The sequence below is a fragment of the Vibrio sp. THAF64 genome (assembly GCF_009363455.1).
Taxonomy (GTDB): Bacteria; Pseudomonadota; Gammaproteobacteria; order Enterobacterales; family Vibrionaceae; genus Vibrio; species Vibrio coralliilyticus.
The window spans coordinates 2,756,587-2,814,257 of record NZ_CP045355.1 but is presented as its reverse complement, the minus strand read 5'-3'; the positions used below and the strand labels follow the sequence as shown (position 1 = coordinate 2,814,257).

At 45.9% G+C, this 57,671-nt stretch carries 57 protein-coding genes (2 of these 57 only partly in view); 39 read left to right on the top strand and 18 right to left on the bottom strand.

Annotated elements, in window-relative coordinates; translation table 11 throughout:
- Positions 1-562 carry the final stretch of a DNA repair protein RadA gene (gene radA / locus FIU99_RS13135; protein ID WP_038163566.1) on the top strand. Its footprint begins 818 nt before the window's first position, so only the last 562 of its 1,380 coding nucleotides appear in the window; the start codon falls outside the window, past its left edge; it ends in the stop codon at positions 560-562.
- A gap of 65 nt (positions 563-627) precedes the next feature.
- On the opposite strand, the gene csdA is transcribed toward radA, so the two are convergent.
- The 4 genes from csdA to FIU99_RS13115 all read right to left on the bottom strand — a co-directional run bounded on the left by csdA (position 628) and on the right by FIU99_RS13115 (position 4,225).
- Positions 628-1,839: a cysteine desulfurase CsdA gene (gene csdA / locus FIU99_RS13130; protein ID WP_006957963.1), complete on the bottom strand. Its 1,212-nt coding sequence runs from the start codon at positions 1,837-1,839 to the stop codon at positions 628-630.
- Positions 1,833-2,441, bottom strand: a complete 609-nt coding sequence (locus FIU99_RS13125) for a DJ-1 family glyoxalase III (RefSeq protein ID WP_006957962.1) — start codon at positions 2,439-2,441, stop codon at positions 1,833-1,835. The genes csdA and FIU99_RS13125 overlap by 7 nt, the downstream gene beginning before the upstream one ends.
- Entirely contained in the window at positions 2,438-3,328 is an 891-nt protein-coding gene (gene panE / locus FIU99_RS13120) for a 2-dehydropantoate 2-reductase (RefSeq protein ID WP_039951299.1), read from the bottom strand. Before panE ends, FIU99_RS13125 begins: the two co-directional genes overlap by 4 nt.
- Positions 3,329-3,442: 114 nt before the next feature.
- Positions 3,443-4,225 (bottom strand): outer membrane protein OmpK, encoded by a 783-nt coding sequence (locus FIU99_RS13115; RefSeq protein WP_006957960.1) that lies wholly within the window; start codon positions 4,223-4,225, stop codon positions 3,443-3,445.
- A 344-nt stretch (positions 4,226-4,569) separates the two neighbouring features.
- Here FIU99_RS13115 and FIU99_RS13110 point away from each other — a divergent pair, with 344 nt between their 5' ends.
- The 3 genes from FIU99_RS13110 (at position 4,570) to FIU99_RS13100 (ending at position 6,450) form a co-directional block, all read left to right on the top strand.
- Positions 4,570-5,139, top strand: a complete 570-nt coding sequence (locus FIU99_RS13110; RefSeq protein WP_039951259.1) for an LON peptidase substrate-binding domain-containing protein — start codon at positions 4,570-4,572, stop codon at positions 5,137-5,139.
- 67 nt (positions 5,140-5,206) lie between these two features.
- Positions 5,207-5,791 carry an RNA polymerase sigma factor gene (locus tag FIU99_RS13105; RefSeq protein WP_006957958.1) on the top strand — a complete coding sequence of 195 codons (585 nt, stop codon included), beginning with the start codon at positions 5,207-5,209 and terminating at the stop codon, positions 5,789-5,791.
- Positions 5,788-6,450 (top strand): ChrR family anti-sigma-E factor, encoded by a 663-nt coding sequence (locus FIU99_RS13100; RefSeq protein WP_006957957.1) that lies wholly within the window; start codon positions 5,788-5,790, stop codon positions 6,448-6,450. The genes FIU99_RS13105 and FIU99_RS13100 overlap by 4 nt, the downstream gene beginning before the upstream one ends.
- A gap of 47 nt (positions 6,451-6,497) precedes the next feature.
- Here the strand turns inward: FIU99_RS13100 and FIU99_RS13095 are convergent, their stop codons facing one another.
- The 4 genes from FIU99_RS13095 to FIU99_RS13080 form a co-directional block, all read right to left on the bottom strand.
- Positions 6,498-7,883: an MFS transporter gene (locus tag FIU99_RS13095; protein WP_006957956.1), complete on the bottom strand. Its 1,386-nt coding sequence runs from the start codon at positions 7,881-7,883 to the stop codon at positions 6,498-6,500.
- 95 nt (positions 7,884-7,978) lie between these two features.
- Positions 7,979-8,524: a peptidylprolyl isomerase gene (locus tag FIU99_RS13090; protein WP_006957955.1), complete on the bottom strand. Its 546-nt coding sequence runs from the start codon at positions 8,522-8,524 to the stop codon at positions 7,979-7,981.
- Positions 8,524-9,093, bottom strand: a complete 570-nt coding sequence (locus FIU99_RS13085; RefSeq protein WP_006957954.1) for a YajG family lipoprotein — start codon at positions 9,091-9,093, stop codon at positions 8,524-8,526. The genes FIU99_RS13090 and FIU99_RS13085 overlap by 1 nt, the downstream gene beginning before the upstream one ends.
- Before the next feature lie 51 nt (positions 9,094-9,144).
- Positions 9,145-10,272, bottom strand: a complete 1,128-nt coding sequence (locus FIU99_RS13080; protein ID WP_006957953.1) for a methyltransferase — start codon at positions 10,270-10,272, stop codon at positions 9,145-9,147.
- Positions 10,273-10,410: 138 nt separating this feature from the next.
- Here FIU99_RS13080 and bolA point away from each other — a divergent pair, with 138 nt between their 5' ends.
- The 9 genes from bolA (at position 10,411) to nqrM (ending at position 18,438) form a co-directional block, all read left to right on the top strand.
- Entirely contained in the window at positions 10,411-10,719 is a 309-nt protein-coding gene (gene bolA, locus FIU99_RS13075; protein ID WP_006957951.1) for a transcriptional regulator BolA, read from the top strand.
- Positions 10,720-11,153: 434 nt separating this feature from the next.
- Entirely contained in the window at positions 11,154-12,494 is a 1,341-nt protein-coding gene (locus tag FIU99_RS13070; RefSeq protein WP_039951256.1) for a Na(+)-translocating NADH-quinone reductase subunit A, read from the top strand.
- 5 nt (positions 12,495-12,499) lie between these two features.
- Positions 12,500-13,744 carry an NADH:ubiquinone reductase (Na(+)-transporting) subunit B gene (locus FIU99_RS13065; protein WP_006957947.1) on the top strand — a complete coding sequence of 415 codons (1,245 nt, stop codon included), beginning with the start codon at positions 12,500-12,502 and terminating at the stop codon, positions 13,742-13,744.
- On the top strand, positions 13,734-14,519 hold the full coding sequence (locus FIU99_RS13060) for a Na(+)-translocating NADH-quinone reductase subunit C (RefSeq protein ID WP_006957946.1): 786 nt from the start codon (positions 13,734-13,736) through the stop codon (positions 14,517-14,519). The genes FIU99_RS13065 and FIU99_RS13060 overlap by 11 nt, the downstream gene beginning before the upstream one ends.
- Positions 14,519-15,151: an NADH:ubiquinone reductase (Na(+)-transporting) subunit D gene (locus FIU99_RS13055; protein WP_006957945.1), complete on the top strand. Its 633-nt coding sequence runs from the start codon at positions 14,519-14,521 to the stop codon at positions 15,149-15,151. The genes FIU99_RS13060 and FIU99_RS13055 overlap by 1 nt, the downstream gene beginning before the upstream one ends.
- A gap of 7 nt (positions 15,152-15,158) precedes the next feature.
- On the top strand, positions 15,159-15,755 hold the full coding sequence (gene nqrE, locus FIU99_RS13050; protein WP_006957944.1) for an NADH:ubiquinone reductase (Na(+)-transporting) subunit E: 597 nt from the start codon (positions 15,159-15,161) through the stop codon (positions 15,753-15,755).
- A 33-nt stretch (positions 15,756-15,788) separates the two neighbouring features.
- Entirely contained in the window at positions 15,789-17,012 is a 1,224-nt protein-coding gene (gene nqrF / locus FIU99_RS13045) for an NADH:ubiquinone reductase (Na(+)-transporting) subunit F (protein ID WP_006957943.1), read from the top strand.
- 146 nt (positions 17,013-17,158) lie between these two features.
- The gene (locus FIU99_RS13040; RefSeq protein ID WP_006957942.1) at positions 17,159-18,163 is read left to right on the top strand and encodes an FAD:protein FMN transferase; all 1,005 of its coding nucleotides are present in this window, start codon (positions 17,159-17,161) and stop codon (positions 18,161-18,163) included.
- Between the two features lie 20 nt (positions 18,164-18,183).
- Entirely contained in the window at positions 18,184-18,438 is a 255-nt protein-coding gene (nqrM, locus tag FIU99_RS13035) for a (Na+)-NQR maturation NqrM (RefSeq protein WP_006957941.1), read from the top strand.
- 36 nt (positions 18,439-18,474) lie between these two features.
- On the opposite strand, the gene FIU99_RS13030 is transcribed toward nqrM, so the two are convergent.
- On the bottom strand, positions 18,475-19,692 hold the full coding sequence (locus FIU99_RS13030) for a diguanylate cyclase (protein ID WP_006957940.1): 1,218 nt from the start codon (positions 19,690-19,692) through the stop codon (positions 18,475-18,477).
- 156 nt (positions 19,693-19,848) lie between these two features.
- On the opposite strand from FIU99_RS13030, the gene dinB reads away from it, so the two are divergent.
- On the top strand, positions 19,849-20,916 hold the full coding sequence (gene dinB / locus FIU99_RS13025) for a DNA polymerase IV (RefSeq protein WP_019277465.1): 1,068 nt from the start codon (positions 19,849-19,851) through the stop codon (positions 20,914-20,916).
- Positions 20,917-20,922: 6 nt separating this feature from the next.
- Here dinB and FIU99_RS13020 read toward each other — a convergent pair whose 3' ends face one another.
- Positions 20,923-22,854, bottom strand: coding sequence for an ATP-dependent DNA helicase RecQ (locus FIU99_RS13020; RefSeq protein WP_152472302.1), 1,932 nt, complete (start codon positions 22,852-22,854; stop codon positions 20,923-20,925).
- Between the two features lie 77 nt (positions 22,855-22,931).
- Here FIU99_RS13020 and FIU99_RS13015 point away from each other — a divergent pair, with 77 nt between their 5' ends.
- Positions 22,932-23,408, top strand: a complete 477-nt coding sequence (locus tag FIU99_RS13015) for a GreA/GreB family elongation factor (RefSeq protein ID WP_006957937.1) — start codon at positions 22,932-22,934, stop codon at positions 23,406-23,408.
- 56 nt (positions 23,409-23,464) lie between these two features.
- Positions 23,465-24,208, top strand: a complete 744-nt coding sequence (locus tag FIU99_RS13010) for a YggN family protein (RefSeq protein ID WP_039951251.1) — start codon at positions 23,465-23,467, stop codon at positions 24,206-24,208.
- A gap of 40 nt (positions 24,209-24,248) precedes the next feature.
- Here FIU99_RS13010 and FIU99_RS13005 read toward each other — a convergent pair whose 3' ends face one another.
- Positions 24,249-26,792 (bottom strand): Ig-like domain-containing protein, encoded by a 2,544-nt coding sequence (locus tag FIU99_RS13005; protein ID WP_152472301.1) that lies wholly within the window; start codon positions 26,790-26,792, stop codon positions 24,249-24,251.
- 332 nt (positions 26,793-27,124) lie between these two features.
- Between FIU99_RS13005 and FIU99_RS13000 the strand changes: the two genes are divergently transcribed.
- Positions 27,125-28,489, top strand: coding sequence for a sodium-dependent transporter (locus FIU99_RS13000; protein WP_006957934.1), 1,365 nt, complete (start codon positions 27,125-27,127; stop codon positions 28,487-28,489).
- A 68-nt stretch (positions 28,490-28,557) separates the two neighbouring features.
- Here FIU99_RS13000 and FIU99_RS12995 read toward each other — a convergent pair whose 3' ends face one another.
- The 4 genes from FIU99_RS12995 to FIU99_RS12980 form a co-directional block, all read right to left on the bottom strand.
- Positions 28,558-29,649 (bottom strand): succinylglutamate desuccinylase/aspartoacylase family protein, encoded by a 1,092-nt coding sequence (locus FIU99_RS12995; protein WP_006957933.1) that lies wholly within the window; start codon positions 29,647-29,649, stop codon positions 28,558-28,560.
- A complete protein-coding gene (gene rimK, locus FIU99_RS12990) occupies positions 29,609-30,514 on the bottom strand; it encodes a 30S ribosomal protein S6--L-glutamate ligase (RefSeq protein WP_006957932.1) in 906 nt (301 codons plus the stop codon). Before rimK ends, FIU99_RS12995 begins: the two co-directional genes overlap by 41 nt.
- Positions 30,511-30,954 carry an ATP-dependent zinc protease gene (locus FIU99_RS12985; protein ID WP_006957931.1) on the bottom strand — a complete coding sequence of 148 codons (444 nt, stop codon included), beginning with the start codon at positions 30,952-30,954 and terminating at the stop codon, positions 30,511-30,513. The genes rimK and FIU99_RS12985 overlap by 4 nt, the downstream gene beginning before the upstream one ends.
- 271 nt (positions 30,955-31,225) lie before the next feature.
- A complete protein-coding gene (locus tag FIU99_RS12980) occupies positions 31,226-32,698 on the bottom strand; it encodes an aminoacyl-histidine dipeptidase (RefSeq protein WP_006957930.1) in 1,473 nt (490 codons plus the stop codon).
- A gap of 1,016 nt (positions 32,699-33,714) precedes the next feature.
- Between FIU99_RS12980 and FIU99_RS12975 the strand changes: the two genes are divergently transcribed.
- From FIU99_RS12975 to pgpA, 14 genes are all read left to right on the top strand, one after another.
- Positions 33,715-35,004: an NCS2 family permease gene (locus FIU99_RS12975; protein ID WP_006957929.1), complete on the top strand. Its 1,290-nt coding sequence runs from the start codon at positions 33,715-33,717 to the stop codon at positions 35,002-35,004.
- A gap of 80 nt (positions 35,005-35,084) precedes the next feature.
- Complete coding sequence (gene tet(34), locus FIU99_RS12970; RefSeq protein WP_006957928.1) at positions 35,085-35,549, top strand: oxytetracycline resistance phosphoribosyltransferase domain-containing protein Tet(34); 465 nt, start codon at positions 35,085-35,087, stop codon at positions 35,547-35,549.
- Between the two features lie 209 nt (positions 35,550-35,758).
- Positions 35,759-37,006, top strand: a complete 1,248-nt coding sequence (frsA, locus tag FIU99_RS12965; RefSeq protein WP_006957927.1) for an esterase FrsA — start codon at positions 35,759-35,761, stop codon at positions 37,004-37,006.
- Between the two features lie 121 nt (positions 37,007-37,127).
- A complete protein-coding gene (gene crl, locus FIU99_RS12960; RefSeq protein ID WP_006957926.1) occupies positions 37,128-37,517 on the top strand; it encodes a sigma factor-binding protein Crl in 390 nt (129 codons plus the stop codon).
- A 177-nt stretch (positions 37,518-37,694) separates the two neighbouring features.
- Positions 37,695-38,828 carry a glutamate 5-kinase gene (gene proB, locus FIU99_RS12955; RefSeq protein WP_006957925.1) on the top strand — a complete coding sequence of 378 codons (1,134 nt, stop codon included), beginning with the start codon at positions 37,695-37,697 and terminating at the stop codon, positions 38,826-38,828.
- 14 nt (positions 38,829-38,842) lie between these two features.
- Positions 38,843-40,093: a glutamate-5-semialdehyde dehydrogenase gene (locus FIU99_RS12950; RefSeq protein WP_006957924.1), complete on the top strand. Its 1,251-nt coding sequence runs from the start codon at positions 38,843-38,845 to the stop codon at positions 40,091-40,093.
- 231 nt (positions 40,094-40,324) lie between these two features.
- The gene (nrdR, locus tag FIU99_RS12945) at positions 40,325-40,774 is read left to right on the top strand and encodes a transcriptional regulator NrdR (RefSeq protein ID WP_006957923.1); all 450 of its coding nucleotides are present in this window, start codon (positions 40,325-40,327) and stop codon (positions 40,772-40,774) included.
- Between the two features lie 7 nt (positions 40,775-40,781).
- The gene (gene ribD, locus FIU99_RS12940; RefSeq protein WP_006957922.1) at positions 40,782-41,888 is read left to right on the top strand and encodes a bifunctional diaminohydroxyphosphoribosylaminopyrimidine deaminase/5-amino-6-(5-phosphoribosylamino)uracil reductase RibD; all 1,107 of its coding nucleotides are present in this window, start codon (positions 40,782-40,784) and stop codon (positions 41,886-41,888) included.
- 2 nt (positions 41,889-41,890) lie between these two features.
- Entirely contained in the window at positions 41,891-42,541 is a 651-nt protein-coding gene (locus tag FIU99_RS12935) for a riboflavin synthase (protein WP_006957921.1), read from the top strand.
- A gap of 80 nt (positions 42,542-42,621) precedes the next feature.
- Positions 42,622-43,731, top strand: coding sequence for a bifunctional 3,4-dihydroxy-2-butanone-4-phosphate synthase/GTP cyclohydrolase II (ribBA, locus tag FIU99_RS12930; protein ID WP_006957920.1), 1,110 nt, complete (start codon positions 42,622-42,624; stop codon positions 43,729-43,731).
- A gap of 177 nt (positions 43,732-43,908) precedes the next feature.
- Positions 43,909-44,379 (top strand): 6,7-dimethyl-8-ribityllumazine synthase, encoded by a 471-nt coding sequence (ribE, locus tag FIU99_RS12925; RefSeq protein WP_006957919.1) that lies wholly within the window; start codon positions 43,909-43,911, stop codon positions 44,377-44,379.
- Entirely contained in the window at positions 44,379-44,846 is a 468-nt protein-coding gene (gene nusB / locus FIU99_RS12920) for a transcription antitermination factor NusB (RefSeq protein ID WP_006957918.1), read from the top strand. Before ribE ends, nusB begins: the two co-directional genes overlap by 1 nt.
- A 66-nt stretch (positions 44,847-44,912) precedes the next feature.
- Positions 44,913-45,878 (top strand): thiamine-phosphate kinase, encoded by a 966-nt coding sequence (gene thiL / locus FIU99_RS12915; protein WP_039951250.1) that lies wholly within the window; start codon positions 44,913-44,915, stop codon positions 45,876-45,878.
- A 14-nt stretch (positions 45,879-45,892) separates the two neighbouring features.
- Positions 45,893-46,399 (top strand): phosphatidylglycerophosphatase A, encoded by a 507-nt coding sequence (gene pgpA / locus FIU99_RS12910; RefSeq protein WP_006957916.1) that lies wholly within the window; start codon positions 45,893-45,895, stop codon positions 46,397-46,399.
- A gap of 103 nt (positions 46,400-46,502) precedes the next feature.
- Here pgpA and FIU99_RS12905 read toward each other — a convergent pair whose 3' ends face one another.
- The 3 genes from FIU99_RS12905 to map all read right to left on the bottom strand — a co-directional run bounded on the left by FIU99_RS12905 (position 46,503) and on the right by map (position 50,636).
- Complete coding sequence (locus tag FIU99_RS12905) at positions 46,503-46,886, bottom strand: DUF3461 family protein (RefSeq protein ID WP_006957915.1); 384 nt, start codon at positions 46,884-46,886, stop codon at positions 46,503-46,505.
- 147 nt (positions 46,887-47,033) lie between these two features.
- Entirely contained in the window at positions 47,034-49,655 is a 2,622-nt protein-coding gene (gene glnD / locus FIU99_RS12900; protein WP_006957914.1) for a bifunctional uridylyltransferase/uridylyl-removing protein GlnD, read from the bottom strand.
- Between the two features lie 102 nt (positions 49,656-49,757).
- Positions 49,758-50,636 carry a type I methionyl aminopeptidase gene (map, locus tag FIU99_RS12895; RefSeq protein WP_006957913.1) on the bottom strand — a complete coding sequence of 293 codons (879 nt, stop codon included), beginning with the start codon at positions 50,634-50,636 and terminating at the stop codon, positions 49,758-49,760.
- A gap of 361 nt (positions 50,637-50,997) precedes the next feature.
- Between map and rpsB the strand changes: the two genes are divergently transcribed.
- The 8 genes from rpsB to rseP form a co-directional block, all read left to right on the top strand.
- The gene (gene rpsB / locus FIU99_RS12890; protein ID WP_006957912.1) at positions 50,998-51,726 is read left to right on the top strand and encodes a 30S ribosomal protein S2; all 729 of its coding nucleotides are present in this window, start codon (positions 50,998-51,000) and stop codon (positions 51,724-51,726) included.
- A 132-nt stretch (positions 51,727-51,858) separates the two neighbouring features.
- On the top strand, positions 51,859-52,701 hold the full coding sequence (tsf, locus tag FIU99_RS12885; protein ID WP_006957911.1) for a translation elongation factor Ts: 843 nt from the start codon (positions 51,859-51,861) through the stop codon (positions 52,699-52,701).
- Positions 52,702-52,882: 181 nt separating this feature from the next.
- Complete coding sequence (gene pyrH, locus FIU99_RS12880) at positions 52,883-53,614, top strand: UMP kinase (protein WP_006957910.1); 732 nt, start codon at positions 52,883-52,885, stop codon at positions 53,612-53,614.
- 101 nt (positions 53,615-53,715) lie between these two features.
- Positions 53,716-54,273 carry a ribosome recycling factor gene (frr, locus tag FIU99_RS12875; RefSeq protein ID WP_006957909.1) on the top strand — a complete coding sequence of 186 codons (558 nt, stop codon included), beginning with the start codon at positions 53,716-53,718 and terminating at the stop codon, positions 54,271-54,273.
- Between the two features lie 96 nt (positions 54,274-54,369).
- Positions 54,370-55,125: an isoprenyl transferase gene (locus tag FIU99_RS12870; protein ID WP_006957908.1), complete on the top strand. Its 756-nt coding sequence runs from the start codon at positions 54,370-54,372 to the stop codon at positions 55,123-55,125.
- An 11-nt stretch (positions 55,126-55,136) separates the two neighbouring features.
- Positions 55,137-55,979, top strand: coding sequence for a phosphatidate cytidylyltransferase (locus tag FIU99_RS12865; RefSeq protein WP_006957907.1), 843 nt, complete (start codon positions 55,137-55,139; stop codon positions 55,977-55,979).
- A gap of 50 nt (positions 55,980-56,029) precedes the next feature.
- Positions 56,030-57,238: a 1-deoxy-D-xylulose-5-phosphate reductoisomerase gene (gene ispC, locus FIU99_RS12860; RefSeq protein WP_006957906.1), complete on the top strand. Its 1,209-nt coding sequence runs from the start codon at positions 56,030-56,032 to the stop codon at positions 57,236-57,238.
- Positions 57,235-57,671, top strand: the start of a protein-coding gene (rseP, locus tag FIU99_RS12855; protein WP_006957905.1) for a sigma E protease regulator RseP. It continues 922 nt past the right edge of the window; the window shows 437 of its 1,359 coding nt (coding positions 1-437); the start codon lies at positions 57,235-57,237; its stop codon lies off the right edge, out of view. The genes ispC and rseP overlap by 4 nt, the downstream gene beginning before the upstream one ends.

Here is a 57,671-nt window from a genome sequence, read left to right as displayed (position 1 = left end):
GCAGGGGTTGAAAGAAGTCAGTAACCCTTCAGCTATTTTTCTTTCTCGTGGTGAGGAAGAGACCTCAGGCAGCTCCGTTATGGTGGTATGGGAAGGCACTCGTCCACTGCTGGTGGAAATTCAGGCACTGGTGGATTACTCCCAGTTGGCCAACCCACGACGTGTTGCCGTTGGTCTTGAACAAAATAGATTGTCGCTGTTGTTGGCCGTTTTACATAAACATGGTGGTCTGCAGATGGCGGATCAGGATGTGTTTGTGAATGTGGTTGGTGGGGTTAAAGTAACGGAAACCAGTGCCGATTTGGCTTTGGTGATGGCACTTCTTTCTAGCTTCAGAGATAGAGCACTACCAAAAGATGTGGTGATTTTTGGTGAAGTGGGTCTTGCTGGAGAGATTCGTCCGGTGCCTAGCGGGCAGGAAAGGCTGAATGAAGCATTTAAACATGGCTTTAAAAAGGCCATCGTTCCGGCTGCAAATATGCCTAAAGGCGGTATTCCGGGAATGCAGATTCACGGCGTGAAGAAGTTATCAGAAGCGATCGAGGCCTTTGACGAACTTTAAGATCGAACTACTTTCTCGCTTTTAAAAAGGGTTGTCGTTTTGCGTCAACCCTTTTCTATTTCTCGCTAAAGCATATCTGCGGCTTTCTCTACAGCGGCGACCAGTTTGTCAACATCTTGCTGTGTATTGTAGATGGCAAAGGAAGCGCGCACGGTGCCTTTAACACCTAGTGCGTCCATTAGAGGGTGAGCACAGTGGTGGCCAGCACGAACGGCAACGCCTTGTTGGTCAAGTAATGTTGCGAGATCTTGGTGGTGCGCACCCTCAATGATAAACGATAGCACAGAAGCGTTGGCTTGATAGCCTAACACCCTAATGTCATCGATTTGAGATAGCCTTTGATTAGCATCCTGAACCAGGCTATGAATATGACTCTCTACATCGGTATGCTCAAAACTCTGATACCAGTTTATCGCTGTGGCTAACGCAATCGCACCTGCCACATTGGGGGTGCCTGCTTCGAATTTTCCTGGCAATTCGCTGAAAGTGGTTCCAGAAAACGACACCTTTTCGACCATTTTCCCCCCGCCGTGCCATGGAGGCATAGCATCAAGCAGCGACAATTTTCCGTATAAAACGCCAATACCCGCAGGTGCGTAGAGTTTATGCCCAGAAAAAACATAAAAGTCCGCTTCTAACGTTTTTACGTTAACAGCTTCATGAACAATACCCTGAGCACCATCGACAACCACTTTCGCTCCCACTTGATGCGCTTGAGCTATCACTGATTCAATCGGTAAACGCGTTCCCGTCACGTTGGTGATATGAGCCAGCGCCACCAGTTTGGTTTTATCGGAAAGCAAAGCTGAAAACGCCGCCATATCCCATTGGCAATCTGCGGTCATTGGCACTTTAATGACTTTTGCTCCAGTCTGCTCTGCGACAATTTGCCAAGGTACGATATTGGCATGGTGTTCCATTTCACTAACCAGAATCTCATCATCGGGCTGTAGTGTGTTACGAGCATATGTTTGTGCGATTAGGTTAAGCGCTTCTGTCGCTCCGCGTGTCCAGATGATTTCTTTGCTGCTCTCCGCACCGATGAAGGTTGCGACGGTTTGACGAGCGGTTTCAAAGTGGCTGGTTGCTTGCGCGGTCAGGCTGTGGCTACCACGGTGAACATTGGCATTTTGAGAGCGATAGTAGTCTGAAATTGCATTGATAACACAATCAGGTTTTTGTGTAGTTGCAGCACTATCGAGATACACCAGTTGTTCCCCATTAACGTTTTGAGTTAATGCAGGAAATTGTGAACGGATGGCATGAACGTCTAGCATGACTCAAGGCCACCTAGCTTGTGATATTGCAGAGTTGGAATCGTCACCATAGGTTCGGCAACCGTCCAAGCGTGTTCTTTTCCTGAAAGGTTAATGATGATTTCCATCGCAAATTCTAGTGCAGTACCGGGGCCTTGGCTGGTCAACAAGTTGTGATTAATATCGTAAGTGACGCGTTTAACTCGCCAATTTTCCTTACTGATATGAGATTCAAAACTAGGATGGCAGGTCATTAAAGCGTCAGGGTAAAGCTTATGGTGAGCCAGTACTAACGCTGGTGCGGCGCATATTGCGGCGACCAGCTTTCCTTCGTACATTTGTTGGCGAACTATCTCAACTAATACTGTACTGTCGCGAAACGTTTCTGCTCCTTCAACACCACCAGGCAAGATCACCGCATCGAATTCGTCATCGGCGATATCGACGAGTTTACAATCAGCAGTGAGCGTAACGCCTCTGGAAGCTTTCATTGTAAGCTGGCCAGCAAAATCAGCACTGGCCACAGTAACGTCGTAGCCAGCTCGTACCATCATGTCGATGATGGTGACGGCTTCCATTTCTTCTGTGCCCGGTGCAATCGGGACCAGTACTTTTTTATTCATTGTGATTTCCAGCTTTGTTCGATGTGATGGATCTGAGTGTATAGAGCTTGATTTTCAGGGACTTGAATATTATGAATTTTAGCCTGCTTCAGTAAGTAACCGGTAATAAAATCAATTTCAGATTTGCGTTGATAGTAAATATCTTGCTTCATAGAAGAGAAGTTTTCGGCAGTGGCACGGATCACTTGGTGAACCGTCGATTCCAACATAGACTTCTCGATAGGGATGGAGCAGGCGTTCATTACTTGAAAGACTTCTTCGATGACATTGGTAAGTTGGTTTTTATATTGCTCGGAAGCCAACTCACCGTTCTTAACTTGGAAAATAGCCGTTAACGGGTTGATTGCGCAGTTGACGGCCAGCTTAGACCACAAAGCATGCTCAATATTGTCACACCAAGTGACTTCTGGAAGCGCATGCTGCAAAACTGGTTGGAGAAAGTGGCATTGTTTCCCCGAACGATTGACACCACCTATTTGGGTTAAGCCTAAGCCAGTGTGCATGACTTGGTGTTTGGTGGGCTTATAGGCGCCATGAGTGGTTGTCGCAAGGAGCAAAGGGTTGCCAGGAAAAGTATCGTAAACCCAGTCTGCGGTCCCCATGCCATTGTGCATCAGAGTAATTATAGTTTCTGGAGCAATATGCGCTTTTAATGGCTCAAGTGCGCTCTTAACCTGCCACGCTTTTACTGTGACTAGTAACAAGTCAGCTTGCTTAATCGAAACGATATCTCGGTTATCAAATTGAATTGGCGGTAATTCATCAAGTTGTAGACTCATATGATGGTCTATTGAAGTAGACCACACAGCGACATTGTGCCCTGAAGTGGAGAGTTTAGTTGCCCATAGCGTACCAATAGCACCAGGGCCAAGAATTACGATATTCACACTGATTTGCCGAACAGATAATTTCCCACAAGGATAATCACCGTTTAAGCGAAAGCCAATAAAAAATGGCACCCGAAGGTACCATTTTTAAGGCAATGAAGTTCTTTTAGTGGCTTAGAACTTGTAAGTAACCGCTAGGTAGTTAGTTGCACCTGATGAACGGAAGCCCGGAGTATCTTCGATACCATAAACATCTTGGTAAAGTTTTAGGCCGTAACCAACAGCAAAGCGATCTGAGTGCCAGTAGATACCGTTAAACATTGCACCACCAGTTTTTGACGTAGAGTACTCGCTCTTCATGCCAAATTGGTAATCAATATAACCTTGGTAAGAAATGAATGAACCATTTTCAAAGAAGTAGAAAGGCTTAAACCAGTTGGTAGAAACCTGAAAACCGTTCCAGTCTTTCTTGTTCGAATCGTATGTGCTGTATAGGTTTAAGCCTACTTTACCAAACCATGGAACGTTTACGTCAGAACCAATACCTACTTTCTGAGTGTTTACACCTGAGTTACCACCCCATTCCATAAGTGTAGAAACATATAACTCTTGAACAGGACCGAAAGATAAGTCTTTACCAGTAAGTGCATCTAGAGACATACGCGGCGCAAACTTCATAAAGATCTTTTCTTTACCAGCTTTGTCGCTGCCTGGATCTGAGGTTAGGTTGAAAACATCCACGTAGCCGTATAGGTCGAATAGACCAGAGCGACCGCCAAATTCCATTTCTAGGTAATCATGCGTTGAGTTACCTGGTTTTTCGTTGAATGCACCCATTAGGTTGAACTGCATCCATTTGTAGTCATTCTTGTGGATATCGCCGTCGGAGTAATCAGCTGCCATTGCAGGTGCAGACATTGCTGCTACAACACCAAGAGCTAAAAGTGATTTGCGCATAGTGGGACTCTCTATGTTTATTCAATACCAAAGCTTATTCATATAGCCGTTGTTGCACAATCTGCGTTGTGCTTTTACTGGAGCGCATAATAACGATAAAAATCTCAATTAATAGTGATACGGAGTGTAAAAATACATAAAACTAGTGACTGAGATCTCATTAACGATCATTTTTTGGGAATGTAACGGAACTATAATTTTTTTGCACAGAAAGTGATATGGGTATCGTTTACGCAAGCGCTTGCGCTGATTTTTATGCTTGTCAAATAATCAACACGTTTAGTGATTGATCGAACTCTCACTTTTTACGTAATTAATTTTAAACTGATTAAGGGTGATTAATAGTGTCTGAGATTATGCTGTTTCCTCTAGGTTCAATTCTTCTCCCTGAAGGGAAAATGAAGCTCCGAATTTTTGAACCTAGGTACAAAAGACTAATAAAAGAAGCGAGTCAGTCCGATGGTACGTTCGGTATTTGCTTAGTTGAGCAGGATGAGTTGTCTTCCATTCCTCGACTGTCGTCGGTTGGATCTCTAGCGAAGATAGTCGACTTTGAATTGCTGGATGACGGGCTTTTAGGGGTGACAGTTGTTGGACTTAAATGCTTTGAAATAAAGAGAGTTAGAACGGAATTCGATGGGTTGAGAAAAGCGCGTGTCGAATGGCGTACAAGCTGGGAATTTTCTCAGTTGTCTGAGCAGCACAAATACTTGAGCGATCAATTGCGCACCGTGTACAAGCAGTTCCCTCAACTTGGAGAATTGTATGATCAACGATTCTTTGACGATGCAAGCTGGGTGAGCCAGCGTTGGCTTGAGCTACTTCCCGTCCCTCAGCATCAGTTTGATTTTCTCCTGAGACAAAAAGATTGCAATGAAGCAATAGAATTTCTCTCCCGATCGATTGAAAGCTAAACTTACAGAGTGATCCAATCACTTCTTTCGTACGTAAAACCCCAAAAGTGCTGACAAGGACCTGAACATGGCTTCTACGGACACGGAATCTTTTGCAAAACAAGACTGGCTCCTCTGTATGGAGAAAGTTAAAGATAAAGACAAAGCATCTTACGCGTTAGTCTTCAGGCATTTTGCACCACGTTTGAAACAGTTTACCTACAAGCACATGGGTAACGAGCAAGTGGCGTTAGAGCTAGTGCAAGAAACAATGACGACGGTATGGCAAAAAAGTCATTTGTTTGATGGGTCGAAAAGTTCGCTGTCTACTTGGATCTATACAATTGCTCGTAACCTATGTTTCGATACTCTTCGAAAGCAGCGTGGTAAAGATTTACACATCCATTCTGAAGACATATGGCCGAACGATTACTGTCCGCCAGACTTAGTTGAGCACTATGCGCCTGAACAAGAAATGCTTAAGGAGCAGGTCGTAAAATTTTTAGATGTCCTTCCTGACGCCCAGAAAAAAGTTGTTCAAGCAGTATATCTGGAGGAACTACCACATCAGCAGGTAGCTGATATGTACGATATTCCAGTCGGAACAGTGAAATCTAGGCTGAGACTTGCAGTTGAGAAGTTACGTCATTCAATAGAGGTAGAAAGATTATGAGCTATCATCCAAACCAGCATATGTTGCAGGCTTATGTTGAAGGCAGTCTGGATGCAGTCGATGGTTTTACTGTTGCCACTCATTTGGAGAGCTGCCCTACTTGTAAAAAACAGGTCCAGGAGTTGGAGAGTCGTTATGGTGAAGCGTTAATGTCGCTTGATGCTTTCGATGATAACAACTTCGACGATATGCTGAACGATATCTTGCAGACTGAACCTGCTCCAGAAAGCGCCCGACCAATCAGAAAACCAACAAGCATTGAAGTCAATGGTAAAACTTTTCAGCTGCCACTTTCTCTATCTCGATTCCGAGATAAGTTAGGAGAATGGAAAAGCTATGGTGGCAAGGTATATAGTGCACCAATCGACATTGGCGATAGCGTTAGAGTGAATCTAATGTACATTTCAGAAGATGTGAAGATACCTCAACATACGCACAAGGGAGTCGAGTCTACTTTGATACTGCATGGCGGGTTTAGTGATGAAGACGGTCATTATGAAGCAGGGGATTACCTCGTTAAAGATGCTTCAATTAAACACAGTCCTTACACGCAAAAAGGAGAGGACTGTTTGTGTCTTACCGTGTTGACGGAACCAATGATTTTCACCCAAGGGGTTGCGCGTATCTTTAACCTATTTGGTAAAGGCATGTACCCATAGAAATAACTTTAAAGTAAAAAGGCTTGGCATTTGCCAAGCCTTTCTTTTTATGAGGATGTTACTTCTTTAGCTTCTTCTTCATCTCGCTCTTTGGCTTTATTCAAAAGGTTCGTGAAGTAATGACGCAGTGAATAGAGCATAATTAAGCTCGGAATGACCATTAGTGAAGTGATGATAAAGAACAGTGACCAATCATCAAGGAAGTCAACCAACTCTCCACTGAATGAAGCTAATGTTGTTCGTCCAAAGTTCCCTAAGGAGGCCAACAACGCATATTGCGTCGCGGAGAATGCCTGGCCCGTGAGTACAGTGAGGAAAGAAACAAACGCAACGGTTGAGAATGCCGTTGTAAAGTTATCGACGATAATTGTGGCTAGGAACAAGTGCTCATTTGGTCCAACAGAGGCAATCCAAGCAAACATTAAGTTGCTGCCTGCCATGGCGATACCGCCAATCATCAAACCGCGTACGATGCCAAAACGAACGTTGAACATGCTGCCGACTAAGGTGAAGAGTATAGTTGCTCCCCAACCAATCAACTTAGAGTAATAGCCGATTTGTTCGTTGCTAAAGCCCACTTCTTTATAGAAGGCGATGGACATTCGACCCAAGAAGGCTTCGCCGATCTTAAACAGGAACACAAACAGCAATAGAGTTATTGCTACCTTGACACCATTGCGTTTAAAGAAATCGAGGAAAGGCTCAACCACAGTAACGCTTATCCAAGATGCAGTTTTAGAACCGACGATTTTGTTATGGCGAGCTTCCGCTTGTTGTTGGAGGGCTTCACGATTGGTTGTTGGTTCACCAACTAGCAGAGTAAACAGCATCAAGATGCCGACGATAGCTGCCATGCCATAGTACACACCATTCCAACCGATTGAGTCAGCATTGATGAAGGCTACGTAACCTGGTAGTGAATAGCCGGTCCACCAACCAATCACCGCCATCGCTGAGGCTTGAGGCAGCTTGGATGAATCGGATTTAGGGAAAGTATCGATACGGAATGCATCGATGGCGATATCCTGAGTTGCAGACGCAATTGCGATACCCAGCGCCAGCATAGATGTGAACATCAAGTTTTGTGAAGGGTCGACACCTGCAATAAACAAAGTGCTGACTAGCACCAATGACTGACAGAAAAAAATCCAACTACGGCGTTGGCCTAGTACTGCATGTAGAACCGGAAGCTTGACCCGATCCACGAGCGGAGCCCACAGAAAGTTAATTGCGTAAACCGCGAATACACTGCCGAAGTAGCCAATCGCTGCACGTGTTAAGCCAGCGTCTTTTAACCAACCCGACATGTTAGAGCCGATCAAAACCCATGGAAAGCCACTTGAGCAACCGAGCATAAACACCCATAGCAGGCGTTTATCATAATAACTACGAATCGTTTCTAGCCAAGACATTGAGGGAGAGTTGGCAGACATAAAGTCTTCCTTGTTCGTTTTATAGTGAGTGTTAAGTTAGGGAAAATAGGGTGAATTGAAAAGGCTCCAACTGGATAAGTAGGAGCCTTTTTAGATTATGGGAGTAAAGTCACTTTCGTTACGACAATAGGTGTTGCTGGAACATCACGGTAGCGGCCGACTGTTTTTGTGCGCTTTTTCGCCATTTGCTGTACTACGTCGAAACCCTTGGTTACTTTACCGAACACAGCGTAACCCGGTGGGCGCTGGTCGTAATCAAGAAAATTGTTATCAACATAGTTTATAAAGAATTGACGCGTTGCAGAATTAGGGTTGTTAGTCCTCGCCATAGCAACGGTGGCTGTTTCATTCTTTAGGCCATTAGACGCTTCATTTTTAATAGGCGCGTAAGTTGGTTTTTGCTTCATGTCTTGATCAAAACCACCACCTTGTGCCATAAAGCCCGGAATCACTCGGTGAAATTGGGTGCCTACATAGCTGCCGTCTTTGACATACTTAAGGAAGTTTTCCACTGTAACAGGGGCTTTTTCCTGATTGAGCTCAATCGTAAAAGCACCTAATGTGGTTTCAAATTCAACTTTAGGACCTGCAAACACCAGATTGCTGACTAACGCCAGTGAGGCAATAGCAACTTTCCACATTAGAAGCGCTCCTGCATGTAATTCTTCAACTCACGGTCGCTGGCGACTTCTTTCAGAACCAGGTTAATTACATCGTTAAGTACGATTTCGATTTCTTCGTTTGAAGCACTTAAAGCGCCTGTACGTTTAGCCGTGCCCGTGTAAGTCTTAACTAGCTTACCCTGAGGCGTCTCTGCTGTGACTTCAAGAACGACTTTTCCATCCATCTCGTTTTCCATCACTGAGTGTTTGACGGAAACCAATGCTTCTTGCACTTCAATCTTTACTGAGTTTTCACTGTTAACAGTGCTGCGGAAACCTTGAGATTGGAACTGTTCCAGTAACGCGTTTTCGATCGCGATACGCACATTTTGCTTAGAGTGAATTGGCTCAATGTTTGAGCGGCCACTATCTATTAGGGCTACATATTGAGCTGAACGTACGTCTTTACTTGTCAGAGTGAAACTTGCGTCTTTTACGATGTCGCTATTGCTCAGAACTGGCTGAGGCATAAAGTTGATCTGTTCTTGTTGCGGTGCGGCACACGCAGTAAGTAAGGCCATTGACGCGGCTAGAACCAATTTTCTCATTGTAATTTCCTTTAATCGTAACTCTATACGTATAAGAGACATGATAGTGAACTATTTAGTTGCTTGTAAAATAACAAATTTCTTATTTGAAGCGACAAGTTTTACGTTCGATTTTCCAAATAGCTTAGATAACTTCACATCGTAGCCGAGGTGACGGTTACCGATAACTAATAATTGCCCACCATTGCTGAGAACATGCTTTGCATCACAGAACATCTGCCATGCGATATGATCGGTAATGGCTTGTTGCTGATGGAAGGGGGGATTACAGACCACAACATTAGCGCTGGCGTTTTCAAATCCGTCCAAGCAGTTGTTGGGAAGGCATTCTATTTTTCTGTCTTCGCCAAGTGTGCGGGTTAAGTTTCTCTTGGCCGATTCGACGGCCATAAAACTTTCATCGACGCAAGTGAGCTGTATATTGGGGTTCAACATTCCCATCTTTACGGACAACACACCGTTGCCACATCCAAGGTCCACAACCTTTTCATCGCTGAGATTCTTAGGTAAGTGATCAAGCATAAATCGTGCACCCTGATCCAGCTTTTCGCCCGAATAGACATTAGGTAAGTTGTCGAGCGTGAAATGATGCTCGTCGATATTCCAGCGAGTTATAGGGTCTACAGAAACACTCGTCGAGATATCGGCCTGAGAGAAAACCAGACGATGCTTTTTCCATGCTAGAGATGTGGTTGTCGTACCTAGGTACTTTTCAAACAGATTTAATGTAGAAGTATGAATCTCTTTAGCTTTGTTTACCGCGATCACTGGTACCGAAGCATCGAGCCTTTGTCTTAGCTGACTCAACTGCCATATTAAGTGGCGGTTGTTTCGTGGGATTTGTATCAAAACGAAATCCACACCTTGAGGAATCTCTTCCATGGTGTGGAGCAAGGTGATATCACGGCAGTGGTTACGCTTGAGGTTGGAGAGTGTTCCTTGATGAGCAATGTAGGAATCGCTCATCATGGTGATCTGATGTTTCTCCGACAACCAACAGCTCAGCGCGCCAAAACTGTCATTCAGAATCAAAATGTGTTTGCCAGCGAGGCCAAGTTCTTCTATATGATTGATAAGGTATTCATCGCCAGCATCCCAGGCCTGAAGAGTTTCATTGTTGCGTTGAGGGAATCGATGCAAAGTTAAGGTGCGCTCATGGAGCACAAGTTCAGTTTTCATATTTGGAACGCTTGGGCAAATTCATGACGTAAATTGTCGCAGAAGGTAGGGCGTGTGAAAACTAAAACCTTTTGCTTTGCGTACAAGACGATTATTATCTGTTCTTTCATGTTGTTCATATTTAGATGGTGACACACAATGCTACAAGAAGTGATTGAAACTAAACTCCAAGAGCACTTCGAACCTGAATTTCTTAACGTGCTAAACGAAAGTTACATGCACAATGTTCCAGCAGGTTCGGAAAGTCATTTTAAAGTGGTGGTGGTCAGTGGCAAATTTGAAGGTCAACGTCTGATTGGGCGCCATCGTCAGGTTAATCACGTGCTGGCTGATGAACTCGCTAACCATATTCATGCTTTGTCGATGCACACATACACGCCATCGGAGTGGAAAGAGCAGAACGAGTTGGCTCCAGATAGCCCTATGTGTTTAGGCGGCTCTAAATAGTTGAAAGAAAAGAGGTGGCGTTTGCTGCCTTTTTTATTGGCTGTGATTTAAGTAAGCGTTAACAATGTAGAAACAAATAAACAGCTGAATTAGTTTTAACCAGAAATGTTTCACAATGTGAATAATTAAAAACAGCAAAGCCCGTGTGGTTATTGGCGATTGTGCGATGGTTCAAACTTATGACCAATACTTAGCCTTTTAAACTCAAATCCTTCGAAATATCTATCTGATTCCCTTCATTGGTCATGGCATAGACTTCTAAAAAGATGATAGACTATCGCACCTGATAAATCTCGACTAAATTTGTAGCGAGGTTTTTAATAGGATGTTGCGATTTTGGTGTTTTAAACTGCGCCAAAACCGGACACTAGTGTCGTGTCTAAAAGTTACGCAATCAAAGAATCTTTTTCCCGATAAAAGTAGTGCAAGTGCGTATGATTACAATAAAGAAGGGTCTGGACCTTCCTATCGCAGGAACTCCTACCCAGGTGATTAATGATGGTAAGACCATCAAGAAAGTCGCCTTGCTTGGCGAAGAGTACGTTGGCATGCGTCCTACTATGCATGTTCGCGTAGGCGATGAGGTAAAGAAAGCCCAAGTTCTTTTTGAAGACAAAAAGAACCCAGGTGTGAAATTTACTTCACCAGCAAGCGGTAAAGTGATCGAGGTTAACCGTGGCGCTAAACGTGTCCTTCAATCTGTAGTGATTGAAGTGGCAGGTGAAGAGCAGGTAACGTTCGATAAGTTTGAAGCCGGCCAACTAGCAGGTCTTGACCGTACCGCGGTTAAAACTCAGCTTGTTGATGCAGGTCTTTGGACAGCTTTACGTACTCGTCCGTTTAGCAAGGTTCCAGCAATTGAGTCTTCTACACAGGCTATTTTTGTAACTGCAATGGATACTAATCCGTTGGCAGCTCAGCCTGAGTTGGTCATCAATGAACAGCAAGATGCGTTCGTTGCTGGTTTGGATGTGCTTTCAACTCTGACAGACGGTAAGGTTTACGTGTGTAAATCTGGTACCAGTCTACCTCGTTCTTCTCAGTCAAATGTTGAAGAGCATGTTTTTGATGGCCCTCACCCAGCAGGTCTAGCTGGCACCCACATGCATTTCCTATACCCAGTAAATGCAAAAAACGTGGCGTGGAGCATCAACTACCAAGACGTTATTGCGTTCGGTAAGTTGTTCCTAACTGGTGAACTTTACACGGATCGTGTTGTATCTCTGGCTGGCCCAGTAGTGAACAACCCTCGTCTAGTTCGTACAACTCTAGGTGCAAACCTAGAAGATTTGACTGACAGCGAGTTAATGCCAGGTGAAGTTCGTGTGATTTCTGGTTCAGTACTGACAGGTACTCATGCAACTGGTCCTCACGCTTACCTAGGTCGTTACCACGTACAGGTTTCTGTATTACGTGAAGGTCGTGACAAAGAACTGTTTGGCTGGGCGATGCCTGGTAAGAACAAGTTCTCGGTAACCCGTGCTTTCCTTGGTCATATCTTCAAAGGTCAGTTGTTCAACATGACAACAACCACGAATGGTAGTGATCGTTCAATGGTGCCAATTGGCAACTATGAACGCGTATTGCCATTGGATATGGAACCAACTCTGCTACTTCGTGATCTATGTGCAGGCGACGTTGACAGTGCTCAAGCACTGGGTGCGCTAGAACTGGATGAAGAAGACCTAGCATTGTGTACCTTTGTATGTCCGGGCAAATACGAGTACGGTGCGTTACTTCGTGAATGCCTAGATAAGATCGAGAAGGAAGGGTAATTTTCATGGCTCTTAAAAAGTTTCTTGAAGACATCGAGCATCATTTTGAGCCTGGCGGTAAACATGAAAAATGGTTTGCCCTGTACGAAGCTGTAGCAACAGTTTTCTACACGCCAGGTCTTATCACAAAGAAAAGCTCGCACGTTCGTGATAGCGTTGACTTAAAACGTATCATGATCATGGTTTGGTTCGCCGTATTCCCAGCAATGTTCTGGGGTATGTACAACGCAGGTGGCCAAGCTATTGCAGCACTTAACCACATGTATGCTGGCGAGCAGCTAGCAGCAGTTATCGCAGGTAACTGGCATTACTGGCTAACCGAAATGCTTGGCGGCACTATTGCGGCTGATGCAGGAGTTGGCACTAAGATGCTACTGGGTGCGACCTACTTCCTACCGATTTACGCCACAGTGTTTATTGTTGGTGGTTTCTGGGAAGTGTTGTTCTGTATGGTGCGTAAGCACGAAGTTAACGAAGGCTTCTTTGTTACTTCTATCTTGTTCGCGCTAATCGTTCCGCCAACGCTGCCTCTATGGCAAGCGGCTCTAGGTATCACATTCGGTGTTGTGGTAGCGAAAGAGATCTTTGGTGGTACAGGTCGTAATTTCCTAAACCCCGCACTGGCTGGTCGTGCTTTCCTATTCTTCGCTTACCCAGCTCAAATCTCGGGTGACGTAGTCTGGACTGCTGCTGACGGTTTCTCAGGTGCTACTGCGCTTAGCCAATGGGCTCAAGGTGGTAACGGTGCTCTTGTTAACACAGTAACAGGTGCTCCTATCACTTGGATGGACGCGTTTATCGGTAACATCCCAGGTTCAATCGGTGAAGTATCGACTCTTGCCCTGATGATTGGTGCAGCGATGATCGTTTACATGCGAATCGCTTCGTGGCGAATCATTGCTGGTGTGATGATCGGTATGATTGCAACCGCAACGCTGTTCAACGTTATCGGTTCTGATACCAACCCAATGTTCAACATGCCATGGCATTGGCACCTAGTTCTAGGTGGTTTTGCATTCGGTATGTTCTTTATGGCGACAGACCCTGTATCCGCTTCATTTACCAATGGTGGTAAATGGTGGTACGGCGCGCTAATCGGCGTGATGTGTGTACTGATTCGTGTGGTTAACCCAGCTTACCCAGAGGGTATGATGCTGGCGATTCTATTCGCGAACCTGTTTGCACCTCTGTTCGACCATGTAGTTATCGAGAAGAACATCAAGCGGAGACAAGCACGCTATGGCAAGTAATAACGACAGCATTAAAAAGACGCTGGGTGTTGTTATCGGGTTGAGCCTTGTTTGTTCAATCATCGTTTCAACAGCCGCTGTTGGTCTGCGCGATCAGCAAAAAGCTAACGCTGTACTAGACAAGCAAACTAAGATTATCGAAGTTGCTGGTATTGAAACAGCGGGTAAGAAAGTACCTGAGCTATTCGCTGAGTACATTGAACCTCGTTTGGTTGACTTCAACACTGGTGACTTTGTTGAAGAAGCTGCAGATGGTTCTACAGCTGCAAACTATGATCAGCGCAAAGCAGCAAAAGACCCTTCAGAGTCAGTTAAACTAACTGGTGAAGAAGACAAGGCGAAAATCATCCGTCGTGCTAATACAGGTGTTGTATACCTAGTGAAAGACGGCAATGACGTGTCTAAAGTTATCCTGCCAGTTCATGGTAACGGTCTATGGTCTATGATGTACGCATTTGTTGCTGTTGAAACTGACGGTAACACTGTGTCTGGTATCACTTACTACGAGCAGGGTGAAACCCCTGGACTTGGTGGTGAAGTTGAGAACCCATCATGGCGTGCTCAGTGGGTCGGTAAGAAATTGTTTGACGACAACCACAAGCCAGCAATCAAGATCGTTAAAGGTGGCGCTCCAGAAGGTTCAGAGCATGGTATCGACGGCCTTTCAGGTGCAACACTAACTGGTAACGGTGTTCAAGGTACATTCGACTTCTGGTTAGGCGATATGGGCTTTGGTCCGTTCCTAGCAAAAGTTCGTGACGGAGGTCTGAACTAATGTCTAGCGCACAAAACATTAAAAAGAGCATTCTGGCGCCGGTGTTGGATAACAACCCAATCGCGCTACAGGTTCTTGGTGTATGTTCTGCTCTTGCAGTAACAACTAAACTAGAGACAGCATTTGTAATGACACTAGCGGTAACGTTTGTAACTGCGTTGTCAAACTTCTCTGTATCTCTAATCCGTAACCACATTCCTAACAGCGTTCGTATCATCGTTCAGATGGCGATCATTGCATCTTTAGTAATCGTGGTAGACCAAGTGCTAAAAGCATACCTATACGATATCTCTAAGCAGCTGTCGGTATTCGTAGGTTTGATCATTACGAACTGTATCGTAATGGGTCGTGCTGAAGCATTCGCTATGAAATCTGCACCTGTACCGTCACTTATTGATGGTATTGGTAACGGTCTTGGTTACGGCTTCGTTCTTATCACTGTAGGCTTCTTCCGTGAGTTGTTTGGCTCTGGCAAACTATTTGGTATGGAAGTTCTACCTCTAGTGAGCAATGGTGGTTGGTACCAGCCAAACGGTCTGATGCTTCTAGCACCATCTGCATTCTTCCTAATCGGCTTCCTTATCTGGGCAATCCGTATTCTGAAACCAGAACAAGTAGAAGCGAAGGAGTAAGGGCGTCATGGAACATTACATTAGTCTATTAGTTAAATCGATTTTCATCGAAAACATGGCTCTGTCTTTCTTCTTGGGTATGTGTACATTCCTTGCTGTATCTAAGAAAGTTAAGACGTCTTTCGGTCTTGGTGTTGCTGTTGTTGTGGTACTGACTATCGCAGTTCCGGTTAACAACCTAGTTTACAACCTTGTACTGAAAGAAAACGCTTTAGTGGAAGGTGTGGATCTTAGCTTCCTAAACTTCATCACCTTTATCGGTGTAATTGCTGCACTTGTACAGATTCTAGAGATGGTTCTTGACCGTTTCTTCCCACCTCTGTACAACGCGCTAGGCATCTTCCTACCGCTGATCACAGTAAACTGTGCGATCTTCGGTGGTGTATCTTTCATGGTACAACGTGACTACAACTTTGCTGAATCTGTTGTTTACGGCTTCGGTTCAGGTGTGGGTTGGATGCTAGCTATCGTTGCTCTTGCAGGTATCCGTGAGAAGATGAAGTACTCTGACGTGCCCCCTGGTCTGCGTGGTCTTGGTATCACTTTTATCAGTGTAGGTCTTATGGCGTTAGGCTTTATGTCTTTCTCTGGTGTTCAACTGTAAGTCGGGTAAACCGCAACAATTAAGGAATAGTCAATGGACATTATTCTTGGTGTAGTGATGTTTACTCTGATCGTACTTGCGCTAGTACTAGTGATTCTTTTCGCTAAGTCTAAGCTTGTACCAACAGGTGACATTACAATTTCTGTAAACGATGACCCTTCACTGGCGATCGTTACACAGCCAGGCAGTAAGCTTCTGGGTGCTCTAGCTGGTGCTGGTGTATTCGTATCTTCTGCTTGTGGTGGCGGTGGCTCATGTGGTCAGTGTCGCGTAAAAGTTAAATCAGGTGGTGGCGATATCCTACCTACCGAGCTTGACCATATTACTAAAGGTGAAGCACGAGAAGGTGAGCGTCTAGCGTGTCAGGTTGCAATGAAAACTGACATGGACATCGAACTCCCTGAAGAAATCTTCGGTGTTAAGAAGTGGGAATGTTCTGTTATCTCTAACGATAACAAAGCAACATTCATCAAAGAACTTAAGCTACAAATCCCGGATGGCGAATCAGTACCTTTCCGTGCTGGTGGTTACATCCAGATTGAAGCACCAGTTCACCACGTGAAATACGCTGACTACGATATCCCTGAGGAATACCGTGAAGACTGGGACAAGTTCAACCTGTTCCGTTACGAGTCTAAGGTAAACGAAGAGACTATCCGTGCTTATTCAATGGCGAATTATCCGGAAGAAGAAGGCATCATCATGCTGAACGTCCGTATCGCTACACCGCCGCCAAACAACCCAGACGTACCACCAGGCATTATGTCTTCGTACATCTGGTCTCTGAAAGAAGGCGATAAGTGTACGATTTCGGGTCCATTTGGTGAGTTCTTCGCGAAAGATACTGACAATGAAATGGTATTCGTTGGTGGTGGTGCAGGTATGGCGCCGATGCGTTCACATATCTTTGACCAGCTTAAGCGTCTGAAGTCTTCTCGTAAGATGTCATTCTGGTACGGTGCTCGTTCTAAGCGCGAAATGTTCTATGTAGAAGATTTCGACGGCCTGCAAGCAGAAAACGACAACTTCGTATGGCACTGTGCTCTATCCGATCCAATGCCTGAAGATAACTGGGATGGCTACACTGGCTTCATCCACAACGTACTGTACGAAAACTACCTGAAGGACCACGAAGCGCCTGAAGATTGTGAGTACTACATGTGTGGTCCACCAATGATGAACGCAGCTGTTATCGGCATGCTAAAAGATCTTGGTGTTGAGGATGAGAACATCCTACTCGATGACTTTGGTGGTTAATTTCCCTAAGTGATTGAAATATATGGCTGACTCGTAAGAGTCAGCCATTGTTTTTTCCTGCTATTCATTTTTTAAATGGCCATAGTCGATGCGCTCTTAAACAGAGTCATGTGCTATTTCCGTTTCTCTTATAAGGAGTCTAACAAGTGAAAAAGTGGCTTGTTGCATTTGCTTCTCTATTGGTTCTTGCCGGCTGTGAAAAGCCCGTAGAACAGATTCACCTAAGTGGCCCGACAATGGGTACCACTTACAATATCAAATACATAGAGTCTGAGGGTATCCCATCGCCAGAGGCCCTACAAAAAGAAGTTGACCGCTTGCTGGAAGAAGTGAATGACCAGATGTCGACTTACCGAAAAGATTCCGAATTGAGCCGCTTCAATCAAAACCAAACATCAACGCCATTCGAAGTGTCACCACAAACTGCCACCGTTGTGAAAGAAGCCATTCGTTTGAACGGTCTTACTTTAGGCGCCTTAGATGTTACTGTCGGCCCACTAGTTAATTTATGGGGCTTTGGACCTGAAGCACGTCCTGAAGTGGTGCCAACGGATGAAGAGCTGGCAGCACGTAAGGCCAATACAGGCATTCAACATTTGACGGTAGAAGGTAATCTGCTGACTAAGGACATCCCAAACCTGTATGTTGATCTTTCAACAATTGCAAAAGGCTGGGGGGTAGACGTTGTTGCGGACTATATTCAATCACAAGGCATCCAAAATTACATGGTCGAAGTCGGTGGTGAGATGCGCCTTAAAGGTGTCAATCGTGAAGGCGTTAAATGGCGTATCGCGATTGAAAAACCTTCTGCTGACGAACGTGCTGTGCAGGAGATTATCGAGCCGGGCGATATGGCAGTTGCCACTTCTGGTGATTATCGTATCTATTTTGAGCGTGATGGTGTACGTTACTCGCACATCATTAATCCTCAGACTGGGAAACCAATCCGTCATAAAGTTGTGTCTGTGACGGTACTAGACAAGTCGTCGATGACTGCTGACGGTCTAGCAACAGGGTTGATGGTGCTTGGCGAAGAGCAGGGAATGAAGATAGCCAACGAGAATAATATCCCTGTGTTTATGATCGTTAAGACCGAAGATGGATTTAAAGAAATGGCATCGGAAGCGTATAAGCCATTTATGAATAAATAATACCAAGTGAGCATGTCATTATGAGTACATTTCTGATTACTTTCGGCATTTTTATTGCCGTTATCGCAGCCATGTCTGTCGGCTACATTTTCCAGAAGAAGGTGGTGAAAGGCAGTTGTGGTGGTCTTGGTGCTGTGGGCGTTGACAAGGTGTGTAATTGCCCTGAACCGTGTGATGCTCGTAAAAAACGAGAAGCTCGCGAAGCTTTGAGAGCAGAAAAGCTTGCTGCTCGTGAAGAAAAACTGGCAGCGTGGGAAAAAGACCGTATTGCTTAATCGAACACAAAGCCCGGAGTCCAATCCGGGCTTTGTTTATTCTGTCGCGATAATTTGATTGCGGCCGTGTTCTTTGGCGGTATAAAGACAATCGTCTGCCAATTTAATTTGCTGTTCCAAAGTACCTTCTAAACTGCATACACCGATACTGATCGTTAGCGTGATGTCTTGACCATTATGTTTAATGATCGAATTCTCTATTCTCTGGCGCATTTTCTCTAGGCGAGTGATAAATTCATCCAGTGTTGAGTATGACTGCACGCAAAACTCTTCCCCTCCAAAGCGCACAACCACATCTTCCGGAAAGTAGATTTTCAATATATTGGCGATGGTTTTTAGTGCAGCGTCTCCGCCATCATGGCCGAAAGTATCATTGACGGATTTAAAGTGGTCGATATCCAGCATAGCGATGTATCTGGCACTGCCTTCGGTACAAGATTGATTGAAGAGAAAACGACGGTTCCAAAGACCAGTCAGGGTATCCTGATTAGCAAGTTTGTAGAGCTCGTCGGTAGCTTCTTTCATATCAAGGAGTTGATTGACTCGGCAAAAAAATTCTTCTTGGTTAAACGGTTTGTGTAAAAAGTCATTGGCGCCAGCTTTAAGAAACCTAGCGGTTAGCGTTCTGTCGCCACTACCCGATAGCCCTAATATAGCGAGGCTATTCTTATCGTACATTTGCCTAATCTCTCGCGTCATTACAATACCGTCTTTGCTGGGCATATCATGGTCGGTAATGATGAAGGTAATATCTGGAGTTTCCGCGAGTTTATGTAGTGCGTCCGAGCCGTTTTGCGCTTGAGTCGTTCGAATGTACTGATGTTCAAGCAATTGCGCAACATGCTTTCGAACAGTTGGAGAGTCATCAACTACCAGAGCATGATGATTAACATTGTTCATCAATCGAGTTGCCAACGGCAGTAAGTACGACACGGAAGCCATACTGTCTTTAAGTAGATAATCCATCACGCCTTTGGCAATAAAACGTTCACGAATCTGATCGCTAAAGGTCGCAGTGAGTACGATAACCTTTTGTTTATTATCTAAAACAAGATCAATGACTTCGCCATCCTGTGCGTCAGGCAAGCAGTAATCCAGCACAGCAAAATGGAAGTTGTGATGCTCATCTAGCGCTTTTTGAGTCTCTGCGTATGATTCACACCCAACGACGTCACAGCCAATAGTCGTCAACTGCTGTGTCAAATAGTTGCGATAGGCACGGCTGTCTTCGACCACCAACACTTTATGGTTCACCTGAGTCCTCCTTATCGCAACTTATAAATTAATAATAACTGCATATTTTGATACTTCTATTAGAAATGCGGAAAAAGTTTCGCTCTTCTTACGACTGTTGGCGAGTAGAGAGAGAAAAGTTATACTGTATTTATGTACAGTTTTTTATGTGTGGTTATGTCCGACGAAAAAGTAAGAAAGATCATTCATGTTGATATGGACTGCTTTTATGCTGCGGTGGAGATGCGTGATAACCCGAGCTATCGCGGAAGGCCATTAGCCGTTGGTGGGCATGAAAAACAACGTGGCGTTCTGAGTACTTGCAACTATGAAGCGAGAAAGTTTGGCATCCGAAGTGCGATGCCTACTGGGCAGGCGTTAAAATTGTGTCCTCACCTTCTGGTTGTTCCAGGGCGTATGCAAGTGTACAAACAAGCTTCTCAGCATATTCGTGAGATTTTCTCTCGCTACACGACATTGATTGAGCCTTTGTCCTTGGATGAAGCCTTTTTGGACGTGACGGATTCTGAGCAGTGTCAGGGCTCAGCAACGTTAATTGCAGAAGCAATCCGGCGAGATATTTTTAATGAACTTCAGCTAACGGCGTCGGCTGGTGTTGCTCCGGTAAAGTTTCTAGCAAAGGTCGCTTCGGATATGAATAAGCCCAATGGGCAGTACGTGATACCGCCGGAAAAAGTCCAGCAGGTTGTTGATAAACTACCACTAGAAAAAATTCCCGGTGTGGGAAAGGTGAGCTTAGAAAAATTGCATCAGGCAGGTTTTTATCTCTGTGAGGATGTAAAAAACAGTGATTACCGTGAGCTGTTATTACGCTTTGGTCGATTAGGTGCCTCTCTGTGGAAGAAGAGCCATGGTATTGACCGGCGAGAGGTAGTGGTAGAACGTGAACGAAAATCGGTCGGTGTTGAGCGCACTTTCAGCGAAAATATCAGTACTTATGACGAGTGTTGGCAGGTGATTGAACATAAGCTCTTTCCTGAGTTGGAAACACGACTGATCAAAGCCTCTCCTGAGAAAGCCATTATCAAGCAGGGTATCAAACTCAAGTTTGCGGATTTTCAGCTCACCACGATTGAACACATACACCCTGAACTTGAGCTGGATTACTTCAAAGATTTATTGCGTGATATTCTTAAACGCCAGCAAGGGCGCGAGATTCGGCTATTAGGCTTAAACGTGATGCTTAAGCCTGAAGAGCAAACCAAACAGCTGAGCTTTTTCTGACGCCAACTAAAGTGACTCAATTTCGCTCAGCACTTGCTGATATGGATGTTCACTGAGTTTGCCAAACCCAGCTAAGCTGCGCGCTTTAACTTTGGTAAACCAAGGGGTAGCTATGCCGCACAGGAACTTCGTTTTAAGATTGTTGGATAATGGCGAGGCGGATTTACCTTGAAGAGGAGCCAACCAGTCAGCAATCTGTTCGCGATCTAATTGTGGGTTTAGCGCATCTGGCCAAGCATGTTGTTCTCCACGACATACGCTACAGTGGCCACACTGCTCAGGGGCTTGGCTGTCTGAAAAGTAGTTTGCTAACGCCTTACTCAAACAGTGTTTGGATTTGAACAACGCTAACAGGTTGTGAATACGTTCCACGTCACTGCGCTCTTTGTTGTTAAACAGTTGCCAAAGCTGCTCACTGAGGTCTTCGATAGATTGTTGAGGTGGGCTGACCCGATACACTTCGGTCATTAACTTGCTTTCCAGTTCAATCCATCCGTTTTGGTGGAAATAATCTAGTGCGGCGACAGCACGCGAGCGCTCGCCTTGGTAGCTTTGCCACAGAGCGTCAAAATCAACCTGGCACCAGAGTCTGGCTTGCGGTGAACAGTGGAACAACGCTTCACTAAATTGGCGCCTCTCGCCATCGAAGTGTTCAATAATATCCTGCTTAGGCCTAATGAATTTGAAGCGATAATCGGCGAAGTAACTGTATTGGGCGGTGATGACCTTAGCCATCTCCATGTACACGAGCAATGTTTTCAGTGGCAACTGACGAATATTACTGTCAGAGGAAAGACGAGAGATCACCACTTCCCAGTTTTGCTCTGATGCAACGGCTTGCTGAATGACGTTATGGATTTCATCGTATTCAGGTGTATCGCCGTAGACAAAATTTTCCAACGTACATACACCGTCCTCATTGGCGAGCAAAATGCATTGTGAAGTTTGTCCGTCTCGACCTGCTCGGCCAATTTCTTGCGCGTAGTTTTCAATTGATTTAGGTAAATCAAAATGAATCACACGGCGGATATCCGATTTATCCACTCCCATACCAAAAGCGATGGTAGCGGCAATGCAATCTGTCTGACCAGACATAAAGTTCTGCTGAATTCGTTCTCGGGTTTCACTGTCTAGTCCCGCGTGATAAGCCGTGGCTTTAACGCCTTGTTCGGCAAGTAACTTGGCAATACGCTCGGCACTGTTCTGCTGAGTTACGTAAACAATGGTAGGTAACTTTGGATTTTGGCTGATGAACGATAACAAGGCGTCATCTTTTTCTGCTTGCGAACAGGGCATGACTGAAATGTCCAGATTAGGTCGATAAAACCCAGTGACCGTAATGTCATGCGGCGCTATGTTGAATTTCTTACTCATGTCATCCAATACTGCTTGCGTTGCCGTTGCGGTCAAAAGGAGAACTTGAGGAATCGCGAGTTCTTGTTGAAACTGAGGAAGCTTTAGGTAGTCAGGGCGAAAATTGTGCCCCCATTCTGAGATACAGTGCGCTTCATCGACAACCAATTGCGAGATACTGAGCTGAGATAAAAAGTGACGAAAACGCTCATTTTTCAGTCGTTCGACAGACACCATTAGGATCTTCACATCGCCATTACGCACTTGCGCCATGATCCGTTGGACTTCTTCCTTGCTTTGGCTGGAGTTGAGAGAGGCTGCCGCGATCCCTTTGCTGTGCAGGAATTCGAGCTGATCTTTCATCAATGCTAGTAGAGGAGAAATGACTAAGGTCAGGTGTGGTAAACATAAAGCAGATAGCTGATAACAAAGAGATTTTCCTGAACCTGTCGGGAAAATAGCCGCACAGGACTTGCCATCCAAAACCTTATCTATTACTTGATATTGCCCGTCTCTGAGTTGCTCAAAGCCGAAAGCGGTGCGTAATGTAGCGTGGATTTTATCTTGGTTGCCTGATGTTTGCATTTGCCTGTTACCAGTATGACGAGAGTGCCTGACGTAGTATTCTAGAGGGATTAGACGGGAAGGAACATGATTTTAGTATGAATAAATCGGAGTTACTGCAAACCATATTGACTGCGATGCAACACTCTCTTGAAGTGGCCAACAATGCTACTCAACGTGCGATTGAATCTGCCACTGATGAAGAAACTGTTCCAGAGCACAAATATGATACTTTGGCGCTGGAGGCATCCTACCTTGCTCATGGACAGGCCATGCGTGTACAGGAATGCGAACGAGATCTGGATGTCATGGCTCATCTTCAACTACCACAGCAATCAGAGCGAATCACTCTTGGTAGTCTGGTTTCTTTAATTGATCTTGAGGATAACCGTCGATGGTTTTTTGTTGCGCCTTGCACGGGTGGTTTGAAAGTCCAGCATCAGCAACAAGAAGTCATGTTAGTCACGTTCGATTCACCACTTGGCTTTGCTATGAAAGGTAAGTCTATGGGGGATGAAGTAGAGTATCAGGTCGCGACAACCACCTTTAGCTATGAGGTAGATACGATAATTTGACGCAAGTGCGTTGAGTTTTTGTTAGGGTAGCGAAGAGTCAATACGGTGAGATTAAAATGAAACGAGTACTAATGACCATCCCGTTGCTGATGGCGAGTCAGGTATACGCAGCTCAATGTCAGGTCGATTTGAAAAATGATATCCGCATTAATGGTGAGACGTTAGAGATCCATCAAGTCAGTGGTGACAGTGCGATTGTGAATGCTGATAACACCTTGACTATTCATGGAGAGGTCATCCCTTTAGATGCGTCACAGCAGCAAGCGATCGCTGACTATCGCAGCAATTTAAATGATTACTTGCCACGAGCAAAGCAGATTGCTCAAGATGGTCTGGCTTTGACGAACGACATTATTGATGATGTTGGCCAAAGTTTCGATGCGCCGGAAGCTTTCGACAGTGTGAAAGCCTCCATGCAGCAGTTTTACGCCGACATCGAAGCTCGTTATTACCAAAATGGCGATTTGGTTTTACCAGCGGACAGCTTTGGCTCACTGCGCGAAACGTGGGCGGAAGATTTTGAAAGCGCGAAGAAGTTGTTCAATGAAGAGTTCATCACCAGTGCATTCAATGCGATGTCGGAAAAAATGAAAGCGGAAGGTGGTCTGAATCTGACAGAGATGGCGGATACTATGAGTGAGCTGAAAGAGCGAATTGCAAAAAGACTTGAAGAACACTCCGTCGACGTGGAGAAACAGAGTCAGGAATTCTGTGACTCACTTGATAATATGGCTGAGCAAGAGCAGGAATTACATAAGAAAATTCCACAGCTAAAAGATTATCAGATTTTCACTATTTAAATCCCGGTAAGAGAAGAGCGCCAAACGGCGCTCTTCTCTTTTATTGGCTGTTATTCATCTGGGTCAGCTTGTCGCCGACAGGACCTGAGAAGATGAACCCATCGTGCTCATCCCAGTTAATCGACCAGGTCATCACACCCGCATAATTAGGATAGTTAAAGGCAGGAGCAACTGAGCCACAACTGGTGCCTTTAGTCAGACAATCTAATGCATCAAGAATGTTTTGAGTCGGTGCTTGCCCTGAGTTCGCTGAGCTAGGACCTGATGGCAAGCCGATAGCGACTTGATCATCTCGAAGCGGCGCAAACTGAGAGCCATCTGCCAGCTTAAAGCCTTCAATCAGCATCTTAGATTGGGCAACCATCATATCGACTGAACCTTCAGCAGCACTACCTTGCGTGTAAGGGTTCGGCAGGCCACCATTGTTGTATAGCTGTACGTGGAGAAGATCTAGTGTACTGCGTGTGTCATTAATGACCGGAATGTACGCCCCCCAAATGCCACTGTAAGCCACGAATCCGCCTTGAACATAAGGGTGTTCTGGCGCCATAGTCAGGTACATATCCCCACCCATGTTTTGCTCGATTTGCAGTAGTGCTCGGCCTAAGCGTGCCTGAATTTGCGAGCCATGAACCAGATTAGATCCACTCTCTAAGTCGACATCAAGACCATCGAAACCCCATTCCTTGATGATGTCAGTCAAGCTGGAGACAAAGTTGGCTTCATCCTGATCAGTATTGAGTGTAATCGTGCCTTCTGCACCACCAAGAGAAAGGACAAACTTTTTACCTTTAGCTTGTAGCGCTGCCATGTCTTGTTTGAACTGCGTTGGGTCAAGTGCAGCACAACTGCTATGGATATCACCAGAGTAAAGGTTAAAGTGGACAGTACCATCGCTGTTGCGATCATTCTCGGCAAATGCAATGTCGATAACATCCCAAGCGTCCGACATATCCGCCAATCGCATTGGGCACCCTGCACCGTTGACGAAGTTATGCCAGTATCCGATCAACTTGTGCGTTTTTTCTGTCTGTTCAACTACAGAAATTGTCGCAGCATCGGACGTCACTTCACTGTTGGCTGAGTCTGTGGCTTTGGCCGCAACGGTATAGCTACCTACCGCACCTGCGGTCCAGTAATAGCTGTATGGTGCAGTGGTATCTGTGCCGACAATCGCTCCGTTCACTAAGAAATCGACCTGCGCCACGCTGGCAGACAGCGATGTTGCATCGGCGGCAAACTGGACCGATTTACCTAACCCGACGGTTTGGCCCGGTGCTGGCGATGTCAGTGCAACCACTAAGTCTTGGTCACTGACTGTTACCGAAACCGTCGCTTCGCCCGTGTTGTTTTCATTGTCTGTCGCGACGGCTTTGAGGCTATTTAGGCCAACCTGAGTCGCTGTCCAACTCACCGCGTAAGGTGGCTGTGTCACCACACCTAGGCTGTTACTGCCTGCGAAGAATTCGACTTGGCTTACTGTCCCATCGGAGTCAGACGCGTCAGCAGCGAAACTGACCGTACTGCCAGCAAGCAATATTTGATTGTCACTAGGGCTAGTGATGGTTACCGCCGGTGGAGCGGCACAAGCGCCTAACCCCGTCCATGCTTCATCCCAATAGTCTCCTTGTCCTGGCTCATAGGCCCAAGCTGAGGCTGAAGAACACCAACCAGCAATGTCACAACGGTATTTTTGATTGTGGTTCTGTACCAACTGACCCGCACTGTAGCTGGTACCTGCGGTATAAGTCGGTAGCCCTGCGCAGCCACCTGCTGCGTTGCTGGCGACAACCAGCGATACTTCTTGTGTTGAGGTCGTCTGGTTGTCGTTGTCTGTGGCTTTGGCCTTGAAGGTATGAGTGCCACTGACTGAGGTCCACGTGGTTTCGTAAGGTGCAGATGTATCGCTAGCAATCAATTGTCCATCGACAAAAAATTCAACTTTATCAACGCTACCATCTGTGTCGGAGGCATTTGCGCTCAATGTGAGAAGGTCGCCTTCCGTCAATTGCTCGCTGCCTGAAGGGCTGGTTAAAGTGACAGAAGGAGGAATAGGTTCGCCAGCTAAGGTGACACTGATTGCAATCTGCGTTTCTGATGTTGCGTTTTCATTGTCAGTGGCAATAACGGAAATGGTGGTAGCACCTGCGACCGCGGTCCAATCTGTTTGATAGGGCGCTTGTGTGACCGTCGCAATGTTCTGACCATCAACTTGGAAGGCCACTTGAGCGATGCTGCCATCGCTATCACTGGCGGAAGCCTGTATCGTGGTGACTGTGCCTTCAGGGATCTCGGCATTATTGACAGGAGAAGATATGGATACCTCTGGAGCTGCGTTGCCACCGCCAGTGTCACATTGCCCAAGATCTTTCCATGCTTCCCAGTCACCGGAGTTGCTGACGGGGTCATTGCCCTGTGTCCAATGACTGGCTTGATAAGCATGGTTGGATGTCTGAACTAGATCTCCGGATGTGTAGACCGCAGTGCTATCCCAAACCACCAAGCCAGCACAATCATAGGCGTGCGCTTGGTAGCTTAGCCCTAGCGCCGCGATGATGGCGCCTCTGAGCAGATTTGAACCCATTTTTCTCTCCTTAATGGATTTAGTAAACCAACTCATAACCAATAGCGAAAATGCTGAGCTTTGCTCGCTAACTTAATGATTATTTGGGTTTTATTCGTCGGATATCACGGTGAAAATTAGTTCGAATCTTTCATTACATTGGTTGTTCGGCGCACTTCACGCTTCAATTTTTGCTTACTGGTTGGTTAAAAATTCTTTGTATGAATTAATTTACAGCTTAATTTCCTATTTATTTGCCTTGTTCTGGTTACTTAATAACCTCATAGCTGGAGTGAATAAGAGCTTTGTAATATTGTACTAGTCAACTAGTTTACGGGTGCGAGTTAAGCGGTATGGCACAAGCAGACAATTTTCAAACACGTGAGCACTTTGGCTCTCGTTTAGGCTTTATTCTGGCGGCAGCTGGAGCTGCGGTTGGTTTAGGTAACATTTGGGGCTTCCCAACTCAAGCTGCCAGTAATGGTGGCGGGGCATTTTTGCTGGTTTATCTGGTGATGATTTTGGTGGTGGCGTTTCCAATGCTGGTGGTCGAAATGGCGATAGGTCGTCATGGTCAGGCTAACCCCGTGGATAGCATGCGCTCTCTCACCGCTAATCCTCTGGCGAAAAAAGTCGGTGGGCTTGTAGGATGGATAGGTTTAAGTGTGCCCAGCGCTGTGTTGGCGTTTTACAGCATTGTAGGCGGCTGGCTGATCTGCTTTTTGCTTGGTGCTGTGGCTGATGTGATAGGTATGCAAGCCGCAAGTGCCTGGTTTAAGGGGTTCAGTGTTGAGCGTAACCTGTTTGGTACTGTTGTTTTCTACGTGCTGACGATTCTCATCGTGCAGGGCGGGGTGAAACAAGGCATCGAAAAATGGTCAACGCGCCTGATGCCTGCTTTGTTCGTTCTGTTTGGTTTGTTGTTCATCTATATCATGACTCAATCCGGTGCGATGGAAGGACTTAAGCATTATCTTGTCCCTGATTTTGACAAGGTGATGGATCGCAAATTGATTCTCGCTGCTATGGGGCAGGGCTTCTTTTCTCTGACCATTGGTGGCTGTTCTATGCTGATCTACGGTTCTTACCTCAGCAAGAAAGAGAACTTACCGAAAATGGCGATGAACGTCACTTTGGTCGATACCGCGGTTGCTTTTATCGCTGGTTTGGTGGTTATGCCAGCGATGTTTGTAGCGATGCAAAAAGGTGTGCAGATCTACGCTGAGGATGGTTCTCTGCTTAGCTCAGATACTTTGGTTTTCACCGTATTGCCTTTGATGTTTGATAGCCTTGGTTTATTAGGCCAGCTGTTTGCGATTGTGTTCTTCCTACTGCTGACGATTGCGGCACTGACTTCTTCCATCTCTATGCTGGAGTGTCCGGTCGCGCTGGTGGGGGAGCGCTTTAACACTAAACGCAGTACCACAAGCTGGGTGCTTGGTGGTTTAATTGCGCTGGTGAGTATCGTGATCGTGTTTAATTTTGGTGCTTTATTTGGCTTGGTTGCAACCGTCGCAACCCAGTACCTTCAACCTGCTGCAGCGTTACTCTTCTGTTTGTTTGGTGGTTGGGTGTGGAATCGTCACTCGAAAATCAAAGAACTTGAGCATGGCTACCCAGAATTTACGCAAGGCTGGTTTGGAAAGCTCTGGCCTGCTTACGTGAAATTTGTCTGCCCTGTATTGGTTGCCACGGTTATTTGGGCGTCTTTCGGTTAAGCAACTTAACAGGCGATATTTAAAGAGAAAACCGCTTACATCATAAAAGGTGTAAGCGGTTTTCTTGCTTAGATTGAAGATTGAATTTGACCTGTTGTTAGCGGTTCCAGATCGGAGTCGATCACCTCTTCAATGAACTCTTCTACAACCTGTTCCACTTGTTGGTCATCTTCGACAAAATAGGCCAAATGAAACACGGCATCCCCTTCATTGACTAAGGGAAGAGTTTGTTGGCCAATCACAATGCCGCCTTTATGAGCTTTTAGCTCAATTTCACTGTGTCCCAGTGGGGCGCTTATGAAGGCTAATGTTTGGCCTTTCGTTACCTTTTCACCTAATGTCACTACGGTACGCAGAATCCCATCGCTTTCCGCTCGTATCCAACTGGTGGATTTGGCGATAACGGGCTCTGGAAGCTTTTTACGGCTTGGTCGTAACATGCCAATTGCTTGCATTACACGTTTCACGCCGATATAACCGGCATTGATGCAAATAGGCTCAAATCGCAGTGCTTCTCCTGCTTCGTAAGTCAGCACTGGGATCCCCAGACGCTCGGCCTCGCTGCGCAGTGAGCCATCTCTTAAAGGGGCATCCACAATGACTGGGGTGGCAAAGGCCTGTGCAATTCGCAGCGTTTCAGGATTGCTTAGGTCTGCCCGAATCTGCGGTAAGTTAGTACGATGAATCGCACCAGTATGTAAGTCGAGAATATAGTCACAACGTTTTGCCACCTGATTGAAGAAAGCGCTTGCCATGCGAGAAGCCAGCGAACCTTTCTCACTGCCGGGAAAACAGCGGTTCAGGTCACGCCTATCGGGCAAATAACGTGATTTATGAATAAAGCCAAACACGTTAACGATAGGCACTGCGATCACAGTGCCTTTTAGTTTTTGTGCATCAATGGTGTTGATTAACTGACGGACTATCTCTACGCCATTGAGTTCATCACCATGGATGGCGGCATTAACCATCAGAGTTGGCCCTGCAAATTTCCCATTGGTGACTTCGATTGGGATCGACAAAGGAGAGTGGGTATAGAGTTTTGCTGACTCTAGCTCTACCACCTTTCTTTGTCCCGGCGAGATTTGCTCGCCGAGAATGTCAAACACGCGATTGATCTTAGCCTTTGCCACGAGTTCTAGTCCTTTTGGTTGAGGCATTTTTCTCGATAAACTCGACGATCATGCCTGCAATGTCTTTGCCTGTTGCTGCTTCAATACCTTCTAAACCTGGTGAAGAGTTGACTTCCATCACCAAAGGGCCCCGTTCCGATCTTAGTAGATCCACTCCAGCAACGTTGAGCCCCATGACTTTTGCCGCAGCAATCGCAGTACGACGCTCTTCTGGGGTTATTTTGATGAGTGACGCGCTGCCACCGCGGTGCAGATTAGAACGGAACTCACCTTCTGCGCCCTGACGCTTCATTGCCGCGATCACTTTATCACCAATCACAAAGCATCGAATGTCAGCACCACCAGCTTCCTTAATGTACTCCTGAACCATGATGTTGGCTTTCAGTCCCATGAAAGCCTCGACAACACTTTCTGCTGCTTTACGTGTTTCAGCTAACACCACGCCAATGCCTTGAGTGCCTTCAAGCAATTTGATCACGACTGGAGCTCCGCCGACCATGTCTAGTAAGTCTTTGACATCATCGGGTTTGCTAGCAAATCCGGTAACCGGCATACCTATGCCTTTACGAGACAGTAACTGCATAGAACGCAGTTTGTCGCGCGAGCGCGTAATAGCCACTGACTCGTTGACTGGGTAAACCCCCATCATTTCAAATTGTCGCAGTACAGCTGTGCCGTAAAAAGTCACGGATGCACCAATACGTGGAATAATGGCATCGAACCCCGATAACTCTTCGCCTTTAAAGTGAATCTCAGGTTTATCCGAGTTAATGTTCATGTAGCAGCGTAGCGCGTCGATCACTTTTACGTCGTGGCCACGTTTCTGACACGCTTCGATCAAACGCTTGGTTGAGTACAGATTGGCGTTGCGAGACAGAATACCGATTTTCATTGTTGGTTTTCCTCGAAGGGGACTAAAAACGATTTAACAGGGTCGACAAGCATGCGATGGTGCATTGCAGTACGGCCTAACAACATGCGAAATGCCATGTTTTCACGATTGGTTAACGTCAACTCCGCTTTCCAACTTTGCTGACCGAGTCGTATTGTCGATTCAATTACATAACGTGTTTCCTCATGGCCTCCAGAATCGCGTACAACACGTTGGTCGATGACTTTGGCTTCGCACACTACCTCTTGTGAGTTATCACGCTGCAAAGGATGAATCCAGAATCTGACCCATAGCTCAGCACCCTTATGGAAACTCTCGACTTTGAATGTGTGCAGACACGAAGTTCTGGCTCCGGTATCAATTTTTGCCTTGATCTTTTCTATACCTAACTCAGGAAGGCTCAGGGTTTCTCGCCAGCCCACTAGCAGTTTTTCGTTCATTGCATTTCATTTACATTGAGAAAGTAATCAAGATGCTCTGAGAACCGAGCATCCCCCGATACAACGGATAGCGTGTATCTGTTATAGGGGTTGAAGTGGGCAAGATGGATTGCCTATGGCGCTTCAACGGCGGCGACTGTATCAGCGAGAGGTGAGGGTGACTAACGAATTAATTTCACCGTGACGACAAAAATTGATTATTAAAGTCGATAACAAAAAAGCCAGCGGTTTCCCACTGGCTTTTGACTAGTTTTTCTATAGGACGAGCGGGTTAGGCTTTCTCTGGAATCGCTTCCAATAGCGCGACCATTTGATCCCAGAATAGAGCAACCGTGTCGATTTTCACTTTCTCGTCTGGCGAGTGTGGGAATTTGATCGTTGGACCAAAAGAAACCATGTCCATGTTCGGGTACGGTTCTTTAAACAGGCCACACTCTAGACCAGCATGAATGACCATGATGTTTGGCTTATGGCCGTAAATGCCTTCGTACATATCACGGAAGATAGCCATGATTTCAGAGTCTGCATCTGGTTTCCAGCCAGGGTATGCGCCAGAGAAAACAATCTTAGCTCCTGCCAGCTCCGCTACGGATGTCAGCATGCTTTCAACTTGATGACGACCTGAGTCAATCAATGAACGAACTAGGCAAAGTACGTTGATCTTATCGCGTTCTGTGGTCACAACGCCCACGTTCAGAGATGTTTCTACAACGCCTTCGATCTCGTCACTCATGCGGATCACGCCGTTAGGACAAGCATTCAGTGCAGCGATAAAACGTTGCTGATCAGCAATCGCCAGTACTTGCTCGCTGGTTTCGATGGCTTCGTTGAATGAAACGATGTCTGTTTCTACTTTTCCTAACTCCTGCTTCAGTAAGTCAGTGTAGAAGTTGAATAGTTCAGCAAGCTTAGCTTCATTTTCAGCAGGGATAGCGACAGTCACGAACGCTTCACGCGGAATCGCATTACGCAGGCTACCGCCACGGAATTCAACCATACGTAGATCCAGCTCTTGTGCGTGACCGGCTAGGAAACGAGCGACAAGTTTGTTCGCATTACCTCGACCAGTATGGATATCACAACCAGAGTGACCGCCTTTCAGACCTTTCAATACCAACTGACGAGTTACGTAGCCCGCAGGGATCGCTTCGCGCTTGATGTCAAACGTCATTTCGCCATCAATGCCGCCTGCACAGCCCATGTAGACTTCGCCTTCTTGCTCAGAGTCGGTGTTCAGCAGAATCTCACCTTCTAACCAGCCTGCTTCCAGGCCAAAGGCACCTGTCATACCTGCTTCTTCATCAATAGTCAGAAGTACTTCAATCGGGCCGTGTTTAATATCGGTAGATGCCAGTACTGCTAGGCAAGACGCCATACCCATACCGTTGTCTGCACCTAGAGTGGTCCCTTTTGCGGTTACCCATTCACCGTCTATATAAGGTTGGATAGGATCTTTAGTGAAGTCATGATCCGTGTCTTCATTCTTTTGCGGCACCATATCGATGTGTGCTTGAAGAACTACGCCCTTCTTGTTTTCCATGCCAGGTGTTGCTGGCTTTTTAATGAAAACATTGCCCGTCGGATCGCGACGGACATCTAGGCCTTGCTCAGTCGCCCAGCCCACAATGTATTGAGCGAGCGCTTCTTCATGTTTAGAAGGGTGAGGGATAGAGCAGATCTTATCGAAAAACTGCCATAATGGTGCAGGTGATAAGTTGCTGATTTCAGAATGGAATTCAGACACGGATGACTCCTTAATCATAATAATGCCAGATCTTGTTAGGTAATTGCGTTAATTAAACGAACAAAAAACCAAATCTGACCTATTGGGTAGAGAGGCACAGAATAGCACTACCTAAGGTTAGGTAGTAGTAAAAGCAGAAACGAAATGTTTCGCTGTCATCACAGAACCTAGATTCAATGATTTTTCCATGTGAGACTGTATTCTTATTGAGTGTAATAAAAGTAATATCTAAATTAATATTTCTGTAATTTAATTACTAAAATCATTTGATCTGAGTCATTTTTTGAAATTTATGTGACTTTTGTCACTTTTGTTGTTGTAATTAATTTTCTTTGGGGTATATTAGTAACCAACTTCGAAAGCGAAGAGAAAATGCTCAAAGGATGAGTCCGATTTGTCGCCTCCAAGGAACTGAGAAATCAATATTTGTTATCTGTTTTCATTGATTTAGAAGGTGATAGTTATGAAAGGTTTACCAAGTGCAACATTCTGGATAAACAACTCTGTTTACACTGGCAATTTTGCATATCCAACGAGCTTCGGTTACTAATTCCGAGCTTGTGACTCTCGAACAAGTTTGTTCACCCCTATAATTGGAATTTTATTACAGCTCCTAATTTGCTGACATGATTCAACCGCCACTCAATTTGAGTGGCGTTTTTTTATCTGCTGAAAATGTCTGCCGCAATGGCATGATTTCTCTATTCTCATCAGCTTTGCTTCATTTTATTCGCATAAACACATATCCAATCTCGTTTCAGGGCTTTTTCTTCAATGTAAGTTTACGACATGGTTGAAAAAATCACCTTTCAAAGGCTCGTAGGTACATCACTGTTATGTATTGAACTAATAGGATTTTTTACTAATGTTCACTTAGGTGGGGCGTTTGAGAGCAAGTTTTACAGATAGAAATATTGATTAGAGTCCTAATTCTATCTGGAATTTGCCATTTGTAGACTTTATAATCCCGCCAATCGATTACGCAACCGTTTACTTTTACCCTTTGGAATTCGATTATGTTCGAAAAAATATTCAAGCTCAGTGAACACGGAACGAATGTAAAAACTGAGATCATAGCCGGTATGACAACCTTCCTTACCATGGCTTACATCATCTTTGTAAACCCGGCTATTTTAGCTGATGCCGGTATGGATCGTGGTGCTGTCTTCGTCGCGACCTGTTTAGCGGCGGCTATCGGCTGTTTCATCATGGGCTTTGTCGCTAACTACCCAATCGCCCAGGCTCCGGGAATGGGGCTGAACGCCTTTTTCACCTACGCCGTTGTTCTTGGTATGGGATATACATGGCAAGTTGCATTAGCAGCAGTATTTGTATCCGGTGTGCTATTCATTCTATTGAGTGTGTTTAAGATCCGAGAGTGGATCATAAACTCCATCCCACTTTCTTTGCGCACGGGTATTTCGGCGGGTATTGGCTTGTTCTTGGCATTTATCGCGTTAAAGAATGCAGGTATCGTGGTTGATAACCCGGCGACACTTGTTTCTCTTGGCTCGATTACTTCGTTACCTGCAGTACTAGCTTCAATTGGCTTCTTCCTGACTATTGCACTGGTTCACCGTGGCGTAAAAGGCGCGGTGATGATCGCTATTTTGGCGGTTACTGGCTTAGGTTTAGCGTTTGGTGATGTGCAATGGGGTGGCATCATGTCAACGCCACCAAGCATTGCACCGACCTTCATGCAGTTGGATTTTTCTGCAGTATTTGAGATCGGTATGATTTCAGTGGTTTTTGCTTTCCTTTTCGTCGACTTATTTGATACTGCTGGCACGCTGGTTGGTGTGTCTCAAAAAGCAGGTCTGATGGATAAAGATGGTAAAATTCCTCGTCTGAATAAAGCACTTCTTGCTGACTCAACTGCTACTTCGGTAGGTGCTCTGTTGGGCACGTCAAACACGACTTCTTACATTGAGAGTGTATCTGGTGTTGCCGCTGGTGGTCGCACAGGTCTAACCGCTGTTGTAGTTGGTATTTTGTTCCTACTTGCTCTATTCTTCTCGCCATTGGCTGGTATGATCCCTGCGTATGCGACGGCTGGTGCGCTATTTTATGTGGCGATCCTCATGCTTTCTGGTTTGGTGAGCATTGATTGGCGAGACCTGACAGAAGCGGCACCAGTTGTTGTGACGTGTTTGCTGATGCCTCTGACTTTCTCTATTGCGGAAGGTATTTCTCTTGGCTTCATCGCTTACGCGGCAATCAAATTATTCAGTGGTAAAGGTCGTGACGTTTCCCTTAGTGTGTGGGTGATGTCGGCAATCTTTATCTTCAAATACATTGTTGCTTAAAGAGCTTCATCAAGGGGCTGTGCGTTCTACGTTGAGTTGAATGGACAGGCCCTCAACTTTTTATTATTAGGTTTAGAACAATGAGTAAGAAATTCATTATTACTTGGGATCAAATGCACAGTTATTGTCGTGAGCTTGCTGAGCAACAAATGCCAGCAGAGCAGTGGAAAGGTATCTGGGCGGTAAGTCGTGGTGGTCTTGTTCCAGGTGCAATTCTGGCTCGTGAACTGGGTATTCGTTACGTTGATACCATTTGTATCTCTAGCTACGACCACGATCATCAACGTGATATGAGTGTATTGAAAGCACCAGAAGGTGACGGTGAAGGTTACCTAATCGTTGAAGATTTAGTGGACAGCGGTGATACCGCTCGTAAGCTGCGTGAGCTATACCCGAAAGCAAAACTGATTGCGGTATGTGCTAAACCATCTGGTGCAGCTCTTCTTGATGACTACGTGGTTGATATCGCGCAGGAAACTTGGATCGAGCAGCCTTGGGATATGTCGATTCAGTACGCTGAGCCGATCAATCGCAAGCAAAAATAATCCTCACCGGATTGTTCAGTAAAAGAGAAATGGCCCTTAATGGGTCATTTTTTGTTGGGTTGCCATTTGCCTCTCGTGGTTTTCCCAATGTTGCCTCTCCTTTCCTATCATAACTTTTCGTGAACTAATGCAGTGAACCTTGACTCTGGCCTGCCTTTTACATCGTGACAGGTATACAATGTAGAAAATTATTCTAACTAGGCCTCCTTATGTCTGAAGAAGTGAGCAAAAACCTCTCCGAAACCCTGTTCACCAATCATAAACAAGCCAAAGAAACCTCCGCACTGACGCAATACATGCCCAGCAGCCAATCGATGTTGGATGAAAAGCGTGAACAAGATGGCTTTAAATGGTATCGAAACCTGCGTCGAATGCAGTGGGCATGGCAAGGTTTGGATCCTATTGAAGTCGAAGCGGTATTGGCAAAGATTGCGTCCTCAAAACATTCACGTACTCACGACGAGTGGCTAGATACCGTAATGGGCTACCACAGTGGGAACTGGACTTACGAGTGGACCAAGCTGGGTATGCTGCATCACAAACGTTCTAATGAATTAAAGGGTGAAGAAGCCGCCGATGAACTGTTCAATGCTTCTTTATGTTTTAGTATTGCCGGTTACCCGCATCTTAAGAATGATAATCTGGCAACTCAGGCTCAGGTTCTTGCCAGCAATGCGTATACGGAAGCCTCCAAGAAAACAAAATATATCGTTAAGCAGATAGAAATTCCCTACCAGAATAAACGCATAATCGCCCATCTTCATTTGACCAAAACCGATAAGCCGCAACCTGTGGTGATGGTCAGTGCGGGGCTGGATAGCTTACAAACCGACATGTGGAAGTTGTTCCGTGACCATTTAGCGAAAAAAGACATCGCAATGTTGACTGTCGATATGCCTTCAGTTGGGCATAGCAGTCATTGGACGCTAACAGAAGATACCTCTTGCATCCACCAAGCGGTATTGAACGAACTGTTTAATATTCCTTGGGTTGATCATCATAGGGTAGGGTTGATTGGGTTTCGGTTTGGCGGCAATGCTCTAGTCAGACTGTCTTTTATGGAGCCAGATAAGATTAAAGCGTGTGTCAGCTTAGGAGCTCCGATTCACGATGTACTTTCTTCACCGGAAAAGTTGAAGAAAATGCCGAAAATGTACCTTGATGTTTTAGCATCGCGCTTAGGGAAGAACGCGGTAGACGTCAACAGTTTGGCGGGTCAGTTGATGGCTTGGTCGCTTAAGGTGCAGGGCATTTTATCTAACCGTAAAACTAAGGTGCCTATTCTGGCAATGAGCCTCGAAAGCGATCCGGTTTCACCCTACAGTGATAACCAGCTGGTTGCCTTGTTTAGTGATTACGGAAAAGCGAAGAAAATCAGTGCAAAAACAATTACACAAGGATATGAGCAATCCCTCGATTTGGCGATTAAGTGGTTGGAGGACGAGCTAATTAGATGACAAATCTAATAAATTAGGCAAGACTCATATAAGGGCAATACCCAAACTAAGCAGTCCTGTTTATTTGCTCGTCATAATTACAACGAATAATCATTACAGATATTGAATATGGAGATTCATTATGTCTGAACAGCCAAAAAGTCCAACTCATTACCGCTTGATGTCTACGTTAAAGGCCATTGGCCCATATCTGAGAGAGTCACAAAGTGAAGAAGGCCGTTACTTGTTTGATTGTCTTTCTGTCTGTGTGAATGACAAAAAATCGCCGGAAGAAAGAGAGTTCTGGGGATGGTGGTTAGAGCTGGAACAAGAAGGGCAGACATTCGCTGCTCGTTATAGCACTGGCCTCTATGATGTTAAAGGGGACTGGGTGGACGAGAAGTTACCAAAAAAAGCCATTGAAGAAGTTAACCGCACCCAAGAAGCTTTCCATCAAAAGCTGGTTGAAACCCTACAGACTCAATTTGATATGACGTTAGATTTACACAAAGAATCTGTTGAGTTCGTCTAAATTTATTCCTCTATCTATTTTATCTATCAAAAAGGCGCCTCACGGCGCCTTTTCTACTTGTGAATTTATGCTTTGATTGTTAAAACATCAGGTCTGATAACCATTTTGCTGATACTGCGTGTTGCTATGCAAACCAGAGCAATGGGTGACTATTTTTAATTTCATAGCAGAGAGACAATGAATCAAGAATGCGGAAACACAACACAGCGCCAAACTGTGGTTGTGAAACTGGGTACCAGTGTATTAACTGGTGGGACATTGGCGTTAGATCGCGCTCACATGGTTGAGTTGGCGCGCCAGTGTGCTGAGCTGAAGAAACTGGGCCACTCTGTGGTCATGGTATCGTCTGGCGCAATTGCGGCAGGCCGAGAGCACCTAGGTTACCCCGCACTGCCCAACTCGATGGCAAATAAGCAGTTATTGGCTGCGGTGGGGCAGAGCCAATTGATTCAAACTTGGGAAGCCTTGTTCGGCATCTACGGAATTAAAATTGGTCAGATGCTGCTGACTCGTGCAGACATGGAAGACCGAGAGCGCTTTCTTAATGCCCGCGATACCATCAATGCTTTAGTCGACAATGACATCATTCCTATCGTGAATGAAAATGACGCGGTAGCGACCAGTGAAATCAAAGTGGGTGATAACGATAACTTGTCAGCTTTAGTCGGTATTCTTTGTGGGGCAGACAAATTGCTCCTACTGACAGATCAGAAAGGGCTATTTACCGCTGATCCGCGCAAAGACCCAAATGCTGAATTGATCAAAGAAGTGAAAACCATTGATGACACTCTGCGCAAAATCGCCGGAGGCAGTGGCACAACGCTAGGTACTGGCGGGATGGCAACCAAACTTCAGGCGGCGGATATTGCTCGACGAGCTGGAATTGAAGTGATCATCGCAGCGGGTAGCGCACCTAGTGTGGTATTCGACTCATTGGGTGAAGAACCGCAAGGTACCCGCTTTCTGCCAATTGAAGAAGCGCTCGAAAGTCGCAAACGCTGGATTCTGGCTGGGCCAGCCGCGTCAGGTGATATTGTCATTGATGACGGAGCGGTGAAAGCAGTCATCGAAAAAGGCAGTAGTCTGCTGGCTAAGGGAGTGACTCACGTGAGTGGCGAATTTGCCCGCGGTGAGGTAGTGCGTGTGACTGATCAGAGCGGTGCTTTGGTTGCGCGCGGGATTTCCAGCTACTCCAGCCAAGACATGACCAAGATAATTGGCAAGCACAGTAAAGATATTTTAGGAATTTTGGGTTACGACTATGGCAGCGAAGTGCTGCACCGTGACGATATGGTCGTAATTCAGGAATAATTGAGGGAAAGATAGTGGAACTGATTTCTATGGGTCAAGCTGCCAAAGACGCAGCTTTCCAACTGGCAACAGCATCAACGGCGCAAAAAAACCAAGCACTAGCGATCATTGCAGATGAACTTGAAGCCAACGCAGACACGATTTTGGCTGCAAATGCCAAAGATATTGAACTGGGTCGAGAAGCTGGCCTGACAGACGCGTTACTTGATCGCCTGCTGCTTAACGAAGATCGTTTAGCGGGGATCGCTAATGACGTACGTAACGTGATTAGCCTTAATGATCCCGTCGGTAGCGAAATTGATAGCAAAGTCCTAGAAAACGGCATGTCTTTATCTCGCCGTCGAGTGCCATTAGGGGTTGTTGGCGTCATCTACGAAGCGCGCCCGAACGTGACTATTGATATTGCTGCCCTGTGTTTAAAAACGGGTAACGCAAGCATCCTTCGTGGTGGTAAAGAGACGTTTTTCTCCAATATGGAGCTAGTCAAGGTTATTCAGTCGGCGCTTGCTAAAGCCGAGCTGCCTGCGGCATCGGTTCAGTATATTGAGAAGCCGGATCGAGAGTTGGTTTCTCAGCTGCTTAAGCTCGATGATTACGTTGACATGATCATTCCACGTGGTGGCGCTGGTCTTCACAAAATGTGTAAAGAAAACAGCACGATCCCTGTCATTATTGGCGGCTTTGGTATCAGTCATGTATTTGTTGATGAGAGTGCTGATCTCCAGAAATCTCTAGAAGTCGTCGAGAATGCGAAAGTGCAGCGTCCTTCGGCTTGTAATGCACTGGATACTTTATTGGTTCACGAAGCTATCGCAGCCGAGTTTCTGCCAATGTTGAAAGCTCGCATGGAAGATAAAGTCACATTTGTTGCTGAGCCTCAAGCAAAGGCTTTGATGGCGACTGCTAAACAGATACGTGATAGTGGCGAAGGGGACTTTGATACGGAATGGCTCAGCTTCACTCTTGGTGTCAAAGTGATTAAGGATGTCAAACAAGCTATCGATCATATGCGAGTCCATAATGCCAGCCACTCTGATGCAATCATGACGAACAGCTTGGAAAACTCGGAGTTGTTCATCAACTCAGTGGGTTCTGCTGCTGTGTATGTTAACGCTTCTACTCGATTTACCGATGGCGCGCAGTTTGGCTTGGGGGCTGAGGTTGCGGTGTCGACACAGAAGCTGCATGCTCGTGGGCCAATGGGGTTAGAAGAGCTTACCAGCTATAAATGGGTAGGAAAGGCTAACTACCTACCGCGTAGTTAACAAAACTCAGTATTCCGATATGAAAAAGGGGCGATTTCGCCCCTTTTGCTTTTCTTCACTTTACCAAATCCGCTACACTAGCTGCGATATACTCAAGTGACTTCGTTTGCGCGTTAACAACTTATCCTAAAAGGGATTCTCGTTGATATTTGCATAGAACAAAATCTCTTTATTGGTTCTATCAATATGGCGTTAAGCGCAGAGGTTATTTGAGTATATTATGGAGGTGATATGCATTGTCCTTTTTGCTCTGAGAATGATACGAAAGTGATCGATTCTCGTCTGGTGGCTGACGGTCATCAGGTTCGCCGTCGCAGGCAGTGTCTAGCTTGTAGCGAACGCTTTACCACATTCGAAACTGCTGAACTGGTGATGCCTCGCGTGATTAAATCAAATGGAAACCGCGAACCATTTAATGAAGATAAAATGGTCGGTGGTTTGCAGCGAGCGTTGGAAAAACGCCCAGTGAGTGCGGACTCTGTTGAGCTGGCGATCAGCATGATCAAGTCTCAGCTACGGGCGACCGGAGAGCGTGAAGTACCTAGTGAAATGATCGGTAATTTGGTTATGGATCAGCTTAAAGAGCTGGATAAAGTCGCTTACATTCGCTTTGCGTCCGTTTACCGTAGCTTTGAAGATATTCGTGAGTTTGGCGAAGAAATTGCCCGATTAGAAGATTAACGTAAACATGTCTGAATTCACCCCTCAAGATTATCAAATGATGTCGCGTGCGATTGAATTGGCTAAAGGCGGCATCTACACCACGGCACCAAACCCGAATGTTGGTTGTGTTATTACCCTTGATGACGACATCGTCGGTGAAGGCTTTCACTACCGCGCTGGCGAACCCCATGCGGAAGTGCATGCATTAAGAATGGCAGGCGATAAGTCTGTGGGGGCGACCGCTTATGTCACCCTTGAGCCTTGTTCTCATTACGGCCGCACCCCTCCATGCGCTGAAGGTTTGATCAAAGCTAAAGTGGCGAAAGTGATTTGTGCCATGGAAGACCCAAACCCACAGGTGGCGGGGCGTGGCATTAAAATGCTGTGTGATGCGGGTATTGAAGTTCAGGTTGGATTGCTAGAAAGCGATGCGATGGCTCTGAACTCTGCTTTCATCAAGCGTATGAAAACCGGAATGCCTTTTGTGCAGTTGAAAATGGCCGCAAGCTTTGATGGCCAAACCGCGCTGAGTAATGGTCAAAGTCAGTGGATCACGTCTCCTCAGGCAAGGCAAGATGTACAAAACTACCGTGCTCAAGCCGGCGCTATCTTATCGACAAGCAAAACGGTGATTGAGGACAATGCATCGCTGAATGTTCGTTGGTATGAGCTACCTGAGTCTGTGCAGGCTAAACTGCCTGAAAGTGAAGTGCGCCAACCTGTCAGAGTGGTGTTGGATCGTCAGCAGCAGCTATCTTCTGAACTCAAATTCTATTCGACTGACGGCGAGCGTATTGTTGTCTCTGCACAAGGTGATGTAGCTCCCTTACTTAATGACTCAGAGCAAATTGATTTGAAATCAACATTTGCAAATTTGGTCTCCCATCACAATATTAATCATCTCTGGGTTGAAGCGGGCGCCACTCTGGCAAGCAGTCTGATTAAAGAAGGCTTGGTGGATGAGTTAATATTGTATCTAGCGCCTAAAATTATGGGCAGTGATGGCCGAGGCTTGTTTGGTGCACTTGGACTAGAGTCGATGGCAGAAGTCATTGAACTCGATATTCAAGATATCAGACAAGTTGGCCAAGACATTCGCCTTGTAGCCCGACTAAAGAACAAAGAAGCGTAAATATGTTTACAGGAATTATTGAAGCTGTTGGGACGCTAACAGCAATTACTCCGAAAGGTGAAGACATTAGTGTCACCGTTGAAGTGGGTAAGCTGGATATGTCAGACGTCAAACTCGGCGACAGCATAGCAACGAATGGCGTGTGTTTGACGGTTGTGGATTTTAATTCAACCAGCTATAGCGCCGATTTGTCGTTAGAAACTTTGAACAAAACTGGGTTTACGGATTACCAAGTGGGTGGCAAGGTCAACCTCGAAAAAGCCATGCTGCCAACCACGCGCTTTGGTGGTCATATTGTTTCTGGTCACGTGGATGGCGTTGGTGAAATTACTGAACGTAATCAGGTGGGGAGAGCGATTGAGTTTTGGGTTTCCATGCCTGAAGAACTATCTAAATATGTTGCTGAGAAAGGCTCTGTTACTGTGGATGGTATCAGCCTGACGGTGAATGCTCTGCGCAAAAATGCCTTCAAACTTACGATAGTGCCACACACTGGCGAAGAGACGACCATTGCAGATTTCCATGTTGGACGAAAAGTGAATTTGGAAGTGGACGTGTTAGCGCGCTACATGGAACGTTTACTAACCAGCCAAAAAGAGCAGCCAGAATCGCGTTTGACCATGGAGTTTCTCCAGCAAAACGGTTTTGCATAAATTAACGGACGCCCAGCCTAGAACGCTGGGCGTTGACACAGAATAAAGTCGCCAAGTGCCCAGATAACAGGAACAGAGAAATGCCAATTAGTACGCCTCAAGAAATCATCGAAGACATTCGCTTAGGTAAAATGGTCATCCTGATGGATGACGAAGATCGTGAAAATGAAGGCGATCTGATCATGGCGGCCGAACATGTGACTCCAGAAGCGATCAACTTCATGGCAACTCACGGCCGCGGCCTGATCTGCTTGACGATGACTAAAGAGCGTTGTGAGCGTTTAGGCTTGCCACCTATGGTTCAGGACAACAACGCGCAGTACACGACTAACTTCACTGTTTCTATTGAAGCGGCGGAAGGCGTGACAACAGGTATTTCAGCAGCAGATCGTGCGCGCACCGTGCAAGCTGCGGTTGCAAAAGACGCCAAAGCGGCGGACTTGGTTCAACCAGGGCATATCTTCCCACTTGCCGCACAAGACGGTGGTGTTCTGACTCGTGCTGGCCACACTGAAGCAGGTTGTGACTTGGCGCGTTTGGCTGGTTTTGAGCCTTCCGGTGTGATTGTTGAAATCCTCAATGACGACGGCACAATGGCTCGTCGCCCAGATCTAGAAATCTTCGCGGAGAAACATGGTATCAAGTTAGGTACGATTGCTGATTTGATCGAATACCGCAACAACACAGAAACGACTATCGAGCGTGTTGCAGAGTGCAAATTGCCGACAGAATACGGTGAGTTTGAACTGGTGACCTTCCGCGATACTATCGACAATCAGGTTCACTACGCGCTATGCAAAGGCAACGTGCAAGAGAACGCACCATTGGTTCGAGTTCACCTTCAGGATACGTTTACCGACCTACTGCGTAGCGATCGCAATGCTGAACGAAGCTGGACGCTAGATAAAGCAATGAAGCGCATTGGTGAAGAAGGTGGCGTCTTGGTTATTCTTGGTAATGAAGAGTCAACTGACTTGCTTATCCACCGCGTGAAAATGTTTGAAGCCCAAGATAAAGGCGAAGCGCCAACCTTGGCGAAGAAGCAAGGGACATCACGACGTGTTGGTGTCGGTTCGCAGATTTTGGCGGATTTGGGTGTACATGACATGCGTCTACTTTCTTCAACTAACAAGAAATACCACGCCTTGGGTGGGTTCGGTCTTAATGTGGTTGAATATGTTTGCGAATAAGCAGATAGAAAACGACTAGATTGTATAAGAAGGCAAAGGGTGATGAACCAATTGCCTTCTTTGTTTTTAACGCCGTTCTGCTAATTGAATAATGCTAAATTTCCATTAGATATTGCTCACAGATTTGTGCTAGAATCCGGCGATTCTCACTTGATGAACATAGTTAAAGGAAGGCTTATGAAAGTGATCGAGGGTGGCTTCCCAGCGCCAAACGCAAAAATTGCTATCGTTATTTCTCGTTTCAACAGTTTTATTAACGAAAGTCTATTGTCTGGTGCAATCGATACTTTAAAGCGTCATGGACAAATCAGCGAAGATAACATCACCGTTGTTCGTTGTCCGGGTGCGGTTGAACTTCCATTGGTAGCTCAGCGCGTAGCAAAAACAGGCAAGTTTGATGCGATCGTATCACTAGGTACTGTTATTCGTGGCGGCACACCTCACTTTGACTATGTTTGTAGTGAATGTAACAAAGGCCTTGCGCAGGTGTCTCTGGAGTACAGTCTTCCAGTGGCGTTTGGTGTATTGACCGTTGATACAATTGACCAAGCTATCGAGCGCGCAGGAACCAAGGCTGGTAATAAAGGTGCAGAGGCTGCACTAAGCGCACTTGAAATGATTAACGTTCTATCTGAAATCGATTCCTAATGGGGGCCAGTGTGAAACCAGCCGCACGTCGTAATGCACGTCGATTCGCTCTACAAGCGATCTACTCATGGCAAATTACTAAAGAGAATGTTGCCACTATTGAAGAGCAGTTCTTATCTGGTGGTAAGTATGATGAAGAAGAGCATCATGCTGCTGAGCCAGCGCTTGTTGCACCAGATACTGACGTTGCATACTTCCGTGACCTGCTAACAGGTGTTGTGCTAAGTCACACAGAGCTAGACAGCAAGATTCGTCCTTACACTGCTCGCCCAATGCAAGATTTGGACATGATGGAGCTGGCTTTGCTTCGTCTTGCTATGTATGAAATGACGCGTCGTGAAGATGTGCCTTACAAAGTGGTAATCAATGAAGCAATCGAACTGGCTAAAGTGTTCGCTGCTGAAGAGAGCCACAAGTTTGTCAATGGTGTGCTAGATAAAGCCGCACCACACGTTCGCAAAAAATAAGCCGAATTGATAGAAAAAGGTCAGCAAATGCTGGCCTTTTTTATGCCTAACGTTACATTGAGTACTATGTCTGGTGAATTTAATTTAATCGAAAAGTATTTCGTTGGCCGACAGGCGTCACGTAAAGATGTCCTGCTGGCGGCCGGTGATGATTGCGCCTTAGTCAAAGTACCTGAGGGGTTATCTGTCGCGATCAGCACAGATACTCTGGTGTCAGGGACTCATTTTCTTGAATATGCTAACCCTGCTTGGGTTGCACATAAAGCATTAGCATCCAACATCAGCGACCTCGCCGCCATGGGCGCAACGCCAGCATGGGTGTCATTTGCCTTGACGATGCCTGAACCCGATGAGGCGTGGCTTGAGCCTTTCTGTGAAGCATTTTTTGAGCTTGCGGATTATTATGGGGTGCAGTTGATTGGTGGTGATACCACTAAAGGCCCGTTAAGTCTAACGCTCACTGTACAAGGATTGGTTGACCCAGATAAAGCACTGCGTCGTGATGGGGCTCAAGTCGGCGATTGGGTTTATGTAACGGGTGATTTAGGGGACAGCAAAGCTGGTCTGGATGTCATCCTCAATCCGGAACTGAAGTCTCAACCTTTTGCTCAGGAGTTAGAACAACGCCACTACCTCTCGACGCCTCGCGTTTTAGTTGGTCAAGCACTCCTTAATCTAGCCAGCTCAGCTATCGATATTTCAGATGGTTTGATTTCAGATCTGCAACACATTCTGAAACGTTCTTCTGTTGGAGCAAGCCTTGACGTCTCGCTATTACCTGTCTCTAATGCTCTTATCCAATTTACGGGCACTTTAGCTAAAGCCCAGCAATATGCGTTGTCCAGCGGGGAAGAGTACGAACTGTGCTTTACGGTACCTGAGCAGAATAAAGGCTCCATCGAGAGTGCTCTTGCGCATTGTGGCGCTAAGATTACCTGCATTGGTCAAATACGACCACAAGGAACGTTTGAGTTGCACCAGCAAGGGCAAGCGTTAGATTGGATGCTGCAAGGCTATGATCACTTTAAATAATTCTAAGTAGTATAATGACAAATCCACTTTCACTTATCTCATTGAAAAACCCTTGGCACTTACTCGCTACTGGTTTTGGCAGTGGCCTTTCTCCTGTTGTTCCTGGAACGATAGGCACATTGGCTGCAGTCCCTTTCTATTTCCTTTTGGTCCAGTTGCCTTTACCTGTATACATCGTGGTTGTAGTTGCTTCTTGCTTAATTGGAATCAAAATATGCCAGGTTACCTCCGATGATATGGGAGTACACGATCATGGTTCCATCGTATGGGATGAATTTGCCGGTTTCTGGATAACCATGCTGGTGGTGCCATTGTTTCAACTTTCAGCGACGGACTGGAAATGGGTACTGACCGGGTTCGTGCTGTTTCGTTTCTTTGATATGGTTAAGCCATGGCCGATTGGCTGGTTAGATAAGCGTGTCCACGGTGGCTTGGGTATTATGCTGGATGATATCGTCGCGGGTATCATGGCTGGTGTTGCGCTTTACTTTGTGGGCAAATACGCAGGCTGGCTCGTCTAGTTTGATGAAGTGGTGAGCAGGTTTCTGGTCTCTCACACGTCTAAAAGAAAAGGGCTGATGCTCTCACATCTGCCCTTCAAATTGTTTCTATTCTTGAAGCGATTTATTTCAGTTTTTCTAGATCAGCTTCGATCTCTGTGATCTTACTTGAAACGACTTTCTCTAAGTGGCGAAGATCGGAAAGAATCTTCTGCTTCACATCCACTTCAACGAGCTTTTCTGGCTTAGTGAGTTTGTTCAACTCATCGATCACTAGTGTCAGATTGCGGTTGATCTCAGTTACTTCTTTGTACTTATGGCTTCCGCTGTCCACAAGAACGTTTTTAACCTGACGGGGATATTTGAACTTTACGCTTTTAGCGAATAACTCGCCTTTCTGCTTGTGGAAATAGATCTTTAACACATCCTTGTGCGCTTCTTGGCGTAGTGAATAGCGCTCAATCTGTTTAGGATCGTGAATACCTAAACCAGTGAGGTGTGGGAACATAGGCTACCTCTTTGTGTTGATTCAAAATCACCCTGCGCGCTTATGAGCAGGGTGTACAAATATTGTTAACATCAATAATGTAGCAGCCTAATCACGTTGTAGATAGCTGATTTTTAGTACACCTTTACAACTTGTGGACAAGATCGCTTACGGTGCCAGCTCGGCCACATTAGCGGTCAGACTTTCTCTAAGTTGTGCTTCTTGCTCTTCAGTTAACTTGCCACCTTGCTCACTGGTGATGATGAACAAATCTTCTGCTCGCTCACCAATGGTGGTGATTTTTGCTGCATGAAGGTGAAGGTCTAAATCCGCAAAAGTCGCCCCGACGGTTGCCAGTAACCCTGGTGTGTCTAAGGCAACAAACTCCATTAAAGTACGCTTTTTGCTCTTTGTTGGTAGGAAATCGACCCGTGTTTTAACTTTAAAGTGCTGAAGATTGCGTGGTACACGACGGGTTTTGATTTTTGTTGGCCTGCCATCTTTCAATACGTGGGCTAGGTGTTTAATCACGGCCTTGTGACGGCTTTCATGAACCGCCTGACCGTGTTGGTCCAAGACCATAAAAGTATCGAGTACATAACCATCTTTACTAGTCATAACCTGAGCGTCGTGAACGTTAAAATTACGCCTATCCAGCTCGGCCACCACTGTTGCGAATAAGGCGTGTTGGTCACGGCTATAGACAAACACTTCCGTGCCCCCTCGGGTCGCTTTCTTCGAGATTAAGATTAGTGGTTTTGCATGATCTTCATGGCGGAGCAAGTGCATACAGTGCCAAGCGATCTGCTTGTGGGTGTGACGGAGAAAATAATCCGCTTTGAACCGCTGCCATAGCACTTCAATTTCTCGTGCACTAAATCCTTCTTTGCGTAATAGGGCAGAGGCGAGCTGCTGGTTGTGGCGGATTCGCTCTCTCACATCGACAGGGTTCTCCAACCCGCGGCGTAATGCTCTTTGCGTGGAGTAGAAGAGCTCTGCCAATAGGGTCCGTTTCCAGCTGTTCCATAGTTCGGGGTTAGTCGCGCAAATATCGGCCACGGTTAAACACACTAGGTACTCAAGGTATTCTTCGTCACGTACCTGTTTGGCAAATTCAGTGATCACCTCTGGATCATAAATATCACGGCGTTGTGCAGTGACTGACATAAGTAGGTGATGCCTTACTAGCCAGGCGACCAATTTGGCTTCAGGTTTTGAGAGACCGTGCTCGATACAAAAGCTGTAAGCTTCCCCTTCACCAATCACTGAGTGGTCACCGCCGCGCCCTTTACCGATGTCGTGGAAAATAGCCGCAATGATCAACAACTCTTTCTTTTGAATACGTGGGTACACTTCGCAGCAGATAGGGTGCTTGTCGTAATTCTGTGAGTTACCGAAGGTGTTGATGTGTTTGAGCAACCTAACGCTGTGCTCGTCGACGGTGTACACATGGAACAGATCAAACTGCATCTGACCCACAATCTGGCTCCATTGTGGTAAGTAAGCGGCGAGAACACCAAGCTTGTGCATCAAACTGAAAGCCTTGTGCAGAGCGTTCGGATGGCGACAAAGCTCAATAAATTTTTCTCGCGCCTCTGGAATGGTATGAAGGAACTTGTTCAGACGGCGACGAGCGGTGCGGAGTTGACGTAGCGTCGGTGGTGCAACCCCTTCAATGCTCGAGTCATTGGCGATATGAAGGAACATATCGAGAATGGTTTCTGGACGAGCTTGGAATAAAGCTGGCTTGCGAGCTTCGATTAAGTGGCCGCGACGCTGAAAGTCTTCACTGAGGATCTCAGGTTGACACTCAACTCCATTGTTTAAAATGGCTTGGTCAAACAGTTTTAGCAGCATTTTGTTGAGCTCAGCGACACGACGCAGGGTTCGATAGAACTCCTTCATCATCATTTCAACGCCGCGATTCCCTTCGCCTTCGAAGCCTAGACAATCTGCGACTTGAGCCTGATGAGCAAAGGTAAGGCGATTGTCGTACCTTTTCAGATGTAAGTGCAGTGCAAAGCGCACTCGCCAGAGATAATCCTGACACTCAACCAGCTCACGATATTCAGCGTCGGTTAGAAAGCCATACTTGCTCATTTCAAGCAAAGACGTCGCGCCAAAATGGCGTCTGGCAACCCAGCTCAAGGTATGGATATCTCGTAGACCCCCTGGTGTCGATTTGATATCAGGTTCAAGATTGTATGTGGTGTCATGATATCTGGCGTGACGACTTCGCTGCTCTTGAATTTTCGCTTTGTAAAAGGTTTCACTTGGCCAAAACGATTCGGAATGAATTTCTAACTTTAATTTTTGGAAAGTCTCTTCACAGCCGCACAGTAATCTGGCTTCCTGCAAGTTGGTGGCAACAGTGAGATCGTCGCGACCTATAGCAGCACATTCTTCCACCGTTCGTACCGCATGACCTATTTCGAGTCTAAGATCCCAGAGTAAGGTAATGAACTCGCTGACTTTGCTCGCTAGGTTATCAGGCAAGCTATGGCGAGAAACGATCAAAATATCGATATCCGACAGTGGGTGAAGTTCACCCCGTCCATAGCCACCGACCGCCACTAAGCTGATATTCGGCAGGTCGGAAAAGCCAAAGTGTTGCCACATGCGGTTGAGAAGTAAGTCAATATAATCAGAACGACCCAAAACGAGGTCGGTCACAGGGTGATGTTCGAGAAATTGCTGCTTCTGATAGAGAGCAAATTGTTCCAGTTGAGATTTGAGTTCATTGACTGAGATCTGATCATCTTCGAATGTCAGAGGAGACTGAAAGGGCATACCGCGAGTCCGTGCTAAATATCCATTAGATACCAATCTATCAAAATGGCGCTGATAAAAAAATATCCCCGTGAAACGGGGATATTAAATCAATAAATCAGATTAGACGTTGTTCATTATACGAGGGATAGTGTCGTCGCTGCGTAAAGTCATGACTTCACAGCCAGTTTTGGTGACCAGCAACGTGTGCTCGTATTGCGCTGACTTCTTGCCGTCACCGGTATAGACAGTCCAGTCATCTTCAGCGTCAACTGTGACGCCGAACTTGCCCGCGTTAATCATCGGTTCGATAGTAAAGCACATGCCTTCTTGAAGAACACGGCGATCGTTGTTCTTGTAATGAACAATCTGTGGCTCTTCGTGGAACTCATTACCGATACCATGGCCACAGAAGTCTTTTACAATAGAGAACTTATTACGTGGGTTCTTTTTGTTGTTTTCTTTAATGTACTTTTCAATCGCAGTACCGATGTCACCGACAGTTGCTCCTGGTTTTACCTTGCGCATTCCCACATACAATGCTTCTTGCGTGACCATACAGAGGCGCTTGTCAGCCGGAGACACATCGCCGACGAAAAACATCTTAGATGTGTCGCCGTGATAACCCTGCGGGCGCACGCTGAGGTCGGCATTTTCATCATTAGGAACAATGACAGTAATATCAACGTTGATGATGTCTCCGTTTTTCAAAACGGCAGGTTTCGGCTGACCGTTGCTACCCACTTCGTCTTCTGACGCTGGGATACCGTGACACACAATGTGGTTGATTGAAGTACAAATGGATTTAGGGAATCCATGGTAATCAAGAGGGGCAGAGTAAGCGCCTTTTTCGATCCCGTAGTCGTGACAAATCTGATTCAATTCATCTGTCGTTACCCCTTCTTTGATGTGAGGTTCGATCATTTCTAGGATTTCAGCGGCCAGTGCGCCTGCGATTCGCATGCGCTCGATTTCTTCAGCGGTTTTGATCTTGATTGACATCGGCTTTCTCTATTTCATTCAGTGGCACTCTATGGTGCGAATGGGCGCATTCTAGCAGGAACCGTACATAATGAGAATGATTCTTCATGTAGCTCTATACGCAAGTAGGCACTGAGAGAGCCAGTCTGTGCAATGAATAATCGTTTTTTACTAGCCATGAAGGGCAAAAATATGGTATAAAGCGCGCCGGAAATGTGGTCTGTTCTCTCTGCTTGGTGAAACCTCGCGGCGAAGCTGACGACTTCCAATTAACTTATATCTTTAAATCACACACATTCCGTCACATATTCCGGGGTGCTGGGCAGAAGCCTAGTCGGAGTTATGGGGGATGTGGAGGCCTAACCCCATAGAGGATTTTAAAATGGCAACTGTATCAATGCGCGATATGCTTAAAGCTGGTGTTCACTTCGGTCACCAGACTCGTTACTGGAACCCAAAAATGAAGCCATTCATCTTTGGTGCTCGTAACAAGGTTCATATCATCAACCTAGAAAAAACTGTACCAATGTTCAACGATGCTCTAGCTGAGCTAGCTAAAGTTGGCGAAAAGAAAGGTAAAGTTCTATTTGTAGGTACTAAGCGCGCTGCATCTGAAGCTGTTAAAGAAGCTGCTGTTGCAAGCAACCAGTTCTACGTTAACAACCGCTGGTTAGGCGGTATGCTAACAAACTACAAAACTGTTCGTCAGTCTATCAAGCGTCTAAAAGACCTAGAAGCACAGTCTCAAGACGGTACTTTTGACAAGCTAACTAAGAAAGAAGCTCTAATGCGTACTCGCGAAATGGAGAAGCTAGAGAAATCTCTTGGTGGTATCAAAGATATGGGCGGCCTACCAGACGCTCTATTCGTAATCGACGCTGATCACGAGCACATCGCAGTTAAAGAAGCAAACAACCTAGGTATCCCAGTTTACGCTGTAGTTGATACTAACTCTAACCCAGATGGCGTTGACTTCGTTATCCCTGGTAACGATGACGCAATCCGTGCGGTACAGCTATACCTAAACGCTGCTGCTTCTGCAGTAACTGAAGGTCGTAACAAAGATGTTGCTGCAGCTGCTGAAAAAGACGGTTTCGTAGAAGCTGAATAATAGCGGCTCCGCGTCACACTTGGTCTATGTGAAATCTAGTTGTCGCATAAACTAAGTTATAGTTATCAGCAGGGGCCGAAAATGTAGGCCCCTGTTTTTTACCAAATCCAGATTTAAACTGAGGAATAGAGAATGGCTGTTACTGCTGCTCTAGTTAAAGAACTGCGCGACCGTACTGGCGCAGGCATGATGGAATGTAAGAAAGCGCTAGTTGAAACTAACGGCGACGTTGAACTAGCAATCGAAAACATGCGTAAATCAGGCGCTGCGAAAGCTGCTAAGAAAGCAGGTAACGTTGCGGCTGAAGGTGCAATCATCATCAAAGAAGACAACGGTGTATCAGTTCTTCTTGAAGTTAACTGCCAAACTGACTTCGTTGCTAAAGATGCTAACTTCACTGCATTCGCAGAGAAAGTTGCAGCAGACGCTCTAGCATCTAAAGCTTCTGTTGAAGAGCTAGTTGCTAAATTCGAAGAAGAGCGTGTAGCTCTTGTTGCTAAGATCGGCGAAAACATCAACATCCGTCGCGTTCAGTACGTTGAAGGTGCTGCAATCGCTTCTTACCGTCACGGTGAGAAAATCGGTGTAGTTGTTGCTGGTGAAGGCGACGCTGAAACTCTTAAGCACGTTGCAATGCACGTAGCTGCTTCTCGTCCAGAGTACGTAAACCCAGAAGACGTACCTGCTGACGTAGTAGAGAAAGAGAAAGCTGTTCAAGTAGAAATCGCTATGAACGAAGGTAAACCAGCTGAAATCGCAGAGAAAATGGTTGTTGGCCGCATGAAGAAATTCACAGGCGAAATCTCTCTGACTGGTCAAGCTTTCGTTATGGAACCTAAGAAGTCTGTAGGCGAAATCCTGAAAGAGCGCGGTGCTTCAGTAGCTACATTCGTTCGCCTAGAAGTAGGTGAAGGTATCGATAAAGGCGAAGAAATGAGCTTCGCTGACGAAGTAGCAGCTGCTCAAAAAGGTTAATCCTTAGAGAAGCGCATAAAGTTTAGACCGTAGCCAAGGCTGCGGTCTTTTTACGACTGGCGTCTAAACGATTAACCGTGATGAATGGGCAAGAATTCAGCGCTTTTCAGAATAGAAAATGCATCTCTTGTCCATCCATGACTGTTAATCAACAACAACTCTCTTTTGGAAGGTAAACTCCATGACTACGAACCCTAAACCAGCGTATCAACGTATTCTGTTAAAACTGAGTGGTGAAGCACTTCAAGGCGAAGAAGGTTTTGGTATTGATCCTGCGATCTTGGATCGTATGGCTCAAGAAGTAAAAGAACTGGTTGAACTGGGTGTTCAGGTCGGTGTGGTTATCGGTGGTGGTAACTTGTTCCGTGGTGCAGGTCTTGCTGAAGCGGGTATGAACCGTGTTGTTGGTGACCACATGGGTATGTTAGCAACAGTAATGAATGGTTTGGCGATGCGTGATGCTTTGCACCGTGCATACGTCAATGCTCGTGTTATGTCTGCAATCCCACTAAAAGGTGTGTGTGACGATTACAACTGGGCAGACGCAATCCGTGAGTTGCGCCAAGGTCGTGTTGTTATCTTCTCAGCAGGTACAGGTAACCCATTCTTCACAACAGATTCTGCTGCATGTCTACGCGGAATTGAAATTGAAGCTGACGTAGTTCTAAAAGCGACAAAAGTTGATGGCGTATTTACGGCTGACCCGGTAGCCAACCCTGACGCAGAGCTGTATGATAACCTGAGCTACGCAGAAGTTCTTGATAAAGAACTAAAAGTGATGGATTTAGCAGCATTTACACTGGCTCGTGACCATAAAATGCCAATCCGCGTATTCAATATGAACAAACCAGGCGCACTACGTCGCGTGGTAATGGGTGAAGCAGAAGGCACTCTGATTAGTACTGCTGAATAATTCATTCAACCGTAGCGTGACTAATTCATGCTGCGGCATTGCCTTTTGAAGAATCCTGATTAGGCTTTCTTCTGAAAAGAATTACACATTAAGGTGATATTGTGATTAACGAAATCAAACAAGACGCTCAAGAGCGCATGGAAAAAAGCGTAGAAGCGCTAAAGAACAACCTTTCTAAAGTACGTACAGGTCGTGCTCATCCAAGCCTACTTTCTGGTATCTCGGTAGAGTACTACGGTGCGCCAACACCTCTAAACCAGGTCGCGAACGTAGTAGCAGAAGATGCTCGTACACTAGCAATCACAGTATTCGATAAAGAGCTAACGCCAAAAGTTGAGAAAGCGATCATGACGTCTGACCTAGGCCTAAACCCTATGTCTGCAGGTACTATCATTCGCGTTCCACTTCCACCTTTAACGGAAGAGCGTCGTAAAGATCTCGTGAAAATCGTTCGTGGCGAAGCTGAAGGTGGCCGTGTGGCTATCCGTAATATCCGTCGCGATGCGAACGGTGAACTAAAAGCGCTACTGAAAGACAAGGAAATCTCTGAAGACGAAGATCGTAAAGGTCAGGATGAGATCCAGAAAATCACTGACGCAGCTGTTAAGCAAGTCGATGAAGTATTAGCGGCAAAAGAAAAAGAGTTGATGGAAGTTTAATTCCATCTAGACTCTGGATACAGAGAACGCTGTGCTCGCAGCACAGCGTTTTTTTATGCTACTCTTTGTCCCCTGCTGGTAATCATAAATCCTTGTATGCAAAACTCTCAACTCTCACCAGAATCACTTCCTAAACATATTGCAATCATCATGGACGGCAATGGCCGCTGGGCGAAAGCACAAGGCAAACCGCGTGTATTTGGCCATAAAAATGGTGTTGCAGCCGTCAGAAAGGCGATCTCTACCTCTGCCAAGCTAGGCATTAAAGCCATTACTTTGTTTGCTTTCAGTAGTGAAAATTGGCGTCGCCCAGAAGAAGAAGTGGGTGTCTTGATGGAGCTGTTTATTACAGTTTTGTCGACAGAAGTAAAAAAACTGCACAAAAACAACCTACGTTTGCGTGTGATTGGTGACACAAGTCGATTCAATGAGCGTTTGCAAAAGAAAATTGCCCAGGCTGAAGCACTAACGGCGGATAACAGTGGGATGGTCATCAATATTGCGGCCAACTACGGTGGCAAGTGGGATATTGTTGAAGCAACTAAAGTCATCGCAGAAAAGGTATCAAAAGGTGAGCTCAGTGCTGGTGAGATTGATGAAGCGCTAATCACACAACACCTGACGATGTCAGATTTACCTGAAGTTGATTTGCTGATTCGAACGAGTGGTGAATGCCGAATCAGTAACTTTATGCTGTGGCAAATGGCTTACGCTGAGATGTATTTTACGCCAATTTACTGGCCAGAGTTCGATGAAAACAGCTTGATTGAAGCAGTGACTTGGTTTGTTAATCGAGAGAGACGATTCGGTTGTACCGGTGAACAAATCAAGGCATTGATGGAAAGCGATTAAAGGAATCAAGTTTGAAACAAAGAATTATAACCGCGCTTATCCTTGCTCCATTGGTGATACTCGGCATTTTTGAGTTATCGCTCCCCTTGTTCATGCTAGCGATTGCAGCCGTGACAGTGATTGGGTATTGGGAATGGACTCAGTTTGTTGATTATAAAACACGTCTTACCGCATTAATCCCTGGTCTTTTAGTCAGTGTTGCGACACTGACCCTGCTACCTTTTGATGCTTTGAGCCTAAATGCGGTGACTGAAGGCCACTTAGCAGTACTGCTGGCGGGTGGTGTCTGGTGGCTGGCTTCCAGCAGTTTAGCCATCACTTACCCTAACTCAGCCAAATTCTGGCAACACTCCAACGTGCTTCGTCACCTGTTTGGTATTTTGACCTTGCTCCCCTTTTTCTGGAGTGTTTTATTGCTTAGAGCGGAAGGTATCAACCAAGATACTTATCACGGAGCAAAACTCGTCCTGTTTGTATGTTTTATTGTCTGGGCAGCTGACAGTGGTGCGTACTTTGCAGGAAAGAGCTTTGGTAAGCGAAAAATGGCTCCCCATGTTAGCCCGAACAAGACCATTGAAGGTTTGATTGGTGGCATTGTTACTGCGATTGCTGTTGGTTGGGCAACGGCGAATTGGTTTGAAATTGAGTTCAGCAGCCCGGTTGCAATGGTGATGATTACGCTAGTAACCGTAGTGATATCCGTATTGGGAGATTTAGTTGAAAGCATGTTCAAGCGTGTGTCTGGTATCAAAGATAGCAGCAACATCATTCCAGGTCACGGCGGTGTACTGGACCGAATTGACAGCCTGACAGCTGCGTTTCCGGTCTTTGCTCTTCTATACTTCATATTCTAATTTATAAGGCAGGTTAGAGCCTGCCGTTATACTCTCATTGGTTTCTAGCTATGCGTAAGCTGACAATTTTAGGTGCAACCGGTTCGATAGGTGACAGCACGTTTAAAGTTATTGAACAGAACCCTCAGCACTTCTCGATTGTGGCCCTGGCTGCAGGTAATAATGTCGATAAAATGCGCCAACTTTGTCAGAAATGGCAGCCTAAATATGCAGTGATGGCCAGCGATAGTGCCGCGATGACGCTGAAAACACAGTTGCAAGAACTCAAAATTTCAACGCAAGTGTTAGCGGGTCAGGAAGCCATGTGTCATGTTTCTTCATTTGACGAAGTTGATACCGTGATGGCAGCGATTGTTGGCGCGGCAGGTTTGCTACCGACAATGGCGGCAGTCAAAGCAGGCAAGCGCATCTTACTGGCTAACAAAGAAGCTTTGGTCATGTCAGGGCAGCTATTTATCGATGCGGTGAAAGCCCACGGTGCTGAACTCATGCCTGTAGATAGTGAACACAATGCGATATTCCAATGTTTGCCAGAGTCGATTCAGACCAATCTTGGTGGTTGTGATTTAAGTGAGCATGGCATCCAACATATTTTGTTGACTGGTTCCGGCGGCCCTTTCCGTTATAGCGATATCAGCACGTTGCCAGCTGTCACACCTGAGCAAGCCATTGCCCATCCAAACTGGTCGATGGGGCCAAAAATTTCGGTTGACTCTGCCACCATGATGAACAAAGGTCTGGAGTACATTGAAGCTAAATGGTTGTTTAACACATGCCGCGAGCAGCTCAAAGTTTTGATTCATCCTCAATCCGTCATCCATTCTATGGTTCAATACAAAGATGGTTCGGTACTGGCACAAATGGGTGAACCCGATATGGCGACGCCGATTGCGCTCACACTGTCCTATCCAGAACGTGTGTCTGCAGGTGTAAAGCCTTTGGACTTCACCACTGTGGGTGAATTGACTTTCTTAGAACCCGACTTTAAACGTTACCCTTGTCTGAAACTGGCCATTGAGGCTTGTTATGAAGGGCAGCATGCAACTACTGCATTGAATGCGGCAAACGAAGTGGCGGTCGAGCATTTCCTGTCACGCCAGCTCAAATTCACTGATATTGCTGTTGTCAACGAGCGAGTGGTGGAGCAAGTTTGCTCTAACAATAATCATTCAGTTTGTGATAGCTTGGAAAGCATCTTAGAGCTGGATAAAATGGCGCGAGCGTTGGCCGTCGAAATCATTGAAGAGCGTGCATTATGACTGGGATATTGTGGAATTTCGCATCATTTATCATTGCGTTAGGTATTTTAGTTGCCGTGCATGAATATGGCCATTTCTGGGTTGCGCGCCGCTGTGGTGTCAAAGTCGAGAAGTTCTCGATTGGTTTTGGTAAATCAATCTGGAGCAAAATAGGTAAAGATGGTACTGAATACAGTATTTCAATCATCCCATTAGGTGGCTACGTTAAGATGCTCGACGGACGTGTAGATGACGTACCTGAAGAGCAGAAAAAGCACGCGTTTGATACGCAACCTTTATGGAAGCGAACTTCGATAGTAGCGGCAGGGCCTGCATTTAACTTTTTCTTTGCTGTATTTGCTTACTGGTTGGTATTCATGATTGGTGTTCCAGCGGTTAAGCCTGTGGTTGGTCAGGTTGAGCCTCATTCTATCGCTGCTGAAGCAGGTTTAGA

Excerpts from the sequence above, each read along its gene's own strand:
- csdA (WP_006957963.1), bottom strand. The coding sequence starts at position 1,839 with ATGCTAGACGTTCATGCCATCCGTTCACAATTTCCTGCATTAACTCAA.
- FIU99_RS13125 (WP_006957962.1), bottom strand. The coding sequence starts at position 2,441 with ATGAATAAAAAAGTACTGGTCCCGATTGCACCGGGCACAGAAGAAATG.
- FIU99_RS13115 (WP_006957960.1), bottom strand. The coding sequence starts at position 4,225 with ATGCGCAAATCACTTTTAGCTCTTGGTGTTGTAGCAGCAATGTCTGCA.
- FIU99_RS13105 (WP_006957958.1), top strand. The coding sequence starts at position 5,207 with ATGGCTTCTACGGACACGGAATCTTTTGCAAAACAAGACTGGCTCCTC.
- FIU99_RS13100 (WP_006957957.1), top strand. The coding sequence starts at position 5,788 with ATGAGCTATCATCCAAACCAGCATATGTTGCAGGCTTATGTTGAAGGC.
- FIU99_RS13095 (WP_006957956.1), bottom strand. The coding sequence starts at position 7,883 with ATGTCTGCCAACTCTCCCTCAATGTCTTGGCTAGAAACGATTCGTAGT.
- FIU99_RS13090 (WP_006957955.1), bottom strand. The coding sequence starts at position 8,524 with ATGTGGAAAGTTGCTATTGCCTCACTGGCGTTAGTCAGCAATCTGGTG.
- FIU99_RS13085 (WP_006957954.1), bottom strand. The coding sequence starts at position 9,093 with ATGAGAAAATTGGTTCTAGCCGCGTCAATGGCCTTACTTACTGCGTGT.
- FIU99_RS13080 (WP_006957953.1), bottom strand. The coding sequence starts at position 10,272 with ATGAAAACTGAACTTGTGCTCCATGAGCGCACCTTAACTTTGCATCGA.
- bolA (WP_006957951.1), top strand. The coding sequence starts at position 10,411 with ATGCTACAAGAAGTGATTGAAACTAAACTCCAAGAGCACTTCGAACCT.
- FIU99_RS13070 (WP_039951256.1), top strand. The coding sequence starts at position 11,154 with ATGATTACAATAAAGAAGGGTCTGGACCTTCCTATCGCAGGAACTCCT.
- FIU99_RS13065 (WP_006957947.1), top strand. The coding sequence starts at position 12,500 with ATGGCTCTTAAAAAGTTTCTTGAAGACATCGAGCATCATTTTGAGCCT.
- FIU99_RS13060 (WP_006957946.1), top strand. The coding sequence starts at position 13,734 with ATGGCAAGTAATAACGACAGCATTAAAAAGACGCTGGGTGTTGTTATC.
- FIU99_RS13055 (WP_006957945.1), top strand. The coding sequence starts at position 14,519 with ATGTCTAGCGCACAAAACATTAAAAAGAGCATTCTGGCGCCGGTGTTG.
- nqrE (WP_006957944.1), top strand. The coding sequence starts at position 15,159 with ATGGAACATTACATTAGTCTATTAGTTAAATCGATTTTCATCGAAAAC.
- nqrF (WP_006957943.1), top strand. The coding sequence starts at position 15,789 with ATGGACATTATTCTTGGTGTAGTGATGTTTACTCTGATCGTACTTGCG.
- nqrM (WP_006957941.1), top strand. The coding sequence starts at position 18,184 with ATGAGTACATTTCTGATTACTTTCGGCATTTTTATTGCCGTTATCGCA.
- dinB (WP_019277465.1), top strand. The coding sequence starts at position 19,849 with ATGTCCGACGAAAAAGTAAGAAAGATCATTCATGTTGATATGGACTGC.
- FIU99_RS13020 (WP_152472302.1), bottom strand. The coding sequence starts at position 22,854 with ATGCAAACATCAGGCAACCAAGATAAAATCCACGCTACATTACGCACC.
- FIU99_RS13015 (WP_006957937.1), top strand. The coding sequence starts at position 22,932 with ATGAATAAATCGGAGTTACTGCAAACCATATTGACTGCGATGCAACAC.
- FIU99_RS13010 (WP_039951251.1), top strand. The coding sequence starts at position 23,465 with ATGAAACGAGTACTAATGACCATCCCGTTGCTGATGGCGAGTCAGGTA.
- FIU99_RS13005 (WP_152472301.1), bottom strand. The coding sequence starts at position 26,792 with ATGGGTTCAAATCTGCTCAGAGGCGCCATCATCGCGGCGCTAGGGCTA.
- FIU99_RS13000 (WP_006957934.1), top strand. The coding sequence starts at position 27,125 with ATGGCACAAGCAGACAATTTTCAAACACGTGAGCACTTTGGCTCTCGT.
- FIU99_RS12995 (WP_006957933.1), bottom strand. The coding sequence starts at position 29,649 with ATGCCTCAACCAAAAGGACTAGAACTCGTGGCAAAGGCTAAGATCAAT.
- rimK (WP_006957932.1), bottom strand. The coding sequence starts at position 30,514 with ATGAAAATCGGTATTCTGTCTCGCAACGCCAATCTGTACTCAACCAAG.
- FIU99_RS12985 (WP_006957931.1), bottom strand. The coding sequence starts at position 30,954 with ATGAACGAAAAACTGCTAGTGGGCTGGCGAGAAACCCTGAGCCTTCCT.
- FIU99_RS12975 (WP_006957929.1), top strand. The coding sequence starts at position 33,715 with ATGTTCGAAAAAATATTCAAGCTCAGTGAACACGGAACGAATGTAAAA.
- frsA (WP_006957927.1), top strand. The coding sequence starts at position 35,759 with ATGTCTGAAGAAGTGAGCAAAAACCTCTCCGAAACCCTGTTCACCAAT.
- crl (WP_006957926.1), top strand. The coding sequence starts at position 37,128 with ATGTCTGAACAGCCAAAAAGTCCAACTCATTACCGCTTGATGTCTACG.
- proB (WP_006957925.1), top strand. The coding sequence starts at position 37,695 with ATGAATCAAGAATGCGGAAACACAACACAGCGCCAAACTGTGGTTGTG.
- nrdR (WP_006957923.1), top strand. The coding sequence starts at position 40,325 with ATGCATTGTCCTTTTTGCTCTGAGAATGATACGAAAGTGATCGATTCT.
- ribD (WP_006957922.1), top strand. The coding sequence starts at position 40,782 with ATGTCTGAATTCACCCCTCAAGATTATCAAATGATGTCGCGTGCGATT.
- FIU99_RS12935 (WP_006957921.1), top strand. The coding sequence starts at position 41,891 with ATGTTTACAGGAATTATTGAAGCTGTTGGGACGCTAACAGCAATTACT.
- ribBA (WP_006957920.1), top strand. The coding sequence starts at position 42,622 with ATGCCAATTAGTACGCCTCAAGAAATCATCGAAGACATTCGCTTAGGT.
- ribE (WP_006957919.1), top strand. The coding sequence starts at position 43,909 with ATGAAAGTGATCGAGGGTGGCTTCCCAGCGCCAAACGCAAAAATTGCT.
- nusB (WP_006957918.1), top strand. The coding sequence starts at position 44,379 with ATGGGGGCCAGTGTGAAACCAGCCGCACGTCGTAATGCACGTCGATTC.
- thiL (WP_039951250.1), top strand. The coding sequence starts at position 44,913 with ATGTCTGGTGAATTTAATTTAATCGAAAAGTATTTCGTTGGCCGACAG.
- pgpA (WP_006957916.1), top strand. The coding sequence starts at position 45,893 with ATGACAAATCCACTTTCACTTATCTCATTGAAAAACCCTTGGCACTTA.
- FIU99_RS12905 (WP_006957915.1), bottom strand. The coding sequence starts at position 46,886 with ATGTTCCCACACCTCACTGGTTTAGGTATTCACGATCCTAAACAGATT.
- glnD (WP_006957914.1), bottom strand. The coding sequence starts at position 49,655 with ATGCCCTTTCAGTCTCCTCTGACATTCGAAGATGATCAGATCTCAGTC.
- map (WP_006957913.1), bottom strand. The coding sequence starts at position 50,636 with ATGTCAATCAAGATCAAAACCGCTGAAGAAATCGAGCGCATGCGAATC.
- rpsB (WP_006957912.1), top strand. The coding sequence starts at position 50,998 with ATGGCAACTGTATCAATGCGCGATATGCTTAAAGCTGGTGTTCACTTC.
- tsf (WP_006957911.1), top strand. The coding sequence starts at position 51,859 with ATGGCTGTTACTGCTGCTCTAGTTAAAGAACTGCGCGACCGTACTGGC.
- pyrH (WP_006957910.1), top strand. The coding sequence starts at position 52,883 with ATGACTACGAACCCTAAACCAGCGTATCAACGTATTCTGTTAAAACTG.
- FIU99_RS12870 (WP_006957908.1), top strand. The coding sequence starts at position 54,370 with ATGCAAAACTCTCAACTCTCACCAGAATCACTTCCTAAACATATTGCA.
- ispC (WP_006957906.1), top strand. The coding sequence starts at position 56,030 with ATGCGTAAGCTGACAATTTTAGGTGCAACCGGTTCGATAGGTGACAGC.